Below are 55,557 nucleotides of genomic sequence, written 5' to 3'. Positions count from 1 at the left end.
CGCGACATCGCGCCCTCGTCGGTCTCCGGGGCCGGTGGTGCTGGGGCGGCTTCGTCTTCGGCGTCCTCGGTGTGGACCGGTGGTGTCACGACGAAGCCGGGCTCGCCGCCGCGCAGCCGCACCTCGACCGAGCCGGGGGCGAGGTCGCTGGTGATCTCGTCGGCAGCGGCCGACAGCGCGTTGAACAGCGTCAGCCGGACGGCCGATTCCAGCGGGGCGGTGAGTCGTTCGGCGAGCTCCCGCGCCTCGTCACCACCGGCTTCGGCGGCCACGGCGAGGTCGCGGCGCAGGTTGTCGACGTACGTCGTGAGGTCCATGACGCCATCATGGCACCACCATGGCACACGGTGCAACCGATCTGGCTCAGGAAGGTGCCACGCGTGGCCGCCGGGGGTGCGCGCAGCGCGGTGGTGGCGCGCGTACGCTGCGCGTTGTGTTGGAGTTGCTGGTCGAGTGGTACGACGGCGTCGAGCTGTGGTTGGTGCAGCTCGTCTATCCGCTGCAGGTCGCCCTGGTCCTTGCGGTCCTGGTGCCGTTGTGCTGGGGGGTGGCGCGAGTCGTCGACCGCGCGGTGGACGGGCTCGGCGCCAGGTTCACCCGCGTGCGCGACGCCGAACCGCAGGTCGGCCACGACGGTGAGACCGGGCGGAGGGGAAAGACGGCGTGAGCTCGCGCAAGCGCATTTCGTCGGCGTTGGTCGGGCTGGTCGCCCTGGTCGTGCTCGGGTGGTTCGGCAAGGACGTCGTCGCCGACTCGCCGAGCACCGAGGTGCCCGGTGCCGCCCAGTCCGGACTGCAGGTCGAGCAGCTGTCGAAGCTGCCGCCCGAGACGGGCAAGACCTACCAGCTCATCGTCAAGGGCGGGCCGTTCCCGTACCCGGGCAAGGACGGCTCGGTGTTCGGCAACCGCGAAGGCGAGCTGCCCCAGCAGAAGTCCGGCTACTACCACGAGTACACCGTGCCGACCCCGGGTTCGAAGGATCGCGGCGCGCGCCGACTGGTCACGGGTGGCCAGGACGAGGTGTACTACACCGGTGATCACTACGAATCGTTCGTGGTTGTGGATACGGCGGGTTGAGTGCCATGTTCGGAGCGAAACTGGCCAGCAGGTTGCGGAAGGAGCAGCCGGTGAGTGATCAGCCGGGCGCCGACATCACGGCTCGCGAGGCCGTCATCACGGCCGAGGAGCGAGGTGCGACCGCCCACGTCCTCGACGGCGTCGACCTGACCAGCAAGCGCACCACCCTCGACGGCATCGCCGCCGTCCTCGACTTCCCCGAGTGGGCCGGGCGGAACCTGGACTCCCTCTTCGACTGCCTGACCGACCTGTCCTGGCTGCCCGAAGGCGAGCACGTCCTGATCTGGTCCGGGTTCCAGGACCTCGCCGACCACGACCCCAAGGCGTTCAACGGCATCAACTCGGTCCTGCGCGACGCGGCGGAGCGCCCCATGTGCGGGCGCCGCTTCACCGCGGTGCTGACCCGATCTTGAGCAGCAGCCGCTCGTAATACTGGATGCGGATGGTCAGTGGCGCCGCAGCGGCGCCACTGACCACCGTTCACCTCAGCGCTTCCGGGACCCAGCCCGGCTTGCGCTTCTCCGCGAACGCCGTGATGCCCTCCTGGCCCTCCTCGCCCGCGAAGTGCCGGGCCGACAGCTGCAGCATCTCGGCGAAGTCGTCGGTCATCGACTCCGGCCGCTGGCTGGTGAGCATGTTCTTCGTGGCGGCCAAGGCGGTGGGTCCGCCGAGCGCCAGCATGTCGGTGTAGCGCTTGACCTCCGAGTCCAGATCGTCGGCCGGGACGGCGGAGTTGAGCAGGCCGATCTCCGCGGCGCGACGGCCGTCGAAGGTCTCGCCGGTGAGGAAGAGCTCGTGCGCCTGGCGGGCGTTGAGCCGGGGGAGCACCGTCACCGAGATGACCGCCGGGACCACGCCGATGCGGACCTCGGTGAAGGCGAACGTGGCGCTCTCGGCCGCCACCGCGATGTCGCAGGCCGCGACGAGTCCCACACCCCCCGCGCGAGCGGGTCCGGCGACCTTGGCCACGACCGGCTTCGGACTGGTCCAGATCTGCTCCAGCAGCGCCGGGAACTCGTTGACGCCCTGCTGATCGGAATCCGCCGAGCGGGACTCCTTGAGATCCATGCCGGCGCAGAACACCTTGCCGGTGTGGGCCAGGACGATCACGCGCACCGCGTCGTCGTTCGTCGCGGCGTCCAGGTGTCCCTTGAGCTCCCGGCGGAGCTGGGCGGACAGGGCGTTGCGGTTGTGCGGCGAATCCAGGGTGATCGTTCCGACCCCGTCGGCCACCTCGAAGTGCACGAGCTCATCCATGCCGGAGACGTTAACCAGCCCCGCACCTCTTGCGCCACACCCGGAGACCCACGCCCCAGCCCCGGATCAGGTGGGTGGGTAGCGGGCGTCCCATGCGGGCGGGCGAGGACCGAACTCCTGGGTGGCGTCCTGGGTGATCCGGGTGATGACGTCGTGGAGTTCGAGCTCCGCGGTCCAGCGCTGGGGGATCTTCGCGGCGCCGGTGGTGGCCGCGGTGAGAGCTCCGGCGACTGCCGTGGTGGTGGAGCTGTTGCCGGAGTGGTTGGCGGCGATCGGCAGGGCGGTGTCGAAGTCGCCGTCGGCGGCCAGCGCCGCGTAGGTGCCGATGGCGAGGGCTTCGGCGGCCGTGCCCGCAGTGCCGAGTTCGCGTTCCAGCTCGTCCGGGGTCAGGCGGGCGCCGTCGGAGAGGTCCTTGGCTGCGGTGAGGCGGCGGGTGACCTCCTCGTGGTCGGTGTGCGGGGCGAGTTCCGCCAGAGCGCCGGTGACCGCCTCGGCGAGCGGCTCTCCGACCAGCAGCTTGGACGTCATGAACCCGAGCGCGCCCGCGCTGAGCAGGGCGGTGGGATGGCCGTGGGTGAGCGCGGCGCTGCGCATGCCCAGCGCGAACACCTGCGACGGGTCGTCGGACCACAGGGCCGCCGGTACCGCGCGCATGATCGCGCCGCTGCCCGCCGAGTCGCTGGCCGGCTTCTCGGGGGTGCCCATCGGCTGCTGGCCCTTGGCGAAGGCGATCAGCGTGCGCATCATGGTCCGGCCCGGGTTGCGGGTCTGGAACAGCGCTCGCTGCTGGACCAGCCAGCCGTCCGGTTCCGGTGCCTCGCGGAGGAAATCGCCCGCCGCCCGCGGCCAGCTCAGGTGCTGGGTGTGCAGCCAGCGCTGGTAGGCGTGCTGCAGGTGCCGGATCGGGTCGTCGGTCTCGCCTGCGCGGCGGGCGACGTTGGCCCGCAGCACGCCCTCGACCGAGAACAGCAGCAGCTGGGTGTCGCTGCCGAGCCGTCCTGACGGATGCCCGGCGGGCACGTACTCGGTGAGCCCGTCGGCGCCGTGACGCGCGCGGATCTCGTCCCAGCTGTCGGAGGCGACCGGCATGCCCAACGCCTCGCCGACCGCGCAGCCCAGCACCGCGCCGAGGAACCGGTCGCGCGAGGCGGCCAGTCGCGGCACCCCGGTCAGCCCGCTCCGGTAGTCCGTCGTCCCGGACGCGGCGGCGGTCGGCGTGGAATCGTCGGCGGGGTAGCGGTTCTCCCACGCGGCGGACTCGTCGGGCTCGGGGCCGAACTCGGTCGCCGCGTCCCGGCCCAGCCGCTCGATCACGCCGAGGATTGGCAACGTCTCCAGCAGGTCCGCGGGGATCGCGGTGGGTCCGCGCAGCGCGCCGAGCAGCTGCCCGCACAGCATCGCCGTGGTCGCGGTGTCCCCGTCGTGCTCGGCGGCTGATGCCATGGCGGCAGCGAAGTCGTCCTCGCAGGCCAGCGCCACGCGCGCGGCGACCGCGAGCGCACCGAGCCCGCTGCGGTGCGCGCCCAGGTGCGCCGGTCCGGGGCGGAAGCCCGCCGGGCTGAGCAGTCCCAGCCGCAGTGCGTCGCCGAGCGCGGTGCGGCCCGACTGCCACCCGGAAATGCCCTGGCGCAGAGAGGTTTCCAGGTCGTGCCCGCGCAGCAGCCACAGCGTCGTCGTGCCCAGCACGCTGGCGGGGCTGTGCCCGTGCGGATGCCCGTGGGTGAGCGCGGCCAGATCACCGCCGAGCGCGAACACCGCGCCCGGATCGCCCGACCACAGCGCGGCCAGCGCCCCGAACGGGACCGCGGTGGCCGTGTCCGCGCTGTTGATCGGCTGCTGCCGGGTGCCCTGCGGATGCCCGGCGACGACCTTCGCCGCCGAGGTCAGCAGCGTCGGCTCATCGGTCGCCGGATCGTGCAGACCTCGCTCGGCGACCAGGAAACCGCTCGGCCGGGGTGAGTCGCCGCCGCAGTCCCGCCACGGCACACCCCGGGTGTGCAGCCAGCGGCGCAACGCCGCCAGCGCCGCCGAGGTCGGTTCGCCGGAACCCGTCGACCGCAGCTGCGTGTGCGCGCGGATCAGCCCTTCCAGCACGAACAGCAGCGCACCGGTGCGCTGACCGACGCGGCCGAGCGCGGCGAACTCGCCCACCGCGCCGCCGAGCAGCATGCCCAGCACGCGGGCCGAGGAACCGGGCAGGGCACCGGCGCGGTCGGCCAGCCCGGTCTCCGGGGCAGCCTCGTCGGAATCCGCCGCGATCCGCTGCTGCAGCTCAGCGGCCCACAGCGGACGGTTCGCGGGATGGCTCTCCCAGTGCCGCCAGACCGTCAGCAGCCGGCGTTCCACCGGGTCCCGCCGACATGCGGCCAGCAGCGCGCGTTCGTCCTCGTCGAGCCCGCGTTCGTCCACTACGGCTTATCCGGCGCTGTTGGCGGCGGGTTGGGGTTCGGGCGCCTCGACCTCGGAGGCATCCATCTCGGCCAGCAGACGATCCAGGACCTCCCGCAGTTCCAGCCCGTCGACCCACTCCTCGGGCAGCTCCTCGACGCCGCGCGCGGTGCCCATCAGCGCGCCGCAGATCGCCGCCGTCGCCGCGCTGTTGCCCGCGTGCGTGGCCGCGAGCGAGATCGCGTCGGCCACCGAGTTCGGGTGCGACAGCGCCGCGACGACCGCGATGGCCAGTGCTTCCGGTGCGTGCCAGCCCAGGCCCAGCGACTCCAGCACCGTCGGCGACACGGGACCGCCGGTGGCGATCTCGACTGCGGCGCGCAGGCCGCGCGCGGTGTTCTCGGCGCCCTCCATCCGATCGAGTTCGGCCAGCACCGACTGCACGGCCTCGATCAGCGTCCGGCCGCCGTCCAGCCCGCACACCAGGCCCGCCAGCGCGGCCGCAGGCAGGTAACCGTCCGGGTGGCCGTGGGTGAGCACGCCGATGCCGGCGCCCAGCGTGATCGCCTCGGCCGGATCGGTGGCTTCGAAACCGACGACGGCACCGCGCACGGTGGCGGCGGCGTTGCGGGCGTCGTTCGGCGGGTTGCCCGGCGTCGGGTTCTCGGCCCGGTCGCCCCAGCGGGCCACCGCGGTCAGCGTCGCCTCGTCCGGGAACCGCTGCGCGCGAAGGGGTTCCACGTCGCTGAGCTTGCCGCCGCCGTCCGGGGTCGGCCGACCGCCCTGGGTGCGCACCCAGTCCCGCAGCGAGGCCCGCACCAACGACGGCCGGTCCGGGTTCTCCCCGCTCAGCGCGGCCAGCACGAACGCGGTCTGCTGCGTGTAGGCGGTGGCGGCGCCGAGGCGGCCGAACAGCTCGGCGTGCGCGCGCACCCCGTCGGGGTTCTCGCGCAGCGTGGTGAGCAGGTCGCTGAACATCCAGGGCGCGCCGAGGGCGTCGCCCGCGGCGCTGCCGAGCACGCAGCCGGCGAGCCGGTCGCGGCGGCTGGGCCGGACCTGCTCCTCCTCGACGGTTTCGACCTCGTCGTCGACCTCGGCTTCCTCGGGTGCGGACTCGCCGATGAGCTGCGCCGCGCGCTCCTCGCCGAACGCCTCCACCAGGAGCTTGTGCAGGCCGTGGGTGAGGTCGGCGTTGCCGTTGCCGTCGTCGTTGTCGCGGAACTTGCGCCACGCCAGCAGCAACCGCAGTTCCTCGTCGGACAACCCGTCGTCGGAGTCGTCCTTGTCGGCGGGGGCTTCCTCGGCCGCGGCCGTCGCTTCCTCCGCCGCATCCGGCGTGGAAGGTTCCGGCTCGCCGGGTTCCGGCGTGGTCGCTTCCGGCTCGGCCGCTTCCGGCTCGGCCGCTTCCGGTTCGGTCGCTTCCGGTTCGGGCTCCTCGGCCGCGACCACTTCCTCGGGTTCCGCCTCGACCGGCTGCTCCTCGGGCACCGGGTAGCGCGCCGCCCACAGCTGACCGGACGGCGGGTTGGGGCCGAACTCCAGGTCCGCGTCGGCGGCCAGGAACTCCAGGGTCTCGCGCAGCTCCAGCTTGTCCTGCCAGTGCTGCGGGATCGCGGAGGCGGTGTGCGCCGCGCCCATGATGCCGCCACAGATCGACGCGGTGGAGTCGCTGGCGCCGGAGTGGTTCGCGGCCAGCACCAACGCCTCCGGGAACGACTCCGGGTGGGTCAGCGCCGCGCACACCGCGATCGCCAGCACCTGGGCGCCGGAGTGCGCGGTGCCGAAGGTCTCCTCGATCTGCTCCGGCGTCGGCGTGCCGGTCGCGGCCAGCTCGACGGCCTTGCGCAGCGCGGTGATCGTCTCCTCGTGACCGTCCCATTCGGACAGTTCGAGGAGCGTGCGGTCCACCGCCTGCGGCAGCGAGCGGTCGGCCAGCAGCTGGTGCACCAGCACGGCGAGCGAACCGGCGGGCAGGTAGGCGCTGACGTGGCCGTGGGTGAGCAGCGCGGTGCGGGCCCCGGTGCGGAACGCCTCGGACGGGTCGTCCGACCACAGGGCCGCCGGAGCCGCGCGCATCACCGCGCCCCAGTCGGCCGCGTCGTTCGGCGGCTTGTCCAGCGAACCCGGCGCGTTGCCGCCCGCGAAGCCGCGCAGCGCCTGCATCGTGGTCATACCGCGGACGCGGCGGTCGAACAGCTCGCGCTGGCCGATCAGCCAGCCGTCCGGTTCCTCCGCGCTGCCCCCGGCCTCTGCCCACTCGACGCCCTGGGTGTGCAGCCAGCGCTGGTACGCCTGCTGCACGTGGGCCGCCGGGTCGGCGGACCCGTTCTCGCGGCGCGCGGTCGAGGCGCGGATGAGTCCTTCGGCGGTGAACGCGGTCAGCTGGGTCTCGTCGCTGATCGACCCGGCCGGGTGGTGTCCGTCGACGTAGTCGATGAGCCCGGAGTCGCCGTACTTCGCGCGGATCTCGGCCAGCGAGTCGGCCTCGATGGGGAATCCGAGCGCGTCACCGGCGGCGGCGCCCAGCAGCATCCCGAGGATCCGCTGCGTGCGCAGGTCTTCCGGGGAGGACGGCGGTGGCGGTGCGGCCGATTCCGGTGGGGAGACGACGGATTCGACCTGCGGGGCGGCCACCTCCGGTTCGGGCTCCACCTCCGGTTCGGGCGCCACCTCGGGCGCGGCGTCCTCCGCCTCGTCGGTCTCCGCCGGCGCCTCCGCGCTCTCAGCTGGGCTCTCGGCGCGGGGCAGCGACGAGGCGAAGTCCAGGTCGGAGACGTCGCCGGAGGCGGGGTAGCGCTTGGCCCACGCGTCCCCGGTGGGCGGGGTGCCCCGGAACTCCAGCAGTCCGTCCTTGACCAGCGACTCCACGACCTCGCGCTGCCGCAGGTCGCGCAGCCACACGCCGGGCAGCGCGGCGGCCCCGTTGCGGGCGCCGACGATGTTGCCGCAGATCGAGGCCGTCGAGTCGCTGTCGCCGGAGTGGTTGATCGCGAGCATCAGAGCGTCGGCGATGGTGTCGGTGCACAGCGCCGCGCACACCGCGATGGCCAGCGCCTCGTGCCCGGCCCAGCCGCTGCCGAGGGTGTCCTTGAGCTGCTCGGGAGTGGGTTTGCCCTTCGCAGCGAGGTCTTCGGCGGCCTGCAGCGCGCGGTCGGTGTCCTCGTGATCGCGGTAGGCGGCCAGCAGTTCGCGGGCCTGCTTCAGCGCCGAGGGCAGCGACTCCTCGCGCAGCAGCCGGTGCACCAGCACCGCCAGCACACCGGCGGGCAGGTAGGCGTTGGGCTGGGAGTGGGTCAGCGCGGCGGTGGCGGCGGCGAGCTCGAAGACCGAGCGCGGGTCGTCCGACCACAGCGCGACCGGGGCGACCCTGACCACGCCACCGCAGTCGTCGGAGTCGTTGATCGGCCGCTCGAACGTGCCGGGAGCTCCCACCGAGGCGAACTCGCGGAGCGCGCTGATGGATCCGCTGTTCGGCGCGCGCACGGCGAACAGGTCGGACTGCTCGATCAGCCAGCCGTTGGCCTTGGGGTGCTTGGCCGCGAACGGCCCGGCCGACCGCATCCACGCGTAGCCCTGGGTGTGCAGCCAGCGCTGGTAGGCCAGCTGAACGGTGGGCAGCGGACCGGCGGAGTCGCCGCTGCGGGCCAGGCTGTGCGCGCGGATCAGCCCTTCCAGCGTGAACAGCGTCAGCTGGGTGTCGTCGGTGAACTCGCCCGGGTGCTCGCCGCTGCGGTCGTACTCGGTGACGCCGTCCTCGCCGAAGCGGCTGCGGATCTGGTCGATCGGGTAGAACTCCACCGGCGCGCCCAGCGCGTCGCCGATCGCTCCGGCCAGCATCGAGCCCAGGAATCGGCGGCCGAACTCGGTCTCGGCCGGGTCCGCCGGAGCGGCCGGGGGCTGGGGAACGATCGGGGTCGCGGGACCGACCGGGACCGCGGGAGTCGCGGTGGGCGCCGGCATCCCGGCGGGCGGTGAGACCGGTGTTCCCGCGGGCGGTGACATCGGGGTGCCTGCGGGTGGCGAGACCGGGCTTGCCGCGGGGACCGGAGGCATGAGGGTGCCCGCGGGCGGCGACATCGGAACGCCCGCCGGCTTCGGCGGGACCGACGCGGCGATCTTGACCAGGTCCTCACCGGGCATCCGGGCCTTGACTGGACTGGTGGGGTTGATCTGCAGGTCGACGCCGGTCAGCTGGTTGGTCGCCAGCTGCCGCCCGGTCATGCGCTGCCAGGTCGTCCAGTTCGGCGGCAGGAAGCCCTCGGAGGTGAACACCTGCAGCTGGCGGCGGCCCGACTCGTGCTCCATCGTGAACAGCCCGCTGCCCTGCGGCTGGGCGAACAGGATCAGCTCGGAGTCGAGCATCGCGGCGAGCAGGGAGTGGCCCTGCGCGTACCCGGTGGTGGTCAGCTGCAGCGCGCGCTCGACGTCGTTGGTCGGCGCGGGCAGCCGCAGCGCCACGGGGGAGGGCCGGTAGTTCGGGTTGGGGGAGAAGTCGTCGGTGATCTCACCTTGCTCGTCGACGCGGTAACCGCCGATGAAACCCCACGGCGGCACTTCGGCGTTGGGGTCGGTGAAGATCGGGTCGACCACGTACAGCCAGGTGTTGGGCTGCTTCTTGGCCTGTTCCCGCATAGCCGGTGTGATGACCGGTCGACTCGGCTGCTGCGTGTTCATCTCGACCTGTTGTCCCTGACTCCCTGTCCAGCCTTGCATTGATCGCCCCCACAGCGACGGTCACTCGATCGCGTGGGCCTGACGGGGTAGCGATGCACGGTGAGCTGCCGGTTCCCCGTTCAAGCGCCGCCATGCACTCTCTCATGACCTCATGGGATGAATCGTAGTCTTTGAGAGAACAACTCTGAGTGAAACTCGGCGGTGCGGTCCGGTGGATCACACGTAGATCGGGACGGCAATGGTTCACCCGGACGGACCCGGGGGTTCAGTCGGACAGCGCCGCGGCCATCAAGCAGCCCAGGCACGGCATCCCCGCGGGCCCGTCCAGAGCCTCGGCCTGGCCGGGGGCGATGCTGAAACCGCAGTAGGCGCGCAGGGTATCGGGCAGCGGGTCACCGTTCGGGAGCGGGAAGAAGTGGCAGGACTTGTCCTGCTCGCTGCGCGCGAACTCGGGGCGCACCCGCGCGATCAGGTGCGGGATCGACGTCATCGCGGAGCGACCTCCTGCGCGCGCAACCCTGGCGTGAACGGCACAGATCACATCATGCAGATGCAGGTGCGACGGCGAACCCACTTGGCGAATTCTCGCCAAACCGTTGCGCGCGAGACGAGCTGCCCACTCTCACGCCGGGACGGGCAGCGGTGCGTCGACGGTGGCCAGGTCGTAGCGGTGCAGGACGAGATCGGCCACGCCCGGATCATCGGCCATGGGACCCGCGATCAGCGGAGCGTCCGAGCGGGCCTGGGCCAGCTCGACGATGCGGTCCGGGAGCAGCCCCGGCGCCAGGAACCAGGACCCGACCGCGAACCGCCGCGCACCGCGGGCCCGCAGCAGCTCGATGGCCGCCGGGACGTCCGGGGCCGCGGCAGCCGCGAAGGTCGCGACCGTTCCGGCCCAGGAGGTGCGGGACTGCCAGCGGGCCGCGACGTCGGCGACCAGGCGGTTGGCCGGTGCGTGCGACGAGCCCGCGCCCGCCAGCAGAACACCCAGCTCCGGATCGTCGGGGTCGGCACCCGCTGCCAGCAGGCGGCGCCACGCCGCGGCGTCCAGCCGCGGGTCCGGACCCAGCACGTCGCCGATGCGCACCCGGAGGTCCGGATGCCGCTGCTGCGCGTCGGCGACGGCGGCGGGCACGTCGACGCGGGCGTGGAAGGCGTGGCCGAGCAGCAGCGGCACCACCACGGCCTCCCGGTGCCCGTCGGCGCGCACGGCGTCCAGGACGTCGCCCAGCAGCGGCTGGGACAGGTCCAGGAACGCCACGCGCACGTCCAGCTCAGGCCGCAGCGCGCGCACCACGTCCAGCAGCCGGTGGATCGTCGCGGCGGAGCGCGGATCCCGGCTGCCGTGCGCGACGGCGACCAGCGGCGCGGTGGTCATCGCGACGCTTCGGCGAACGGAGCCAGCGGCACGCCGATCAGGCCCGCGGCCAGGGTGGTGCCGTCGGCCGGGTCGATGACCAGGAAGGAGCCGTTGCGGCGGCTGTCGGCGTAGTCGTCGACCGGCAGCGGCTCGGCGGTGCGCAGCTGCACCCGGCCGATCTCGTTGAGCTGCAACGAGTCCGGGGCGGCGACGCTGGTCAGCTGCTGCTCGTCGAAGCGCGCCGACAGCTCGGTGACCATCGCCTGCACGGTGCGGGCGCCGTGCTTGACGAGCACCTTCGCGCCCGGGTTCAGCGTCTTCTCCGCCAGCCAGCACACGGTGGCGTCGAGCTCGTCGGTCAGCCGGGGCGCGGTCTCCGCCGCGGCGATCAGGTCGCCGCGCGAGATGTCGACGTCGTCCTCCAGCAGCAGCGTCACCGAGTGACCCGCCGCGGCCTCCGCCCGCTCGCCGTCGGCGGTGTCCACCTTGGACACCTTGGTGCGCACCCCGGCGGGCAGCACGACGACGTCGTCCCCGGCCCGCACCACACCGGCGCCGACCTGGCCCGCGTAGCCGCGGTAGTCCGGGTGCTCGGCGGTGCGCGGCCGGATCACGTACTGCACCGGCATCCGGAACGGCACGTCGTGCGGGTCCGGCGCGACCGGCACGCTCTCCAGGTGCTCCAGCAGCGACGGGCCGGAGTACCAGGGCGTGTTCTCGGAGCGCTCCACCACGTTGTCGCCGAGCAGCGCCGACACCGGGATGGTCACCACGGCGTCGTCGGCGTAGCCGAGAGCCCTGGCGTGGAGGGCGAACTCCTCGGCGATGCGGGTGAAGGTCGCCTCGTCGAAGTCCACCATGTCGATCTTGTTGACGGCCAGCACCAGCTGCGGCACGCCCAGCAGCGCCAGCACCGCCGCGTGCCGCCGGGTCTGCTCGACGACGCCGTTGCGGGCGTCGACCAGCAGCACCGCCAGCTGTGCGGTCGAGGCACCGGTCACGGTGTTGCGGGTGTACTGCACGTGGCCGGGGGTGTCGGCCAGCACGAAGGTGCGCTTCGGCGTGGCGAAGTAGCGGTAGGCCACGTCGATGGTGATGCCCTGCTCGCGCTCCGCGCGCAGGCCGTCGACCAGCAGCGACAGGTCAGGGGTGGCCAGGCCGCGGTCCGCGCTGGCCCGGTGCACCGCGTCGAGCTGGTCGGCCAGCACCGACTTGGTGTCGTGCAGCAGCCGACCCACCAGCGTGGACTTGCCGTCGTCGACGGAGCCCGCGGTGGCCAGTCGCAGCAGATCGGTGTGCACCGGCAGCGTCACCTCGGTGCCGCTGTCCGGGGCGGTGCGAGTCGTGGTCTCGGTCATCGTCTGGAAACCCATTCCTGGTGGCAGTGGGAGGGAGAACGGAGGACGGGCGGGATCAGAAGTAGCCCTCGCGCTTGCGGTCTTCCATGGCGGCTTCGCTGATCCGGTCGTCTGCGCGGGTCGCGCCTCGCTCGGTGAGGCGGCTGGCCGCGACCTCGGCGATGACGTCGTCCACGGTGTACGCCTCGGACTCGACCGCGCCGGTGCAGGAACCGTCGCCGACCGTGCGGTAGCGCACCGTCTTGGACTCCGGGTTCTCCCCGTCGCGCGGACCGCCCCACGGGCCGGAGGTCAGCCACATGCCGTCGCGCAGGTAGACCTCGCGGCGGTGCGCGTAGTAGATCTCCGGCAGCTCGATCTTCTCCCGCTGGATGTAGCGCCAGATGTCCAGCTCGGTCCAGTTCGACAGCGGGAACACGCGCACGTGCTCACCCGGGCGGTGCCGCCCGTTGTAGAGGTTCCACAGCTCCGGGCGCTGCCGGCGCGGGTCCCACTGCCCGAAGGCGTTGCGCAGGCTGAAGATGCGCTCCTTGGCGCGGGCCCGCTCCTCGTCGCGGCGACCGCCGCCGAAGACGGCGTCGAACTTGTTGTCGCCGATGGCGTCCAGCAGCGGCTGGGTCTGCAGCGGGTTGCGGGTGCCGTCGGCGCGCTCCTGCAGCCGACCGTCGTCGATGTAGTCCTGCACCTCGGCCACGACCAGGCGAAGCTGGTGCTTCTCGACGATGTCGTCGCGGAAGTCCAGCACCTCCGGGAAGTTGTGCCCGGTGTCGACGTGCAGCAGCGAGAACGGCACCGGAGCGGGCCAGAACGCCTTGATCGCCAGGTGCACCAGCACCGTGGAGTCCTTGCCGCCGGAGAACAGGATCACCGGCCGGTCGAACTCACCGGCCACCTCGCGGAAGATGTGGATCGCCTCGGACTCCAGCGCGGCCAGGTTGTCCACCTGCGGCGGCGCGGACACCTCGGTGTCTGCTGTGGTCATTTCCCCTCCGTCGTCTCCCGGACACCCGCACCCGGGTCGAAGTCGTGCTCGTGTGCGCTGAGAACTCAGCCGTGCAATCCGCATTCGGTCTTGGAGCTGCCCGCCCAGCGCCCGCTGCGCGGATCCGCGCCCGGCTGCGGCTTGGCGGTGCAGGGCTGGCATCCGATGGACGGATACCCCGCGGGAACCAGCGGGTTGACCAGCACGCCGTTGTCGTCGATGTAGCGCTGCATCTCCTCGTCGGACCACGCCGCCAGCGGGTTGACCTTCACCAACCCGTTGCGGTCGTCCCAGGTGATGATCGGGGTGTTGGCGCGGGTCGGCGCCTCCACCCGGCGCACGCCGGTCACCCACGCCTCGTAGCGGGACAGCGTGTTGCGCAGCGGGACGACCTTGCGCAGGAAGCAGCAGCGCTGCGCGTCGCGCTCGTACAGGCGCGGACCCTCGGCCTGGTCCTGCTCGGCGACGGTCTGCTCGGGAAGCGCGTTGACCATCTTCACGTCGTAGACCTGCTCGACGGCGTCGCGCGTGCCGATGGTCTCGGCGAAGTGGTAGCCGGTCTCCAGGAACAGGATCTCCACGCCGGGCATGGCCTTGGCGGCCAGGTCGACCAGCACCGCGTCCTGCATGTTGGAGGCCACGATCAGCCTGCCGTCGCCGAAGTGCTCCGCCGCCCAGCGCAGCGCTTCCTCCGCGGTGGCGTCGGCCAGCTCCGGCGCGGCCTTGTCGACCAGCGCCTTGAGCTCCTCGTCGCTGCGTCGCGATCCGATCTGTGTGGTGGTTTCGGCGGTCATCAGTCTCCGTTCCCTCCCAGCGCCAACCCGACCAGCCGCACGGTGAAGACCCGTCGGCAGGCGTGGCACTTCCAGGCCCCGGAGGGCTCTTCCTCCGGGGTGAGGTCCTCGTCGCCGCAGTACGGGCAGCACTGCGGCACCGCCCGCTCGCTCATTTGAGGTCGTCTTCCTCGGCGCGGGCGACCCACTGCGCGAACCGCTCGCCCTCTTCGCGCTGGTCCAGGTAGTTGCGCACGAGCCGCTCCACGTAGGGGCCGACCTCGGAGGAGATGACCTTGTGGCCGCGGATCTTCCGGCCGAACCCGGTGTCGATGGCCAGGCCACCGCCCAGGTGCACCTGGAAGCCCTCGACCTGGTTCCCGTCGCCGTCCGGGACCATCTGGCCCTTCAGCCCGATGTCGGCGACCTGGGTCCGGGCGCAGGCGTTCGGGCAGCCGTTGAGGTTGATCGTCACCGGGTCGGTGACACCGGCCTGCACGTCGGCGAGCCGCTTCTCCAGCTCGGAGACCAGGTCGATCGCCCGCTGCTTGGTCTCGACGATGGCGAGCTTGCAGAACTCGATGCCGGTGCAGGCCATCACGCCGCGCCGCCACGGCGACGGGTCGGCGTGCAGGCCCAGCTCGGCGAGGTCCGCGGTCAGACCCTCCACGTCGGACTCGGCCACGTCGAGCACCAGCAGGTTCTGCTCGACGGTGGTGCGCACCCGCTTGGAACCGACGCGCTCGGCGGCCTTGGCGACCTCCATCAGCGTCGAACCGCTCACCCGGCCGGCAGCGCTCTTGACGCCCACGTAGTGGTTGCCGTCGACCTGCCGGTGCACGCCGAGGTGGTCGCGGTGACCCGAGGGCGTCTCCGGGGCGGGCCCGTCGATCAGCTTGCGGCCCAGGTACTCGTCCTCCAGCACCTGCCGGAACTTCTCCGCGCCCCAGTCGGCGAGCAGGTACTTCAGGCGGGCCCGGTTGCGCAGGCGGCGGTAGCCGTAGTCGCGGAAGATCTGCACGACCGCGTGCCAGACCTCGGCGGCGTCCTCCTGCGAAACCCAGGCGCCCAGGCGCACGGCCAGCTTCGGGTTGGTCGACAGACCGCCGCCGACCCACAGGTCGTAGCCCGGACCGTGCTCCGGGTGGACCACGCCGACCAGCGAGATGTCGTTGATCTCCGGGACCGTGTCCCAGCGCGGCGAACCCGAGATCGCGGTCTTGAACTTGCGCGGCAGGTTCGACAGCGACCGGTCGCCGATGTAGCGCTCGGTGATCTCGGCGATCGCCGGGGTCGCGTCGATGATCTCGTCGGCGGCGATGCCCGCCACCGGCGAACCGAGGATCACGCGCGGGCAGTCGCCGCAGGCCTCGGTGGTGGAGAGCCCGACGCTCTCGAGCTTCTGCCAGATCGTCGGCACGTCCTCGACGCGGACCCAGTGCAGCTGGACGTTCTGCCGGTCGGTGATGTCGGCGGTGTCACGCGCGTAGGTCTGCGACACCTCGCCGATGACCCGCAGCTGCTCGGTGGTCAGCGCACCGCCGTCGACGCGCACCCGCATCATGAAGTAGCGGTCGTCGAGGTCCTCGGGCTCGATCGTGCCGGTGCGCGCACCGGGGATGCCCGGCGCGCGCTGGGTGTACAGGCCCCACCAGCGGAAGCGGCCTCGCAGGTCACCGGGGTCGATCGCGTCGAAGCCCCGGTGGGCGTAGATGTTCTCGATCCGCTCGCGCACGTTGAGCGGGTTGTCGTCCTTCTTGGAGCGCTCGTTTGCGTTGAGCGGTTCGCGGTAACCGAGCGCCCACTGGCCCTCGCCGCGGGTCTTGCGCTTGCGGGCAGGACGAGCAGGCGATTCCGTGGGGGGAGCCATGTCCGCGACCTCCGGGACTTCCAGGCGCGAAGCCTCCGCGTGGAAGTACCGTCGGCGTGACGGCTCTCACTCCTCGGAGGCCCGGCGCCGACTGAACAAGACAAAAAGACGGCGGGGGATCAGACCTTGCCGAGGCAGAGCGCGCTGGCCACCCGCCGCAGGTCAACGTACCTGCGGGCGACCAGGAGAAGCTCTGGCAGAGTCGCACCCACGTCGCGCAGCGTGCCACGCGTGAACCGGCGGGACCAACCCCATCCGCATGGTGAGACAGTGGAAGCGTGCCTGCTCAACCCCCTACCGGCGAACCGGCCCCGGCCGACGGGAGCCTCCCCGAATCGGCCCTGACCGGGCTGGGTTCGCGCCCCTTCGGCGTCTACGTCCACGTGCCGTTCTGCGCCACCCGCTGCGGGTACTGCGACTTCAACACCTACACCGCCGATGAGCTGGGGTCTTCGGCCAGTTTCGGCAGTTGGCTGGACGGTCTGCGAGCCGAGCTGGAGCTCGGCGCGAAGGCCCTCTCCGGAGGTCCCGCGCCGGCCGCTGAGACCGTCTTCGTGGGAGGCGGAACGCCCTCGCTGCTGGGCGCTGAACGGCTGGGTGCGGTCGTCGATGCGATTCGGGACACATTCGGCCTGGCAGCCGGGGCCGAGGTGACCACGGAGTCCAACCCGGAGTCGACCTCCCCGGAGTTCTTCGAACGCATTCGAAAATCCGGTTTCACGCGTGTGTCCCTCGGCATGCAATCGGCCGCCGAGCACGTGCTGCGCGTGCTGGAGCGCACCCACACGCCGGGGCGTGCCGTTGCCGCCGCCCGAGAGGCTCGCGCCGCCGGGTTCGAGCACGTCAACCTGGACCTGATCTACGGCACGCCGGGGGAGCGCGAGCAGGACCTGCGCGACTCGCTGGACGCGGTGCTGGAAGCGGGCGTGGACCACGTCTCGGCGTACTCGCTGATCGTGGAGGACGGCACGGCCATGGCCCGCAAGGTCCGCCGCGGCGAACTGCCGATGCCCGACGAGGACGTCCTCGCCGACCGCTACGAGCTCATCGACGCCAAGCTGGCCGAGGCCGGTCTGCACTGGTACGAGGTCTCCAACTGGGCGCGCGACGCCGACGCCGAGTGCCGCCACAACCTCGGCTACTGGCAGGGCGGTGACTGGTGGGGCGCCGGTCCGGGCGCGCACAGCCACGTCGGTGGCGTCCGCTGGTGGAACGTCAAGCACCCCGCCCGCTACGCCGCAGCCCTCGCCGAAGGCGATTCCCCGGCCCAGGCCCGCGAACTGCTCACCGCCGAGGACCAGCGCATCGAGCGCGTCATGCTCGAACTCCGCGTGCGCAGCGGCCTGTCGGTGCGGACCCTCGACGACGCGGGCCGCCGAGCCGCTGACCAGGCCGCGGCCGACGGCCTGCTGGAGCCCGACGCCCTCGCCGACGGCCGCTGCGTCCTCACCGACCGCGGCCGCCTCCTCGCCGACGCGGTCGTCCAAGACCTCCTCGCCTGACATCGTTTGGTATCGCGCGGTATCATGCGGTCATGGCGATGACTCTGCGGCTGACAGACGAGGAAACAGAGGCTCTCCGTCAAGCGGCGGAAGACGAGCACCGTTCGATGCAGGACGTTGCGCGCCAGGCCATTCGCGAGTACACGGCCCGGCGTGAGGTCTCGTTCGCGGAGGCCGTCGACTTCGTGGTGCAGCGAGACGCCGAGCTCATCGAGAGGTTGGGTCAGTAGGTGACCAGGTTTCCCTCCATCGATGACCTGGTCCTCGCCGCGACACGTGCACTGGGGCATCAACCGGAGGTTCGAGACTGGGGTTTGCTGCAGGGCGCGCTCGCACGCGCACAGGCAACCGTTTTCGGGAAGGACGCCTATCCGACGGTGCACGACAAAGCGGCGGCCTTGTTGCATTCGCTCGTCCGCAACCACGCGTTGGTGGACGGCAACGAGCGGCTCGGGTGGGTCGGCACCTTCGGTTTCTACTGGATCAACGGTGTTCTCCTGACCGCTCCGACGGTTGATGACGGTGAGAAGTTCGTGGTGGCCATCGCCTCCGGCGAGCTCGATGTTCCGGAAATCGCCGGGACGTTGCGCGCTTGGACGGCTCCACGGCTCCGTCAGTAGCAGCGCTGCCGCACGCCTGCGCGGGTGCGAGCTGCGGCTCTCGGTTCTGGGGGACGAACACCGTAAACTCGATGTGGGCGCCCAGAGCCCCGAGCTTCGGGTGCGCGGATAGGTGTGGGCCAGGGTTACCGCGAAATCCGCTGGGCAGGCTGTTGAGGAGGTGCGCGGGTGAACGCGGATGAACGCCGCTTCGAGGTCCTGCGGGCGATCGTGGCCGACTTCGTGTCGTCCAAGGAGCCGGTCGGTTCGAAGGCGTTGGTCGACCGCCACAACCTCGGTGTGTCCAGCGCCACCGTGCGCAACGACATGGCGGCCCTGGAGGAGGACGGCTTCATCGTCCAGCCGCACACCAGCGCCGGACGGGTGCCCACCGACAAGGGCTACCGGTTGTTCGTCGACCGGTTGCACGAGGTCAAGCCGCTGACCGGTCCCGAACGCCGCGCCATCCGCAACTTCCTGGACGGCGCTCTGGACCTCGACGACGTGATGCGCCGCAGCGTGCGGTTGCTCGCGCAGCTCACCCAGCAGGTCGCCGTCGTCCAGTACCCGACGCTGACCCGGTCCACCGTCCGGCACGTCGAGGTGGTCACGATCACCCCGGCGAGGCTGATGCTGGTGCTGATCACCAACACCGGCCGCGTCGACCAGCGGATGGTCGACCTCGGCGACGTCATCACCGACGACGACGTGGCCCGGCTGCGGACCGTGCTCAACTCGGCGATGACCGAGAAGCGGCTCGCCGACGCCTCCGCCGCGGTGGCCGAACTGCCCGACCAGGCCCCGCCGGAACTGCGGGACGTGCTCATCCGGGTCTGCGGCGTGCTCATCGAGTCGCTCGTGGAGCACCCGGAGGAGCGGATGGTGCTCGGCGGCACGCCCAACCTCACCCGCAACGTCGCTGACTTCCCGAACTCGCTGCGCCAGGTCCTCGAAGCCCTGGAGGAGCAGGTGGTGGTGCTCAAGCTGCTCGCCGCCGCCCGCGATTCGAGTACCGTCCGGGTCAGCATCGGGGCGGAGAACGAGGCGTTGGAGATGCAGACGACCTCGGTGATTTCCACCGGATACGGTTCGGATGGCATGGTCTTGGGCGGTCTGGGCGTTGTCGGCCCGACCCGCATGGACTACCCCGGAACGATGGCGGCGGTCCGTGCCGTGGCCGCGTACGTGGGTGAGATCCTGGACGGCCGGTGAGGTTCGCACCGGCATGACCGGCATTCACTCGACTTAATCGAGCAGAGGAAGTACGGAGAAGGTGGCCAGGGACTACTACGCGACCCTCGGGATCTCCCAGGACGCGACACCCGAGCAGATCAAGCGCGCATACCGCAAACTCGCCCGGGAACTGCATCCCGACGTCAATCCGGACGAGGCGGCTCAAGAGCGGTTCGCGGAGGTGACCACCGCCTACGAGGTGCTCTCCGACCCGAAGAAGCGCCAGGTCGTGGACCTCGGCGGGGACCCGCTGGGCAACGGCGGCGCCGGTGGCGGCACGGGCGGCGATCCGTTCGCCGGCTTCGGCGGCCTCGGCGACATCATGGACGCCTTCTTCGGAGGCGGCGCGGGCGGCGGCGGTGGCCGAGGCCCGCGCAGCCGCGTGCAGCCCGGTTCCGACGCCCTGCTGCGCCTGGAGCTGACGCTGGAGGAGTGCGCCAGCGGCGTCAACCGCGACATCACCGTGGACACCGCGGTGCTCTGCGACGTCTGCGACGGCGGTGGTTCGAAGGCCGGCAGCGCGCCATCGACCTGCGACACCTGCGGTGGTCGCGGCGAGGTGCAGTCGGTGCAGCGCTCCTTCCTGGGCCAGGTCATGACGTCCCGCCCCTGCCCGGTCTGCCGCGGCTTCGGCGAGGTCATCACCGACCCCTGCCAGCAGTGCTCCGGTGACGGCCGGGTCCGCGCACGGCGCACCATCACCGTCAAGATCCCGGCGGGCGTCGGCGACGGCATGCGCGTCCGGCTCGCCGGCGAGGGCGAGGTCGGTCCCGGCGGTGGCCCGGCGGGCGACCTGTTCGTCGAGGTCGAGGAGCTGCCGCACGAGCGGTTCACCCGCGACGGCGCCGACCTGCACTGCAACGTCGAACTGCCGATGACCGCGGCGGCGCTGGGCACGGTCCTGCTGCTGGAGACGCTGGACGGTTCGCGCGAGGAGATCGCGGTCGAGGCGGGCACCCAGCCCGGCACCGAGCACGTGATCACCGGACGCGGGCTGCCCAAGCTGCGCTCCAACGGCAAGGTCAGCGGCCACGGCGACCTGCACATCCACCTGGACGTCGTGGTTCCGACGAACCTCGACGAAACCCAGTCCGAGATGCTGCGCGACCTGGCCAAGCTGCGCGGCGAGGAGCAGCCCGAGCCGACGGTGACCGCCAACGGCAACGGCAGGCAGGGACTGTTCTCCCGGTTCCGCTCCTTCGGGCACCGCTGAGGCAGCCCGTGTCGCTGCCGGTCTTCTCGGTGGAGCGGTTGCCCGCGGCCGGATCCACCACGCTGGACGGCCCCGAGGGCAAGCACGCCGCAACCGTGCGCCGCCTGCGCGTCGGCGAAGAGCTGCTGCTCTCCGACGCGCAGGGCGGCATGGCGCGCTGCGTCGTCGAGGCCGCCGAACGCGATTCGCTGCGGTTGGCCGTGTCGGAGACCTGGCACGAGCCGCAGCCGGAGCTGCGCGTCCGGGTGGTCCAGGCGCTGGTCAAGGGCGATCGCGGCGAGCTCGCCGTCGAACTGGCGACCGAGGCGGGTGTCGACGCCGTCGTGCCGTGGCGCGCGTCCCGCTGCGTGGCCAAGTGGGACGACGGGCCGCGCGGTGCCAAGGCCCTGGCGCGCTGGCGCAGCACCGCGGCGGCAGCGGCGAAGCAGGCCCGCCGGGCCTGGACGCCCGAGGTCACCGAGCCGGTCAGCACCAAGCAGCTCGCCGCGCTCATCGCCGAGGCCGACGCCGCGCTGGTCCTGCACGAGTCGGCGACCGGCCCGCTGACCTCCGCCGATCTGCCGGGCTCCGGCGAGGTGCTGCTGGTGGTGGGCCCGGAGGGCGGCATCACCGACGACGAGCTCACCGCCTTGGGTGACGCCGGAGCGCAGGTCACCCGCCTGGGGCACACGGTTCTGCGGGCCTCGACCGCCGCAGCCGTGGCGCTGGGGGCGCTGGGGGCTGTGACCACCCGCTGGTCCTGACACCTCGGGTCACCAAGATCCAGAACTTCTCCGTTTGCGTAGCGCGATCGACTGACGCGGGGATACGCTCGGTGGCGGCGAGAGTGCGACGAGCAACGTCGTCACCGGTGTCGCACGGGCATCGGGTTCTCCGCACTCGCCGGACTCCTCCCCCCTTGGTCCGGCGAGAGCTGCGCCGCAAGTGGAGCACTCCCCCCAGCCCCGGTTGCGGCGCAGCACCTCAAAGATGGAGCCACTTCCGCCCGCGGCTCGAACATCGACTTCAGCTAGCCTTCGGGGCATGAGCGAGGAGAAGGAGCTGTTCCTGCGCATCATCGCGCGGGAGATCCCGGCCGACATCGTGCGGGAGAACGAGCGGGTCATCGCGATCCGCGACATCAACCCGCAGGCCCCGACGCACGTGCTGGTCATCCCCAAGGAGCGGTACCGCAACGTCGCCGAACTGGCCGCCGCCGACCCGGAGCTGCTGGGCGAGCTGATCACCACCGCGCACGAGATCGCGAAGGCGGAGGGAATCTCCGAGCCCGGTTACCGGTTGTTGTTCAACACCAACGCCGACGCGGGTCAGACCATCTTCCACGTGCACCTGCACCTGCTCGGCGGGGAATGGCTCGGTGGCATGACCGGCGGTCCGCTCAAGGGCTGACCGGCGCGTTCCGGGGGAGCATGTAGGCAACTCGGTTGCTCCTTTGGACTACCATCGGTGCCAGGGAGAACTGACCGAACGACCCGCGCGCAACGCGCAGAAGGTAGGCCCGAACTACGTGGCCGGTATCGCAGCGGGTGGCGCCGCCGCCCAGTCCGGAGAGCAGCCGCAGACCGCAACGGCTCAGTCCAAGGTGAACATCCCCGACGACGTCGTGCTGACGCTGGTGGGTAGCCGGGACGAGAACCTGCGGGTCGTCGAGGACCTGCTCACCGCCGACGTCCATGTCCGGGGCAACGAGGTGACTCTCTCCGGGGAGCCTGCGGAGGTCGCGTTCGCGGAACGGGTGTTCGCCGAGCTCATCGCCCTCATCGGCAAGGGCAGCCAGCTCAATCCCGACATCGTCCGCCGCAGCGTGGGGATGCTCTCGGCCGACCACAACGAGTCGCCGGCCGACGTGCTCAGCCTGGACATCGTGTCGCGGCGCGGTCGGACCATCCGCCCCAAGACGCTCAACCAGAAGCGCTACGTCGACGCCATCGACCACCACACCGTGGTGTTCGGCATCGGCCCCGCCGGTACCGGCAAGACGTACCTGGCCATGGCCAAGGCCGTGCAGGCGTTGCAGGCCAAGCGGGTAAACCGGATCATCCTCACCCGCCCGGCCGTCGAGGCCGGCGAGCGGCTGGGATTCCTGCCCGGCACCCTCTACGAGAAGATCGACCCCTACCTGCGGCCGCTGTACGACGCGCTGCACGACATGGTCGATCCGGAATCCGTGCCGCGCCTGACCCAGGCGGGGACGATCGAGATCGCTCCGCTGGCCTTCATGCGCGGGCGCACGCTCAACGATTCCTTCATCATCCTGGACGAGGCGCAGAACACCACGCCCGAGCAGATGAAGATGTTCCTGACCCGCTTGGGCTTCGGCTCCAAGATCGTGGTCACCGGCGACGTCACCCAGATCGACCTGCCCGGGGGCCAGCGCAGCGGCCTGAAGATGGTGCAGAACATCCTGGACGACGTCGACGACGTGCACTTCTCCCAGCTGGACAGCCACGACGTGGTGCGGCACCGGCTGGTCACCGACATCGTCAACGCCTACGACCGCTGGCACGCGATCAACGACGCCGACCAGCACGATGAACGGCGCAACGGCCAGCGACGAGGACGAGCATGACCATCGAGATTGCCAACGAATCCGGCGTCGCGGTGCCCGAGGAGACGATCGTCTCGGTGGCCCGCTTCGCGCTCGACAAGATGAGCGTCAGCCAGCTCGCCGAGCTGTCCATAGTGCTGGTGGACCTCGACGTGATGGCCGACCTGCACGAGCGGTGGATGGACCTGCCCGGCCCCACCGACGTGATGTCCTTCCCGATGGACGAGTACGACTCGGCCCGCCGCCCGGACTCGGCCGGTTCCGGTCCGGCGCTGCTCGGCGACATCGTGCTGTGCCCCGCCTTCGCCAAGGACCAGGCGAAGAAGGCCGGTCACAGCACTCTCGACGAGCTGCACCTGCTGACCGTGCACGGCGTCCTGCACCTGCTCGGCTACGACCACGCCGAGCCGGAGGAGGAGCGCGAGATGTTCGGGCTGCAGAACCGAATCCTGGCCGAGTACCGCGAGGCGCGTGACGAGGCCGAGCGGGCGCAGGCTCAGCGCAGCGCGGACGACAAGGTCCTGGGCGCGGTCGGTCTGGACGACGAGCCGGGCGCGGGCCCGGCTCCGGTGAACTAGGGGAGTGGAGTTGGCCGGTTCCACCGCGTTCTTGGTGCTCGCGGTGCTGCTGGTGCTCGCGGCCGGGGTGTTCGCCGCCTCCGAGGCGGCCATCACCGTGGCCTCCCACGCGCGCGCCGAAGACCTGGCCCGCCAGGGCCGCACCGGCGCGAAGCAGCTCGTCCTGCTGCTCGGCGACCGGCCCAGGCACGTCAACCTGCTGCTCCTGCTCCGCCTCGCCTGCGAGATGGGCGCGACCGTGCTGGTCACGGTGGTGGCGCTGCGCGTCGCGGAGTCAGAGGCCTGGGCGCTGGTCGTCGCGGTGCTGATCATGCTGGTCGCCTCGTACGTGCTGGTCGGCGTCGGACCGCGCACGCTCGGCAGGCAGCACCCGTACGGCATCGGCCTGAAGATCGCGGTGCCGGTCCGCGTGCTGGCCCGATTGCTGAACCCGCTGACCCGGCTGCTGATCCTGATCGGCAACATGATCACGCCCGGCAAGGGCTTCCGCGAGGGACCGTTCTCCACCGAGGTGGAGCTGCGCGAGCTGGTCGACCTGGCCGGTGAGCGCGGCGTGGTGGCCGCGGGCGAGCGGGAGATGATCCACTCGGTCTTCGAGCTCGGCGACACCCTCGCGCGCGAGGTGATGGTGCCGCGCACCGAGATCATCTGGATCGAGCAGACCAAATCGGCTCGGCAGGCGCTCGCGCTGTGCCTGCGCTCGGGCTTCTCCCGGATCCCGGTGATCGGTGACAGCGTCGACGACATCGTCGGCCTGGTCACGCTCAAGGACCTCACCCGCATCGTGCTGGAGACCACCGACGCCGCAGGGCCCGCGGTGGTGGAGCTGATGCGGCCCGCGACCTTCGTGCCCGACACCAAGCGGCTCGACGAGCTGCTGCGCGAGATGCAGATCTCGCGCGGTCACCTCGCCATCGCCGTCGACGAGTACGGCGGCACCGCCGGGCTGCTGACCATCGAGGACATCGTGGAGGAGATCGTCGGCGAGATCACCGACGAGTCCGACCGGGAGGAGCACCGCCCGGTCGAGCACATGGAGGACGGCACCGTCCGGGTGAGCTCCCGGCTCCCGGTCGAGGACCTGGGGGAGCTGTTCGACGTCGAGCTCGACGACTCCGACGTGGAGACCGTCGGCGGTCTGCTGGCGCAACGGCTGGGCCGGGTGCCGCTGCCGGGTGCCGAGACCGAGATCGCCGGCCTTCGGCTGCGCGCCGAGGGCGGCAAGGACCACCGGGGCCGGATCCGCATCAACGCGTTGCTGGTCCACCGGGTGAACACCGATCAAGCACCGCTGCGCGGTGCCGACCAGGAGGGAAGCAACAGCCGTGGCTGAGCACGTCGAGAAGGCGGCACCGCAGGAGCTCGACCCGGAGGACGCCAAGATCGTCACGCTCGCGCGTTCCTCCCGCGCCCGCAACGGCGCCGCCGAAGGCGCGGCGGTCCGCGACACCGACGGCCGCACCTACGCGGCCACCACGGTGGACCTGTCGTCCCTGAAGCTCACGGCCCTGCAGGCCGCCGTGGCCGCTGCCGTCTCCAGCGGCGCCGAGGGCCTGGAGGCCGCCGCGGTCGTCACCGACGCGGAAACCCTCGACCACGCCTCGGTCGCGGCCGCCCACGACCTCACCAAGAACACCCCGATCCTCCGGGCCAACGCCAAGGGCGAGGCCCAAGCCCTCATCGCGGACTGACCCGATTTCAGTGGAACTCGGGACCCCGATTTCGGTGGAACTCAGGGTCCCGATCTCCACTGAAGTCCGGTCCCGGAGTTCCACTGAAATCTGGTCCCGGAGTTCCACTGAAATCCGGTCACCCGTGGTGCGGGAAGGTGGGGACCGGGGCGTGCGGTGGGTGGTGAGCAGGTGGGGACGGGGGCCCGTCACAATGGGGCGGTGACCTCCGAAGATGCCCACCGTTCCGGATTCGCCTGCTTCGTCGGCCGACCCAACGCCGGCAAGTCGACGCTGACGAATCGCCTGGTCGGAACGAAGGTGGCGATCACCTCCAGCAAGCCCCAGACGACCCGGCACGCGATCCGCGGCATCGTGCACCGCCCCGACGCCCAGCTGATCATCGTCGACACCCCCGGCCTGCACCGCCCGCGCACCCTGCTCGGCCGCAGGCTCAACGACCTGGTCTACGAGACCTGGTCCGAAGTGGACGTCGTCGGTTTCTGCGTGCCCGCCGACGAGAAGGTCGGTCCCGGCGACCGCTTCATCGCCGAGCAGCTCAAGAAGGTCTCCCGCCGCACCCCCGTCGTCGGGGTCGTCACCAAGACCGACCTGGTGCCCAAGCAGCAGGTCGCCGAGCAGCTGCTGGCGCTGCAGGAGGTGATGGACTTCGCCGAGCTCATCCCGGTGTCGGCGAAGGACTCCTTCCAGGTCGACGAGCTCTCCGACGTGCTGGTCTCGCAGCTGCCGGAAGGCCCGCAGCTGTACCCGGACGGCGAGCTGACCGATGAGCCGGAAACGACGCTGATCGCCGAGCTGATCCGCGAAGCCGCGCTGGAGGGCGTGCGCGACGAGCTGCCGCACTCGCTGGCGGTCACCGTCGAGGAGATGAACCCGCGCGAGGGCCGCGACGACCTGATCGACGTGCACGCGCTGATCTACGTCGAGCGCTCCAGCCAGAAGGCCATCGTCATCGGCCGCGGCGGAGAGCGGTTGCGCACGGTCGGCTCCCAGGCGCGCAGGCAGATCCAAGCGCTGCTGGGCAGCAAGATCTACCTCGATCTGCACGTCAAGATCGCCAAGGACTGGCAGCGCGATCCCAAGCAGCTCCGCAAACTGGGGTTCTGATCACTTTTTCCAGGTGGCTTTTCCGGAACCGCCCACGACGCACGCGCGTCTGAGCTACGTTTCCGATCGGCCTCGCAGCGGGCCGGAGACTCCCCGAAAAAACCTGGAAAAAGGACTTCTGTCGTGAACTACCCCTACGGCGGCCCGCCGTCCGGTCCGCAGCAGCCCTACGGCGGCCCGCCCTCGGGCCCGCAGCCGCAGCAGCCCTTCGGTCCGCCGTCGGGCCCCCAGCCGCAGCAGCCTTACCCGCCGCAGCAGGGCTACCCGCAGCAGTACCCGCCGCAGCCCTACGGCGCGCCGGGTGCCCACCCGGCCGGTCAGCTCGCCGAGTGGGGAACCCGAGTGCTCGGTTACCTGATCGACGGCGCGATCCCCGGAGCCGTGTTCTTCCTGCTGTACATCATCTCCGGTTTCATCATGGGTGCCGTCGCCAGCGGTGGTGACGAGGACGCGGCGATGACGGCGTTGATCGTCGTCGGGATCATCATGGGCCTGCTCTACCTGGGTCTGCTGGGGTTCACCATCTGGAACACCTGCTACCGGCGCGGGAAGACCGGGCAGACGCTCGGCCAGAAGGTCGCCAAGATCAAGACGGTCGGCGAGGCCACCGGTCAGCCGATCGGCTTCGGCAACGCCTTCCTGCGCCAGATCTGCCACGTCGTGGACTCGGCGATCTGCGGTCTGCCCATCGGCTGGCTCTCCCCGCTGTGGGACGAGAAGAAGCAGACCTGGGCGGACAAGATCGTCAAGACCGTCGTGGTCGTGGTCCCGGAGGGGCAGCAGGCCCCGCAGGCACTCGGCTACGGCCAGCCCCCGCAGCAGGGCTACGGCCAGCCGCAGCAGTGGTGACCCTTGACTGACGTCGATGCCGGTGCGGGACGACCCGCGCCGGCATCGTTGTTTCTCCACCGGATGCGCTTGCCCGGTGCGTCGGTGCTGGCGGGCTGCGCGGGCGCCGCGCTCGTGCTGGCCGCCGATCCCACCTCGGACGCCGGTTTCCCGCTGCCGCCGTGCCCGATCAAGCTCCTGACCGGCTTCGACTGCCCGGGCTGCGGCGGCACGCGGATGCTGTTCAGCCTCCTGCACGGCGACCTCCCCGCGGCCCTGCACTACAACGCCCTCGCCGTGCTGCTCCTGCCGCTGCTCGCCTGGTCCTGGACGGCGTGGGTCGCCGGCCGTCTCGGCCGCCGCCTGCCGACGTGGACTCGTTGGCGCTGGTCACCGCAGGTCCTGCTGGCGGTGGTAGTGGCCTGGGTCCTAATCCGCAACGCCGTCCCCGCGCTGCGCACCTAGGGACAACTCGCCTGCTCGTCACCCCGAAGTGCGAAAATGGACCGGTGAGCCTCTACCGGGATACCGCGGTCGTGCTGCGGGTGCAGAAGCTGGGTGAGGCGGATCGGATCATCACGCTGCTGACCCGGCGCTACGGCAAGGTGCGCGCGGTCGCCAAGGGCGTGCGCCGGACGACCTCCCGCTTCGGCGCCAGGGTCGAGCCGTTCTGCCACGTCGACGTGCAGCTCTACACCGGTCGCACGCTCGACGTCATCACCCAGGTGCAGACCGTCGACGCCTTCGGCGTGCAGATCGTCGAGGACTACCAGCGCTACACCGCCGCCTGCGCGGTGCTGGAGACCGTCGACCGGCTGGCCGCCGAGGAGGGCGAGCCGGTGCTGCGCCTGTACCTGCTGGCCGTCGGGGCGCTGCGCGCCCTGTCCGGGCGGGACCGCGATTCCTCGCAGGTGCTCGACGCGTTCCTGCTGCGTGCGATGTCCTTCGCCGGCTGGTCACCCGCGCTGACCGAGTGCGCCCGCTGCGGGCAGGGCGGTCCGCACGCCGCGTTCAACGTGCAGGCCGGTGGCGCGGTGTGCGCGACGTGCAGGCCCGCCGGTTCGGTCAGGCCTTCGGCGCTGACCTTGCCGCTGATGGAGGCGCTGCTGCACGGTGACTGGGACACCGCCGAGGCCGCCACCGGACCGGTTCGCCGGGAGGCCAGCGGTCTGGTCGCCGCGCACCTGCAGTGGTACATGGAGCGGCAGTTGCGGTCGTTGCCGTTGGTGGAGCGGACCGTTCCCGAGCTGATCCGCGAACGCGCTTCGGAAGCGGCGCTGGTCGGAGCCGCGGACGGGGAGAGCGGGCGGCCGCTGAACTGATGATCGAGCTCGGCGGGGACAATGGCCGCGCACGTCGAGCACGCCGAAGGAGAACCTGGATATGTTGCGACGCCGTGGGCGAGGCAAGGACGACCCGACCGTTCGGGCACCTGAGCCGCACTCCTCGGGGGCCAAGCCGCCGGCGTTGCCGCCGGAGTTCGTGCCCAACCACGTCGCGGTGGTGATGGACGGCAACGGTCGCTGGGCCAACGAGCGCGGGTTGCCGCGCGTCGAGGGCCACAAGCGCGGCGAGGCGGTGGTGCTGGAGCTGGCCAAGGGCGCCATCGAGCTCGGCGTGAAGTGGCTTTCGCTGTACGCGTTCTCCACGGAGAACTGGAAGCGCAGCCCGGAAGAGGTGCGCTTCCTGATGGGCTTCAACCGGGACGTCATCGCTCGCCGCGTCGACGAGCTCGACGAGATGGGCGTGCGGGTGCGCTGGGCGGGGCGCAAGCCGAAGCTGTGGCGCAGCGTGGTCAACACCCTGCAAGCGGCCGAGGTTCGAACCGCTGGGAACGAAGTCCTCAACCTGACGATGTGCGTGAACTACGGTGGTCGGGCGGAGGTCGGCGACGCCGCGCGGGAGATCGCGCGACTGGCGGCCGCCGGGAAGATCAACCCGGAGAAGGTGGACGAGCGCACCATCGCCAAGTACACCTACCAGCCGGAGATGCCGGACGTGGACCTGTTCATCCGACCGTCGGGCGAGCAGCGGACGTCGAACTTCCTGCTCTGGCAGTCCGCCTACGCCGAGATGGTCTTCCAGGACACGCTGTTCCCCGACGTTGATCGCACGCACTTCTGGCAGGCGTGCGAGCAGTACGCGCGCCGGGACCGCCGCTTCGGCGGTGCAATCGATCGGTCGGCGACAGCCACGTCGGCCCAGGAGGGCTAATTGATGACCCAAGAGGCCGCTACCACCGCGCGGTTGATGACCGCGGCCAAGGAAGCGCTCGAGAACTACCACGACGTGCACGTCGACGACGACGGTGCGCTGACGTTCAGGCACTCCGAGGTGCCGTGCGCGGTTCAGGCGATGCAGCTGGCCGAGGGCCTGACCGTGCTGAGCCTGACCTGCGTCGTCGCGTGGGACCTGCCCGCGGGTGACGAGCTGGCGCAGTCCGTCGCCGAACGCGCGGGCCAAGGACTGTTCGGCACGCTGGGCGTGGTGCGCACCGAGCGGGGCGTGGACGTGACGCTGCGGTACGCGTTCCCGGCGGAGGGCATGGACCCCTCGCCGCTGGGCACCCTGCTGATGCTGGTCGTCGCGACGGCGTCGCAGCTGCGCTCGGAGCTCCTCGCGGAGTCCGAGGGCCCGGTCTGACCCAGCGGAGCTCGCTTCTCCGCGCGAACCGAGAGCACCCGCGCGGGTGATGCCGTGGTGTGTCGGAACCCCGGGTGAACTGGGGTTTCGTCACACCGGGGGCCGAGCCCGCAACGATGCCCTCGCGGCACTGGCACGATTGCGGCCGTGACCGAGATCGTCGAGCCGCAGCGGACGCGCCGTCCCGTGATCACCTCGCTGGAGGTGATGTGCGGGCTGCTGGTGCTCGCCGTGATCTTCCAGCCGCAGCTGACGGCGGTCCTGGACGTGCCCGCGCTGCGCACCGGATCGACCGTGTTCGTCGCCGTGTGCGTGCAGGCGATGCCGTTCCTGGTGTTCGGCGTGCTGGTCAGCGGCCTGATCGCGGCGTTCGTGCCACCGCGCGTGCTGCACCGGGCCCTGCCGGCGCGCACGGGAGCGGCGGTACCGGTCGCCGGGCTCGCCGGCGTGGCGCTGCCCGGCTGCGAGTGCGCCTCGGTGCCCGTGGCGCGGCGGCTGATGCAGCAGGGAGTCGCCCCGGCGGCCGCGCTCGCGTTCCTGCTGGCCGCACCGGCGGTGAACCCGGTCGTCCTGGTCTCCACAGCCGTGGCGTTCCCCGCCGACCCGTGGATGGTGCCCGCCCGCTTCCTCGGCTCGTTGCTGACCGCCTGCGCGATGGGCTGGCTGTGGGCCAAGCTCGGACGCGCCGAGTGGCTGGCCGAGCGCGCGCTGCGCCGCGTCGAAGCGCATCAGACCCAAGGAGGTCGGTGGGCGGTGTTCGCCGAGTCCGCGCGGCACGACCTGGTGGAGGCCGGCGGCTTCCTGGTCCTGGGCGGGCTGACCTCGGCGGTGTTCAACGTCCTGGTGCCCGCGGCGTGGTTGGAGACGCTGGGCGGTCAGATCGTGCTCGGCGTGCTGGTCATGGCCGTGCTCGCCGTGGTGCTGGCGCTGTGCAGCGAGGCCGACGCGTTCGTGGTCGCCTCCATGCCCGGCCTGCCGCTGCTGCCGAAGCTGGTGTTCCTGGTGGTCGGTCCGGCGGTGGACCTGAAGCTGATCGCGTTGCAGTCCGGCGCCTTCGGCCGCCGCTTCGCCGCCCGCTTCGCACCGGCGACGTTCCTGGTCGCGATCGGATGCGCGTGCGCCGTGGGCGCCGTGCTGCTGGGAGGTGCGTGATGCGGCGGGAGAGCCAGAACATCCTGCTGGTGCTGCTCGGCGGTGCGCTGCTGAAGATCTCGCTGACCGGCGACTTCCTGCGCTACGTCAAACCCTCGCTGCAGCCGTGGCTGATCGCCGCCGGGCTGGTGATGATCGGGCTCGCCGGATTCGCCATCGTCCGCGACGTCCGCGCCGGGCAGGCCGTGGACCAGCACGAGCACGGCACCCGCAGCCCCTGGATGCTGCTGCTGCCGGTGTTCGCGATCTTCCTGATCGCCCCGCCCGCGCTGGGCTCGGACTCGGTCACCCGCGACCGCGCCGCAGGCGCCCCGGCGGCCCCCAGCCAGGCCCGGTTCCCCCCGCTGCCACCCGGCGAGGCGCCGACGCTGAGCATGTCGGAGTTCCTGACCCGCGTGGTCTGGGACGACACCGGCGAGCTCAACCACCGGACCGTCCGCCTGCAGGGGTTCGTCGTGCACCCGACGCCGGAGACCACCCAGCTGGCCAGGATGCGGATCAGCTGCTGCGCTGCCGACGCCACCGCCGTCAAGATCGACCTCGCCAGCCCGCGGGCCGAAGGGCTCCCGGCCGACACCTGGATCGAGATCACCGGCCGCCTGCGCCCGGGCACGGCCACCGAAGCCAACGACTACGTCCCCACGGTCGATCCGCTCACGATCGAACAGATCCCAGCCCCACCGGACACCTACGAGTACTAGGAGTGGTGAGCGCTCGCTTTGCGTGGCGGTGCGGGTGGCGGAAACCCCCGAAGGGGAGAGCGCAGCGGCTTCGTGGACTCCGTGCGCCACTCCTGATGTATTCCGCTTACCCAAGGGGTGGACATCGGCGTCGCGGCGTACTCGCCACGAAGCCGCTCAGAACCCGCGGCGGTGCCAGTTGCCAGCGTGGTGAAAGAGGATGCGGCTCCGCCGCATGCCTTTCAACCAGTCCTTCAGTGGCCCTTGGCGGTGCAGTCCGGGCAGGTGCCGACGATCTCCACCGTGTGGCTGACGTCGGAGAAGCCGTGTTCCTGGCCGATGCGCTCGGCCCAGTTCTCCACCGGTGGGTCGGCGACCTCGACGGTGCGACCGCAGTGCCGGCACAGCAGGTGATGGTGGTGGTGGCTCGAACAGCGCCGGTAGACGGCCTCGCCGGAGGCGGTGCGCAGCACGTCGACCTCGCCGGCGTCGGCGAGCGTCTGCAGCGTTCGGTACACGGTCGTCAGACCGATGCCCTCGCCCTGTCGCCGCAGCTCCTCGTGCAGCTCCTGGGCCGAGCGGAAGTCGTTGACGTGGTCGAGCAACTGCGACACCGCAGCCCGCTGCTTGGTGGCGCGCAGTCCCGGTACGCCTACGGTGGGCTCCTGGCCGGTGGTCACGCTGTCTCCGTCTCCTGTCCGCCGTCGTCTGCGTCGTCGTCCGTCCGTGCGCGGGCGGTCTCCTCGGCGTGCGTCGCCGCATCCACCACGATATGCGCCAAGTGCTCGTCGACCAGCCGGTACATGACCTCGCGGCCGTGCCGCTCGCCGAAGACCACCCCCGCCGACTTCAACACCCGCAGGTGCTGGCTGATCAGCGGCTGCGCCACGCCCAGCGCGTCGACCAGCTCGTGCACGCAGCGCTCCGACGTGCGCAGCTGCAGCACGATCGCGATGCGCACCGGCGCGGCCAGCGCGCGCAGCAGCTCACCCGCGTCGTGCAGGACCCGCTGGTCGCGCACCGGAACCGGCCGCACGTCGCGGTCCGGCGAGTGGACGTGGTCCTCCGGCCGGTCCGGACGCGGAGCGCTGCTCTGGCCGGGGGCCACGCCATGACGTTCCACGCGCACCATCCTACGGGTAGCAGGTGAGCGCCCCGATCGGTCGATACCGGGTGCTGTCACCCGCCGCGAGCGGGTGGTCCCGCAGCGCTCACGGCCCGGCCGGGATGCGGAGCCCGCGCCATCGGTACGCTGGGAAACTCCAGCTCGACCGGCTGGTCCGATGTGTTTTCCAGTGAAATTCCGGAGTGAACGTGCCCGCCGACCAGATCGACACGATCGTCAGTCTCTGCAAACGCCGCGGATTCGTCTTCCCGTCCGGCGAGATCTACGGCGGTACCCGGTCGGCCTGGGACTACGGACCGCTCGGCGTCGAGCTCAAGGACAACATCAAGCGCCAGTGGTGGAAGCACATGGTGCAGGGCCGCGACGACGTCGTCGGCCTGGACTCCTCGGTGGTCCTGCCGCGCCAGGTGTGGGAGGCGTCCGGCCACGTCGGCGCCTTCCACGACCCGCTGGTGGAGTGCACCTCCTGCCACCGCCGCTTCCGCGCCGACCAGCTCGCCGAGGAGTACTCCGAGCGCACCGGCAAGGAGGTCACCGAGGACGACCTCACGGACGTCCCGTGCCCGAACTGCGGCAACCGCGGCCAGTACACCGAGCCGCGCGAGTTCAACATGATGCTCAAGACCTTCCTGGGGCCGGTGGAGTCCGAGGAGGGCATGCACTACCTGCGGCCCGAGACCGCCCAGGGCATCTTCGTCAACTTCGCCAACGTGATGACCACCGCGCGCAAGAAGCCGCCGTTCGGCATCGGCCAGATCGGCAAGAGCTTCCGCAACGAGATCACGCCCGGCAACTTCATCTTCCGGACCCGCGAGTTCGAGCAGATGGAGATGGAGTTCTTCGTCGAGCCCGGCGAGGACGAGCAGTGGCACCAGTACTGGATCGACCAGCGGATGCGCTGGTACACGGAGCTGGGCATCGACGCGAACAACCTCCGGGAGTTCGAGCACCCGAAGGAGAAGCTGTCGCACTACGCCAAGCGGACCGTGGACATCGAGTACCGGTTCCGCTTCGGCGGTCAGGAGTGGGGCGAGCTGGAGGGCATCGCCAACCGCACCGACTTCGACCTCACCACGCACTCCAACCACTCGGGCGTCGACCTGACCTACTTCGACCAGGCCAGCAACTCCCGGTACCGGCCGTACGTGATCGAACCGGCGGCGGGCGTGGGACGTCCGATGATGGCGTTCCTGATCGACGCCTACACCGAGGACGAGGCGCCCAACGCCAAGGGCGGTGTGGACAAGCGCGTCGTGCTCAAGCTGGACCGCCGCCTGGCCCCGGTGAAGGCCGCGGTGCTGCCGCTGTCGCGCAACGCCGAGCTCTCGCCGAAGGCCCGCGACGTGGCCGCGACGTTGCGCCGCAACTGGAACGTCGACTTCGACGACGCCGGTGCGATCGGCCGCCGCTACCGGCGGCAGGACGAGATCGGCACGCCGTTCTGCGTGACGGTCGACTTCGACACCCTGTCCGATCACGCCGTGACGGTGCGCGAACGGGACACGATGAGCCAGGAGCGCGTGGCCATCGACAAGCTGGAGGAGTACCTGGGCGCCCGGCTGATCGGTTGCTGAGCCCGATGCGGAAGTCCGGAGCACCAGGTCGATTTCGCTGCTGGCCCGGCCCGCTCGCGGCCGGTGGTGGATCTGCGAGGATGCCCCGGTGAGCGCACATCATCCCGCCCACCGGTCGCGGACCGGTCGCATCGTCGCGCGCGCCTTGGTCGGCGCGCTGCTGGTGACGATCCTGGTGGTCGGCGGCACGGCGGTCCGCGTGTGGCAGGTGGCCCGCGCGGACGACCGGCAGCCGGTGGACATCGTGGTGGTGCTGGGTGCCGCGCAGTACCACGGCAAACCCTCGGACATCCTCGAAGCGAGGCTCAAGCAGGCCCTCGGCCTCTACGAGGACGGGCTCACCGACTACATCGTCACCGTCGGCGGCCGCAAGACCGGTGACGCCTACACCGAAGCCCAGGCCGGCAAGAGCTGGCTGGTGGACAACGGCGTTCCGCGCGACAAGATCGTCGAGGTCGACGTCGGCAGCGACACCCTCGGCAGCATGCAGGCGGTGTCGGACCTGGCCGATCAGCGCCGCTGGGACAGCGCGCTGATCGTCAGCGACCCGTGGCACTCGCTGCGGGCTCGGACCATGGCCAACGACATGGGCCTCGAAGCGTGGGCCTCCCCGGCCCGCTCGGGCCCCGTGGTCCAGACCCGCGAGATCCAGATGAAGTACATCGTCCGGGAGACGGGCGCTCTGCTGTTCTACCGGCTGACCCACGCCCCAGCAGAACTAAACGGAGACGGCCTCGGATGAGCTTCTTCTTCTGTGGTCGTTCTGCGTAGCGGTGCGGGTGGCGGAACCTGAGGCGGTCCTCCTGCTCCGGGCGCGCCGACTCATGTATGCCAATACACCACGTCGACACGTCCTCACAGGAGAACCGCCTCAGAACCCGCGGCGGTGCCGGCTGAGTCCCGCACTTGAAGCAGCGGCTCAGGCTCGTGCTCGAGGTTCCAGTTGACTCCGTTTTCTGGGTCGTGGTGTGGGGTTGTCGTGTTCGGGGCTTAGCCTCACTGCGATGAGCTCGAAACTGGCCGGGTACGGCGAGCACGACCTCCAGCGGCTGCACCCCGAGGCGCCGAAGGAGGCCGCGTCGTCGCACCCCGACGACCGCACCCCGTTCGCGCGCGACCGCGCTCGCGTGCTGCACTCCGCCGCGCTGCGCAGGCTGGCGGGCAAGACGCAGGTGATGGGGCCGAACGAGGGCGCCGACGTGCCGCGAACCCGGTTGACGCACTCGCTGGAGGTCGCGCAGATCGGGCGGGGCATCGCCTCCGCGCTGGGCGCCGACCCCGATCTGGTGGACACCGCCGGTCTCGCCCACGACATCGGGCACCCTCCGTTCGGGCACAACGGCGAGCGCGCGCTCAACGAGCTGGCGGCCGGGCACGGCGGGTTCGAGGGCAACGCGCAGACGCTGCGGATCCTCACCAGGCTGGAGCCGAAGGTCACCGATTCCGGCGAGGTAGGGCGTGGCCTGAACCTGACCCGCGCCTGCCTGGACGCGGCGACGAAGTACCCGTGGCGCAAGCGGCCGGGTGAGATCAAGTTCGGCGTCTACGACGACGACCTGGAGGTCTTCGAGTGGCTGCGCGACGGCTCGCCGGATCACCGGCGCTGCCTGGAGGCGCAGATCATGGACTGGGCCGACGACGTGGCCTACTCGGTGCACGACGTCGAGGACGCGGTGATCTCCGGGCGGATCTCGTTGCGGGCGCTGACCGATCCGCAGGAGCGCGCGCAGATCGCGAAGCTGGCGGACGACCGGTTCCTGCGCAGCGGCGAGACCGCGCTGCTGGAGCAGGCGGCCGAGGAGCTGGTGCGCTGGCCGGTGGTGGCCGCGGTCCTCGACTACGACGGGACGCTGTCGGCGCAGGTCGCGTTGAAGCGGCTGACCAGCGAGCTCGTCGGCCGGTTCGTGGCCGCGGCGGTCGGTGGCACGGTGGCGCGCTTCGGGCCCGGATTGACCCGCTACCGCGCGGACCTGGTGCTGCCGGAGAAGGCCGTCGCCGAGGTGACGGTGCTCAAGGCGATGGCGGTGCGCTACGTGCTGCACGACGGCGATCGGCGGCGCATGCAGGCCAGGCAGCGGGAGCGGCTGGCCGAGCTCGTCGAGGCGCTGAGCGAGAGCGCACCGGCTTCACTCGATCCGGTGATGCACGATGCCTGGATGCGAGCTTCGGACGATTCGTCCCGATATCGGGTGGTTCTGGACCAGGTCGCGTCGTTGACGGATGCGCAGGCTGTGATCTGGCATGAGCGCCATGTACATAGCGTGTCCAAACCAATGTGACGTTAATCCGAATGGGGGTGAATGGATCTCGGGTCGTCGGGGAGAATCCTCACCCAGAGTGTCGACCGGCAGTTCTGTTGGCGGCATGTGCCCTGATCCCCGTACCGCGCGGCATCCCGAGCCGAGCGGCGGCGGCCCGTCGTTCCCCCGACGCCGGGCCGCGAGGAGACCCCGAATGCGCAACCGGCACTACATCCAGAAGCTCGTCGTCGGAGGCGAGCCGTACGTCAACGCGGACAACCTCGCCGACTGGATCAAAGATCTTCGCTGGCAGGACCCCGCGGGCCAGCGAGCCGCCGAGTACATCGCCCAGGAGCTCCGGCTCATGGGTCTGAGCGACATCGAGGAATCCCTCCGCTGACGACCCCTCTCGGTGGTCGTCTTGCTGGGCGGGGCGGGTAGCGGACACGTCTTCTGGCTCCGGGCGCCAACTCAGGTGCACGGCGTCCTCGCCAGCAGACTTGTCAGAACCGCGGCGGTGCGAGCTGCGAGTGGTCTTCACAGCTCGTGGCTGCGCCGCAGGCGCTCGGGAACGGGAAATCCGGCTAGAAACCGGGAGTGTTCGCGGACGGGTCCCTGCGCCGCGCTCTGGCAGACTCGGATCAAGCCCGAGTCTCCTCGACGCGGAACGGAGCCCTGCGGACGTGAACCACCACCTCGACTTCGCCCTGGCACTGCACGGGAAGCTGGCTCCGCCGCCGACCAAGACCTTCTGCTGGTCGCCGTACTCGGTGAGCAGCGCGCTCGGGCTGGCGGCCACCGCGACCGGTGGCAACACCAGGGAAGAACTCGTCGCCGCGCTGCGCGACGAGCCGGCGAACCTGCTGGAGCTGCTGGGCTCGGCCGCGGAGCTCGCCGCGGCTTCGGGTGAGCAGCCGGTGCTGGCGGTCGCCAACACCCTCTGGGCGCACGCGGACCTGCCGATCGAGGAGTCCTACCGGCTGGCGCTCAAGGACTGGCCAGGCAGCGCGGTGCGCAACGCCCCGTTCCAGGACGATCCGGAAGCGGCCCGCGAACTGATCAACGCCGACGTCGCCGAGACCACCCGGGACCTCGTCCCGGAGCTGCTGCCGACCGGCGCGGTCCACCCGCAGACCGTCGCGGCCCTGGTCAACGCCCTCTACTTGAAGGTCTCCTGGCGCGAGGCGTTCGAGAAGACCAAGACCACCCAGCGCTCGTTCCACGCCCCTGACGGCGACCGCGACGTGCCCACCATGACGGCCGCGCGGACCCTCGGCCACGCCGCCACCGACGGCTGGCAGGCGGTCGGGCTCCCGGCGGCCGGGGGAGTGGAAGCGGTCGTCCTGCTCCCCGACGGTGACTTGGCCACCGCCGAACCCGAGCTCACCACCGAGCGCCTGACCGGCCTGCTCGGCGCCTTGGAGCAGCGCAAGGTCGAGCTGTTCCTGCCGCGCTTCAAGGTTTCCGGCGGCGCGGAGCTCACCGAACCGCTCGGCGAGCTGGGCGTGCGGGACCTGTTCACCCCCGCCGCCGACTTCACCCCGCTGACCGACCGGTCGCTGCGCGTCTCGGAGGTGCTGCACGAGTCGGTTCTCGACGTCGACGAGGCGGGCCTGGAAGGCGCGGCCGCGACCGCGATGATGATGCGGCTGACCGCCATCGTCCGGGAACCCGAACCGGTGCGCGTCGAGGTGGATCGCCCGTTCCTGTTCCTGGTGCGCCACCGCGACACCGGCGCGCTCTACTTCCTGGCCCGCATCACCGATCCGAGCTGAGCTGTCACGCTCCGGCGACCTGTCTCGTCACTCCGGTGACGAACCCCGAAAACCGGGGTGGCGAGGAGGGAGCGAGCACATGCCGCGCATTCCGGGCGTGCCCACCAGCGAAGCGAACCTGCTGACCAGGCTCACCTACCGGTTCTCCCGGCGCCGCTACGGCGCGGTGCTGGACCCGCTGACCGTGGTCGCGCACCACCAGGGCCTGATGATGGCCGCCGGCGTGTCGGAGATGGCGCTGGAGAAGGCGGCCAAGGCGCTGCCGGCGAACCTGCGCGAGCTGGCGGTCTACCGGGTGGCCACCAAGATCGGCTGCTCGTGGTGCGTCGACTTCGGCACGATGCTGCAGCGCAACGAGGGCCTGGACATCGACCGGCTCAAGGAGATCGACGACTACCGCACCTCGGACAAGTACTCCGAGATGGAGCGGCTGGTGATCGCCTACGCCGACGCGATGACCGAGCAGCCCATGCAGGTCACCGACGAGCAGGTCGCCGAACTCGACCGGCGCCTCGGCCACAAGGGCATGGTCGAGCTGACCTACATGATCGCCGTGGAGAACCAGCGCACCCGCGTCAACCACGCGCTGGGCCTGACCGCCCAGGGCTTCACCAGCGGAGAGGCCTGCCGGGTGCCGATGCCCTAGATCCGGGTGGAGAGAGCGGCGCAGCCGCGACCACGAACGGTTCCTAGTGGAACTCCACGCGGGTCAGCTTGTCCGGGTTGACGATGTCGAACACCTCCGCTGGCCGTCCGTCGCGGACGGCCAGCGCGAACACCCGAGGCGCCACACCGGCGCCGTCGCCCGGCAGCATCACGCCTAAGTCGCCGTTGACCAGCACCGGACGTGCCTCGCCGAGCAGTTCCGCGCCGTACCTGTCGATGAGCCCGATGGCGAAGCGCGCCACCTTGTCGGCGCCGATGACCGGGCGTCGCGCGGTGCGGGCCTTGCCGCCGCTGTCGCCGTAGACGGTGGCCGAGGGGTGCAGCAGACGGGTGAGCGCGGCGAGGTCCTTGGCGGCCACCGCGGTCAGGAAGTCCTCCAGCGCCCGCTGCTGCTCGGGCAGCGGGACCCGCTCCGGCGGGGCGGCGTCGACCATCGTCCGGCGCGCCCGCGACGCGTGCTGGCGCGCGGTGGGAACGCTGCACCCCAGCACCTCGGCGATCTCGGCGAAGGGCACTTCGAAGCCGTCGTGCAGCACCAGCGCGAGCCGTTGGTCCGGCGGCAGCTCGTGGAGCACCCGCATCGCCGCCATCCGCAGGTCGTCCTGGCCCGCCACGATGTCGCCCGGATCGGAATCCACCGCGCTCACCAGCGGTTCCGGCAGCCACGGGCCGACGTAGCTCTCACGCCGCACGGCGGCCGAGCGCATCCGGTCCAGGCACAGCCTGCTCACCACGGTGGTCAGCCAGCCGCCCAGGTCGCGGATCTCGTCGTGGTCGGTGTCGGTCAGCCGCAGCCAGGCGTCCTGCACCGCGTCCTCGGCATCGGCGAGCCGTCCGGTCAGCCGGTAGCCGAGGCCGATCAAGCGGCTTCGGTGCCGGTCGAACTCCGCGGCGAGCGTGCTGGTGTCGGGCCTCACGCGATCGATTCTGCCGCACCGGGCGGACACCCGGTCGTGGCCGATCTCTTTGGCCCTAGACTGGGTGACGTGACAGGCAGGATCCGGGAGAGCGACATCGCCGAGGTGCGCGATCGCAACCGGATCGACGACGTCGTCGGTGAGTACGTCGCGCTGCGCAACGCCGGTGGTGGCGCGCAGAAGGGCCTGTGCCCGTTCCACGACGAGAAGACGCCGTCGTTCAACGTCCGCCCCAGCCACGGAACCTTCCACTGCTTCGGCTGCGGTGAGGGCGGCGACGTGATCGCCTTCATGATGAAGATCGAGCACCTCGGCTTCGTGGAGTCCGTGGAGCGGCTGGCCGACCGGGTCGGCCTCCAGCTGCAGTACGAGGGCGGCACGCCGGGCCCGAAGCGCGACCGCGGCAGCCGCTCGCGCATGGTCGAGGCGCACCGCCTCGCCGCCGAGTTCTACGCCGAGCAGCTGCGCTCGCCCGAGGCCCAACCGGCCCGCGAGTACCTGACCACGCGCGGTTTCGACGAGGCCGCCGCCCAGCGCTTCGGCTGCGGCTTCGCGCCCAGCGGCTGGGACAAGCTCACGAAACTGCTGCTGACCAAGGGCTTCGAGGTCGACGAGCTGATCAAGTGCGGCCTGTCCCGCGAGGGCAGGCGCGGTCCGATGGACCGATTCCACCGGCGGCTGCTGTGGCCGCTGAAGGACCTCGGCGGTGACGTGGTCGGCTTCGGTGCGCGGCGGATCTTCGACGACGACCCGATCGAGGCCAAGTACGTCAACACCTCCGCCACCCCGATCTTCAACAAGTCGCAGGTGCTGTTCGGCATCGACCTGGCCAAGCGGGAGATCGCCAAGCGCAGGCAGGCCGTGGTCGTCGAGGGCTACACCGACGTGATGGCCATGCACCTGGCGGGCGTGCCCACCGCGGTCGCCTCCTGCGGCACCGCGTTCGGCGACGAGCACATCTCGGTGCTGCGGCGGCTGATGATGGACGACGACGCCTTCCGCGGCGAGGTCATCTTCACCTTCGACGGCGACGAGGCCGGGCAGAAGGCGGCGATGAAGGCGTTTGACGGCGAGCAGCAGTTCGCCGGCCAGACCTACGTGGCCATCACCCCGGACAACATGGACCCGTGCGAGCTGCGCGAGGCGCAGGGCGACGCCGCCGTGCGCGACCTGGTGGCCCGGCGCAGGCCGCTGTTCGAGTTCGCCATCCGAAGCCTGCTCACCGACTACGACCTGGACTCGGTGGACGGCCGCGTGGCCGCGCTCAAGCGCACGGTCCCGCTGATCGCCCAGATCAAGGACCCGGCCAGCCGCGACGGGTACGCGGCCCGGCTCGCCTGGTGGGCGGGCTGGAACGACGAGAACCAGGTGGTCAGGCGGGTTCGGGAGAGCTCGGGCGCTCCGGTCCGCAAGCAGCGCCGCCCCCGCCGCGAGGAGAACCAGCAGTCGCTGGGCATGGACGTCGAGCTGCCGCAGCGCCCGCCGAGGCACGATCCCCGCTGGTTGCAGCGGGAGGCCATCAAGGCGGCTCTGCAGGTCCCTGCCCTGGCCGGTCCGCTCTACGACTCGCTTCCCGCCGAGGCGTTCACCGAGCCGGTCTACGCCGAGGTGCAGAAGGCGTTGCTGGCCGCCGGCGGCACGGCCTCGGGGCTGAGCGGGGCGGGCCTGGTCGACGCGGTCTCGCACCGGTGCGAGAGCCAGATCGGTGCCCGGCTGTGCACGCAGCTGGCGGTCGAGGCTCTGGAGTGGACGACCGAGGACGACCCGCGCTACGTGAGCGCGATCATCGCCCGGCTGCAAGAACGCTTGGTCAGCAGGCAGATCGCGGACATCAAGTCGAAGGTCCAGCGGATGTCGCCGCTGGAGGACGCCGAGGAGTACAACGCCCTGTTCGGCGACATGGTCGCCTTGGAGGGCTACCGCAAGGCTCTGCTGGACCAGGCGATGGGGACGACTCTGTGATCAAGAGGCTGCTGGCGAAGTTGAGCGGAACCGCCGAGGTCCCGGTGGACTTCCCGGGCAGCCTCGACCCCGATGAGCACGTCCTGTCCGTCGCGCCCTGCGAGGACGGCTCGGTGGTGGCCACCCACCTGGGGCTCTGGCTCCCGGAGGGTCGGAGGGTCGGCTGGCACTTGATCAGCAAGGCGGCCTGGGGCGGTGACGTGCTCACCGTGACCGAGGCCGAGGAGACCCGGCACGTCGACGGCGCGGTCTACCTGCGCGATCTGCGGCCTCAACGCCTGGCGCTGACCGGCGAGAGCAGGCTGCCGGACGTGGTCCACGAGCGCGTCAACCGCTCGATCCGGTCCCGCCATCACCGGGACCTGCCGGGTGGCGGCGCCTGGTTCATCCAGCGCAAGGTTCCCGGCCGCAACGGCATCGAGCTGCAGATCCGGCCCGACCCGGGCACGGACGAACCGGCGCTCGACCGCCTGGTCGGCGCGCTGGTGGAGAGCCTGCGGCAGTCCCGCGACCTGCCTTCCTGAGTTCGTTCCACCTCGAAACGTCCTCGACGCGATCGGACACCCGGTATACGGTACGGGCGTACTGCTAGCGGAGGTGGCGGAATGTGGGATCCCGGCAAGTACCTGACCTTCAGCGATCAGCGCGACCGCCCGGCCTTCGACCTGATCGCCAGAGTGCGCGCCGAGAGCCCCAGGCGGGTCGTCGATCTCGGATGCGGTGCGGGGAACCTGACCTCGCTGCTCACCGGCCGCTGGCCGGGCGTCGAGGTGGAGGCGCTGGACTCGTCGGAGGAGATGGTGGACGAGGCCCGCTCGCGGGGTGTTCCCGCGCGGGTCGAGGACGTCCGGGACTGGAAGCCGCAGCCGGACTCCGACGTCGTGCTGTGCAACGCGGTCCTGCAGTGGATCCCGGATCACGTCGAACTGCTGCACCGCTGGTTGTCCGAGCTGCCCAGCGGTGCGTGGTTCACCTTCCAGGTCCCCGGCAACTTCGACGCGCCGTCGCACGCCACCATCCGCGAGCTGGCCGCGGAGCAGCGCTGGCGCGGCAAGCTCGACGGGGTCCTGCGCCACGACGACGTCGTGCGCGGCCCGCTGGAGTACGCCGACGAGCTCGCCGATCCGGACGTCGAGGTCGACGCCTGGGAGACGACCTACGTGCACGCGCTGCGCGGGGACGACCCGGTGCTGGAGTGGGTGAGCGGAACCGCTCTGCGTCCGGTGCGAGCGGCATTGGACGACGATGAGTGGGCGGAGTTCCGAACCGAGTTGTCCCATCGCCTCTCGGTCGCTTATCCGAAACGGCCCGATGGCGTGACCTGGTTCCCGTTCCGCAGGGTCTTCGTCGTCGCTCACTGCGCGTGACCTGCACAGATGTTCGTGCTGAAGAAAATCGGGGGGTGCCGTGAAACGCCTTTGGGACATCCGCTAAAGTAGTTCCCGTCGGCGCGAGAGAGCGTCGACGACAAGAGAACATTCCTCCGTAGCTCAATCGGCAGAGCATTCGGCTGTTAACCGAAGGGTTACTGGTTCGAGTCCAGTCGGAGGAGCGCAAAGCCCAGGCCAACGGTCTGGGCTTTTTCGTTTCACCTCCCCGCCAGGACACGGGCCTGGGTACGCCGGGTGATCGGGTGTGGCTACCGTGTTCGGTCGTGGCGAAGCTCTACTTCCGATACGGGGCGATGAACTCCGGCAAGTCGACCGCGTTGATCCAGGTCGCGCACAACTACACCGAACGCGGGCAGCGCGTCTTCGTGGTCAAGCCCGAGATCGACACCAAGAGTCCCGTGGTGCTGTCGCGCATCAACGTGGAGCGGGAGGTCGATCTCGTCTGCGACGCCGGCACCGCCGTCCGGGACGTCGTGCTGGCGGCGGGGGTGCCGGACTGCGTGCTCGTCGACGAGGCGCAGTTCCTCACCGGCGAGCAGGTCGAAGACCTTTTTCGGTTGGCGGTGCTCGACGGGATCCCGGTGATCGCCTACGGGCTGCGCAACGACTTCCGCACCCGCGGCTTCCCGGGGAGCCTGCGGCTGATGGAGCTGGCGCACTCCATCGAGGAGCTCAAGACGATCTGCCGCTGCGGTCGCAAGGCGACTCTCAACGCGCGCACCGTCAACGGCGAGTTCACCCAGGACGGCAGCCAGGTCGCCATCGAGGGCGACGTCGGCTACGAATCCATGTGCGGCACTTGCTATCTGCGCAAGGTCGGCACGTTCGAGTGACCGGAGGCCGCCGGCGCGCGGAACTCCGCGGGAGCGCGCAGCGTTGACCGGTGGGGAACGTTCGGGAAACGGGGGAGCCGTCGTGGCGTACGAGTACAAGGTCGTGGAGCTTCGCGAGAAGTGGCTCGGCGGCAAGATGTCCGGTGACAAGTTGGAGAAGGTGCTCAACGACCACGCGGGCGAGGGCTGGCAGCTCAAGGCGATCACCGGCGCCGACGTGAGGGGCCGCATGGGGCCGGGAGGCGTCGAGGGACTGCTGGTGACCTTCGAGCGCCAGGTCTGAGCTAGAGCCAGTTCCGTCGCTTGAAGATGGTGTAGAGGCTGATGCAGACCATGAGCATCAGCAGGATCGCGAACGGGTAGCCCAGCGTCCAGTGCAGCTCCGGGATCACGTCGAAGTTCATCCCGTAGACCGTGCCGATCAGCGTCGGGGCGAACAGGATCGCCGCCCACGAGGAGATCCGCTTGATCTCCTCGTTCTGCGCGTAGCTGGCCTCGGTCATGCGCTTCATCTCCTCGTTCTGCGCCTGGGTGACCAGCGTGGCGTTCACGGTGAGGATGTTGTCGAGCATCTGCCGGAACCCGTCGACGCGCTCGGCGACGGTCGTGGCGTGGTCGGCGACGTCGCGCAGGTAGCGCTGCAGCTCCTCGTCGATCTGGTACTTCTCGAACCCGGCCTCCAGGCTGCGCAGGATCGCCAGCAGCGGCCGGGTCGCGCGCTGGAACTCGATGACCTCGCGGGACAGCTCGTAGATGCGCCGCGACACGTGCGGCTCGGAGTCGAAGACCTCGGTCTCGATCTCGTCGATGTCGTTCTGCAGCCCGGCGATGACCGGCGCGTACCCGTCCACGACGTGGTCGAGCACCGCGTAGAGCACGGCTTCGGGGCCGCGCCGCAGCAGGTCCTGGTCGGTTTCCATCCGCCGCCGCACGACCGACAGGTCGGGGGCCTGGCCGTGGCGGACGGTGAGCACGAAGTTCTGGCCGACGAACAGGTGCAGCTCGCCGAAGCTGACCTCCTCGACCTCGTCGAGGTAGGTGGCGGCGCGCAGCACGACGAACAACGTGTCCCCGTACCGCTCGATCTTCGGCCGCTGGTGAGCGACGATCGCGTCCTCGACCGCGAGCTTGTGCAGGTCGAACTCGTCGGCGGCGGCCAGCAGCTCCTCTTCGGCAGGCCGGTACAGGCCGATCCAGGCCATGGTCCCGTCCGCGCCGGGCAGCTGCCGGTAGGTCTCGCCGAGGCTCTCCGGGGTGGAGATGCGGACGCCGTGGCGGTAGATGGCGGTGTCGATCAGCGGCCGGTCGGCCAGTGGCCGCTCGTCGGCGGATCGGGGTTCCATCGAGTGCTCGGGCGCGGATTCCCGATGGGGCATCACCGGCTCGGGGTGCCTGCCGCGCCTGCGCAGCGGGCGGGGGCGCCATTCGGGCACGGGTGCCTCCCGAGGTCGTCGGGCGAGGTGATCGCTTCGAGCGTACCCAGCGGCGCCAGGTGCGTGCTGGTTCCGGGCAGACGTCGCAGCCGCCGCGACCAGCGGGTCGCGGCGGCTGCGAGCGGTGCTGATCAGGATTTGCGGGCGACTCCTGCCCACACGACCGAATCGTTCGGGCTGTCGAACTCGATCACCGGCGCGTTCGCACCGGTCTCCTCCGGGTGCCACAGCGGAGTCCAGGTGCAGCCCGGCTCCACGAGCTCGTAGTCGCCGAAGAAGGATTCGATCTCGTCGTGCGGACGCCAGATCACCGGTGTCGCAGACTGGTCGTACATCTTGCCGAACTCGGCCATCTCCCGCTTGCGCTTGTCCGGCACGTCGTCAGCGGTGCCGTGGGTGATCACCAGGTAGGAGCCCTCGGGCATCAGCTCGCGGAAGCGCGCGACGGCCTCCGGACCGATGTCCTCGCCGTTCGGGCCGGGCTGGGTCACGTGCAGGACGGCGATCAGGAGCAACGCGACCGGCTGCTCGACGTCGATGACGCCGCTCTCCTCGACCTCCTTCCACAGCTGGTCGGGTTCGCGCAGGTCGGCGTGCAGCACGTGGTGCCTGTCGGTGACGTCTTCCTCTTCGAGCAGGATGCGGGAGTGCGCGACGGCCACCGGCTCGTTGTCGACGTAGACGCAGTTGGCGTCGTCCACGAGCTCGTCGGCGACCTGGTGGGTGCTGCCCATCGTCGGAACACCGGAGCCGATGTCGATGAACTGGCGGATCCCCTGCTTGCAGAGGTAGCGCACCACGCGGTGCAGGAACAGGCGGTTGGCCTTGGCGGCGGGCGCGACGAACGGGTAGCGCTCCAGCGCCTTCTCGCCGAAGACGCGGTCCACCGCGTAGTTGGCCCGTCCACCGAGGTAGTAGTCGTAGACCCGCGCGACGTTGGGGTGTTCCAGGTCCACGCCTTCCGGCGCGAACATCTCCGCCTTCGACTGACTCACGGTTCAACCCCTTCGCGGTACGCGTACTGTCGTAACGCATGGTATCGATCACGTCACGCTCACTTGCGGGCGTAGTCTGCCACCGAACGGGTGCTCGGTCATGCACCCATCAGGTTGATTCCCTTCCGGTTAGCGGACGCCCGGGTGGGACGTCGGCTTCGCTCCGGCGATCCGGCGGGTTCGCTCGTCGGGCGCGGAGAAATCGCGGAATCGCATCGATGCCGCCCGTTCCCGGCCTCGGGAGTTCTCGCCTCGAATTCGCATTCGAACCAGGTCGATCGATTCCGAACGAGAATCGGGCGGTGCGATCCCGAACGTTGTTCGAAGCCCGATCGGCGGTTTCGGCGCAGTGCCACCCGGACGAAGATCAAAGGTGGCGGATGCGAGAATCATGGTGTGGTCGGCGGTGTTCCAGCGTGGCGGCACCCCGATCCATCAGCATCGCCGGTCCGCACGCCGCGGACCACCGGCCGGATAACGATCCAGGGTCGAAATGCGCGATGTCGTCCTGATTCGGCTCGCGGCCGACGGCTCTGGTGCGGATGATTCGTGTCAAGCCCTCGCGGCGCGCGGAGCCGCAGGGGCCGACCGCGGTGGATGATTCGATCGATTTCTGACCGAGACGAATTCGTGATGCGATTCGGCGCAACGGTTTTCCGTTCGCGCTTCGTCCCTCGAATGCAGGTCGTCGTCCGAGGGAACTGACAAGGGACGGGGGAGTCAGATGTCCGCACCAGGGATCGGCAAGGAACCGCACTTCACGCTGCCCGATCTGGATTCGGTGAGCAAGCTGCCGAAGCCGATCAAGGCGGTCGTGTACTTGATCATCATGTCCGTGCTGACGGTGGCCGCGCTCGGGGCGCTCATGGCCACGATCGCCGTCATCGGTCAACTTTCCGGGGCGTTCGACCTCTTCCGCCTGCTCGGCTGACGAGATCGGCACCTCGTTCGAAGGCCCGGCGCACCCCACAGGCGCCGGGCCTTCGTCGTGCCAGGTCCGATCACTGCGGTCGCGGACCGCCGCAGCTGCCCTGATACTCGTGCGTCCCTGGAGCGTCCGAGGCGGAGGAGCGGTGATGAGCAGACCGATCGCGACCACTGCTCTCGCGGTGGCGCTGCTCGCCTGCGAGGGCGCCCCGACCGAGATGACCCCGCCGCCCGCGCCCACCGAGTCGCGCGTGGAGCGAGGGACCGCCGGCGAAGAATTCCAGCAATTCCAGCAAGATTCCGGATACCCGCACTCCTTCGCGGAATATGACGAGCTGCCGGGATATCTGCAATGCGGCACGGCCTGCGGCCAAGAACCGACCAGCGGCGAACAACAACGCGCTCACCTGTGCGAACGCGGTTCGATCGATCCCTCGGAGTGCTGATTCCGACTCCGCCTCGCGAAGATCGGTAGACCAACCGACGCAACCCCGATGCGCTGCCTTTTCCGCCGTTCCGCCCATTATCACGATGGGCCGTCCGGCCGGAACACCCGGCGACCTCGCTCAGTGACGCCCTCGATACGATCGCCGATACCGAGCACCCCACGGGGCAGTAGCTCAGCTGGTCAGAGCAGCGGACTCATAATCCGTCAGGTCGTGGGTTCAAGTCCCACCTGCCCCACATCTGAGCAGGCCAGACGGCCGAATTTGGCGAGCGCGTTTTCTCCTGGGTGCGGTTTTGGGTGCGAGTAGCCTCGCAGCCATGACGCACGCACCCAGGGAAGACCGTTCTCGGGGACGCATCGAAGAACGCGCCCGAACACTTCGAGTGATCGTCTACGCCGGCATCGACCCGGTGACCGGCAAGCGCGTCTATCTCCGCGAGACCATCCAGGGCACGGACAAGGCCGCGCACAAGCGTGCGAACAAGGCGCTCAACAAGCTGCTGGCCCAGGCCGACAAGCAGCAGACCGCGACGTCGTCGGTGAAGTTCTCGTTCGCGCTCGACGAGTGGATGCGCACGAACGAGATCGAGGAGAGCACCAGCAACACCTACCGGGGCTACATCAACCGAACGATCATCCCTGCGCTCGGCGAGCAACCCGTCAACAAGATCTCGGCGCGGATGCTGGAGACCTTCTACTCGGTGCTGCGCCGCTGCCGGGCGCGGTGCGATGGCAAGCCGTACGTCGAGCACCGGAAGACCGGAGAACACGACTGCGAGAAGGCGAAGTGCCGTCCCCACGCGTGCAGCCCGATGGCTCAGTCGACGGTCCGGCAGATTCACGCGATCATCAGCGGCACCCTCGACGCGGCCGAACGTTGGGAGTGGATCGACTCCAACCCAGCCCGCGTCGCCCGCAAGCCGAAGCAGAAGCGCCCCGAACCCACACCGCCCACCCCGGCCGAGGCCGCACGCTTGTCCGAGGAAGCGTTCAGGGTCGACGACGACTGGGGCACCCTCGTCTGGCTTGCCATGACCACCGGCATGCGCCGAGGCGAGCTGGCCGCACTGCGCTTCTCCCACATCGACTTGGACCAGGAAGTCGTATGGGTCCACCGAAACTGGGTACGAGGCAAGGAGAAGGACACCAAGACCCACCAGCGTCGCCGCATCGCACTCGACTCGGAAACGGTCGCCCTGCTCCGAGAACAACGCGAGCGGGTAACCGAGCGAGTGGAGGAGGCAGGTGCTGAGTTCCGGGAAGACCTGTTCGTCTTCAGCAGCGTCGAGACACCGGACCACACCCAGCCGTACTCGCCAAATGCCATGACACCCCGCTACAAGAAGATGGCGACCCGCCTCGGCATTGATACCCACCTACACGCCCTGCGTCACTACTCCGCGACGGAGTTGCTGACGGCGGGCGTAGATCTTCCGACTGTCTCCGGCCGCCTCGGGCACGGGGGAGGAGGAGCGACGACGCTTAGGGTCTATGCGGCGTGGGTGGCGGCGTCGGACCGGAAGGCAGCTGAGATATTGGGGAGCCGAATGCCAAAACGAAATAGTTCGTAAAATCTATAGCTGTGCTGACGCGGGCGAAGCCCAGTATGAGATTTGGATTCAAGCCAGCTCGGACCCCCTTGCTGGCCGCCAGAGCTGAATAAATCCTGCAAAGATTAACTGAATTCCAATCGGGGCTATTCCGGTTACAATCCCTGCGCCCACGCCGGCGAAAAATATGTTGCTTTGGCCTCGCGATTCCTCATCGATCAGGACGTAGCTAGCGGAAGCCGTGAAGTCGGAATCTGATTCCCATTGAGTCTTTCCATCCTGAATGGGAGCCGGGTCGGCAGAATCAAGGCGGACATTTGGGTATGCACCACCTGTCGATTCGATCTTCTGTGGTGCAATGGTCCGTAGCGCAGGCGCGCACTCGCTGATCCGCGACTCCACCTTGCTGGATAAAGTATCCCCATCCTGTTCTTCATTCAGCCAATTCTCGTCCAGAAAGTGACACGTTCGGGGTCGTCCGAGATCTGGGCTCGAGAGCACTATCCTTGCGTTATGCTTAACGATCCTCGAAGCCTTCATCTGGCCAGACAGGTACAGATTGACGGCACCCGTTCCACCTTGGCTCTCAGTCTGCGAAGGGGCTACTCTCACTAGCACTAACTGTGATCCAGGTAGGGTTCCAGGCAGCTGTGTGGCAGTGATACCTGGTCGCGAATTCAGATCTTCGATGGACTCTCTTAAAGCGTTCCGATCGAACTCCGCACCACCCGTGAGACGCAATACCAAGAAATATTCCCGCTGATCGGGATTGACCGCAGCGCTCAAATCCACTTCTTGGATGCCAGCTCCATCCTCGAATCCGTACTTCAGTGCGATCGACCCGGTCACGTTTGGAGGGTGATATAGCTGGATGACGGGATCGGGCTCGACTCCAAGAAAAAACCCGTTGAGGTCGTCCATAAAAGACCTACTAGGCTTCAGTGCTACATCTTCTGGCTCTTGATAGCCGCGAACGCTTTGCACTCTTGGGGAGCCAGGAACGCCGCTCTTGTATGCATCCCACGAAAGCCAGCCAACATGCAATCCAACAAGAATTATTCCGACTCCAGAGAAGAATTTCAAGGCTCCTGGAAGTCGCCGATTTCCTCGCAGGTCGGCGGGGAGTGGAGTGTCATTTCGCTCGCGAGGGTTTCGCTTGCGTTCCCGATTTCGCCTTCCTGCAACTGTACGCTTTCGCAGCGGCCGCTTCGATCGATTAGCAAGTCTGCGACGGTATCCCATGAGCGAGATCATACTCAGGAAGGTCGGCCTCGTGATCACGTTATACGACCCAAATGCAAGGGTAGGTACGCGTCTCGGGCACCGTAGGTTGCGGATGTGAGCACTGAGCGCGGAGCTTGGAGGCCGTACGGGGAGGGCTGGTCTATGACAACCGGTGGGTGCGGTTGGGGTTGGCTGACGTTGAGACGCCGAACGGTGAGTGGTGGGAGTGCCACCAGGTGAGACGAACACGGTTGGACTTGAGCGGCAGAAGAGGGAATTTTGTCGATCGTCAAGGTTCTCGATCAGCCCGGAGATCTCCTCCAGGCTGGCGAGGACTATTTCCTCTGTCGGAGTCTTAGCTAGCCATCGAGTGTTGTTACATGACGAGGTACGCAGTCGGTTACTCAGTAGAACCGCAAGACGGCATGAACCTTCAGGCTTTGTCTACGCAGCAGAAGGACGAACGTGGCATGGGATACCGACACGCGATTGCCCCGGACCACCCTGTCGACGTGGTCGCATTGTGCAACAAGAAGCTAAAGCTGGAGTACTCGATCCTCGACTTAGCCTGGGAAGAAGCGCTGAAGTTGGGGCCACCTGGCAAGCCATGCCCCAGGTGTAAGAAGCTCGTCCCCTGATCGGTACCAGCCTGTCCGGCTTCCGGTGGCGCCCTACGCGGCGTGCAGGGCGCCAACAGGAGGCAGCTGGTGATTGGTTTGCCCCGTACGCTGCGGCCGTGAGCACTGAGCGCGGAGCATGGAAGACCTACGGGGAGCGGCTGGTCTATGACAACCGGTGGGTTCGGTTGGGGCTAGCTGATGTCGAGGCGCCGAATGGTGAGCGGTGGGAGTACCACGTGGTGCACCTGGCGCGGATCGCGATCGCTTTGATCGTTGACGAGCAGGATCGGGCGTTGATGCTGTGGCGGTACCGGTTCCCGACCGAGCAGTGGGGGTATGAGCTGTTGGGCGGCATGGTCGACGACGGTGATGACTCGGCGGGGACTGCCGCTCGTGAGGCCGCTGAAGAGAGCGGCTGGGAGCCGATCGGGGACGGCGAACACTTGGTGACCTTCGAGCCCTTGCCGGGACAAGTGACCGCGCCGATCGACGTGTACCTGTGGCGCGGTGCGAAGCACATCGGTGAGCCGACCGAGACCGAGGAGGTCGGGCGGGTCGAGTGGGTGCCGTTGTCGCGCGTCACGGAGCTGGCACAGCGGCAAGAGCTGCTCGGTTCCGGGACGTTGGTGGCGCTGCTCTACTACCTGACGTCACGCGGCACTGCTGCCGGGCAGGATCAGCCCGTCCAGACGCCGTAGCTGCCGGTCCGACTTGATTCGAGACGCTAGACGCCGCGCTTGCCGTGCATGGTCGAGCGCGGCGTCTCTGTCTCCGGATGCAGCGAACGCGAACGCGAGATCGACCAGCAGTCCCGTTCGCGCGCGTACGAACGCTTCAGGCACGCGCGGCAACACGTCGGTGAGCTGGTCGACTGCTTCCGGCTCGCCGAGCTTGCCGAGGGCGTTCCCTCGCCACCGGTCGAGGTGGGATCCGCCAAGGAAGAGGAACGGCAGCTCGGCGTCGACCGGCTCGGGCGGGAGCAGTGCGTCTGCGGCGTCGAACGCGCGGAGGGCCTCGCCTCGCTGACCAGCGGCGGAGAGGCACTCGCCGGCTGCTGCCGCGAGCCACGCACGCAGCAGCGGGGGAGCGGCGTTCTCGGCAGCCTGGCGCGCGTGCTCGACCTGCTCGACTGCTGAAGCTGCTTCCCCGATGTCGACCAAGATGAAGGCTTGTTCGGCCATCGCGTGTGCGAGCAACGCCGGAGACATCGCTTCGCGGGCCGCGGCCTTCGCGCGCTCGTAGTGCTGCCATGCCTGGCTGATCGCGTTGCGATCCAACGCTTCCCAACCGGCCAATGTGGATGCTTCGGTAAGCGCTCCGGCGAGCTGCTCTCGTTTGCCGCCGATGGTGTTGTAGCCGAGCAGGCTTTCGACCTGGTCGATCGTGCCACGCAGCTGATCGAGCAGCGTCACCCCGCCGAACTTTCGGTCGAGCCGTCGTGCGTCGTCGATCTGCCGTCGGAAAATGGCGATGGTGTCCGCGTCAACGGTGCGTGCCATCTCCAGCCGCGCGCGCAGTTCCGCCGCGTCGTCGTCTTCCTCATCGGCTGGGAAGCCGAGCTCTTTGTTCGTGCGGCCGTAGATCTCCCGGAACAGGCGTTGATACGGCTCGCTGACCTGCTCGTGTCCGTTCTCCCAGCGGGAGAGTTTTGTCTTCAGGCTCGCTCCCGTCATCACCCGGACGCCGCGCACGTCGGCGCGCTGCCGCAGCAGCCGGATCACGCCGTCTGCGGAGTAGCCGAGCTGCTTGCGCACGCGCTGCAAAGGGGTTCCGGTCATCGCCTCACCCATGCCGAATAACGGGTTTGACCTGGGAAGTTAATCGCGGTTAATAGGGCGGCGGTTAACCCGCGCCACCTGCAAAAACGCGCTCGGATGCCGTTTCTTGGAGGCATGCGCACAACGACTGAAACCGCCCTCGCCGCGAGGCCGGCCGCTTCGGATCCGAGTCGGCTACCCGGCTCGCTTGCCGTCACGGTCGTCCCGGAGTCGGTTGTTCAGCTCGTCGAGCTGGTGCGTGATCTCCCGCAGGTGCCGTTCGATCGCGTCGAGCCGAGTTGGCACGTCGTCCTCGGGGAAAACGGGGTCGTCGACAGCGGGAGGCGTGTGGCCTTCCAGCAGGGCAAGCAGGTGCCGAGGGTGCCATTCGAGCGCGAGCGACAGCGCTTCCAGCGTCCGCGTGCTTCTGCGGCGTACGACCGTGTGTCGCTGCAACTCGCGCACCGTCGCCTGCGATACCTGCGCGCGTTTCGCCACGTCACGCTGACGCAAGCCCAGCTCGCGCGTTCGCTGATCGATCGCACGCGCGACCGCAGCCCAATCCTCCGACACGTATTCCTCCGCGCTCCGCTTCGACGCCGAGATTAACGCCTTCACGCGATTCCGCGGTTCCCACTCAGCTCAGAAATACCGCGTTTCGCTTCTCGCGTGCCAAGCAGCGCTAATACCAGCTCTATAAGTCGCCAAAATAGGCGTTCCTATGCGAAGGACTTCACATGACATTCGGTCACGAGAACGTCGAAAGGCCGACGTTCTACACGGTTCGGGAAGCCGCCCGAATCATGCGGTGCAATCCGTCAACTCTGTACCGGGCGATTAGGGAGAACGGCTTTCCCGCTGTCCGGGTCCGCGCTCGTTACGTCGTTCCCGCTGCTGCCGTCGACCGGCTCGCTGCGGCGGCGAGCGAGTCCGGCGGGTGCGTCGACGTCGCTCGGCTGGCGGCCGACCAGCGTGCCGCCGCCGAGGTAGCTCGGATGACCGGGGGTGCGCGATGAACGACCGTCTCAACGACATCGCCGTCCGCCTCGACCGGCTTCGCGCGGTCCCCACCGATGTGCTCGCCGAGATCGTCATGCGTGACGACCCGTGCATGTGGGTCGTCGGTGACGACAGTCCGCCGGACCCGGGCGGGCCCGACCCGGATCGGCAGCTCGCCGCCGACCTCTGCGCCGGCTGCACGGTGCAGGACGTCTGCATCGAGCTCGAATTCCGCTTGCACGGAGCGAAAACCATCGGCGTCTGGGGCGGTCTGTCGGACGCGGACCGGCGCGAGCTCTTCGTGATCTGGGCCGATCGACGACAAGACGACTTCGCCGCCGAGGAGGTGAACACCGATGACGACGCTTGATCTCTCGCCGATGGAGACGTTGGTGGGTGTCGGGCTGCTGGTCGCGGTCTTCGCGATCTGGCATTCGAGCCTGCGGATGGCGCGGCGGACCGCCGAAGCGGCGCACGCCGGGTCCCGAATGGTGTCGCTGACCGGGCGAGTGCTGGTCACGGCTGCGGTGATCGTTGCCGTGCAGTGGCTCGTGATCCACCACAGCCGCGAGACCGGGTTGTTGCTCGCTGTGCTGGCGGTTCCGGCGCTGATCACGGCGTTCACGTTGGTGCGGGCGCTCACGGTCACCACCGAGGACCGGCACCACCGGCGCACGAGGCAGCGTCGATGAGCGCCCGGCAGTCGAGCGCCGCCGGGGACGGGCGGCTTCCGTCCGTCCCCGGTCCGGCCGAATCCGTGGAACAGGTGCGACGGCAGGTCGATCGGCTGTGCTGGGCGGGGATCCTGCTCGGGCTGGCGTTCACGATGACCAACGTGCAGCGGTTCGCCGCGGCCGGCTCGCCGGTCGGCTCCCTGCAGTGGTGGGCCGCCTGGCTACTGGATCCGATGGTCTCGCTGGTGCTGCTGGCGATCCTGCGCGCCGAGCAGGTCACGGCGCGCTACGGGGTTCGCACCGGCGGGTGGGTGCGAACGGCGAAGTGGTTCACGCTCGCCGCCACGTGCGTGATGAACACCTGGGACGCCTTCGCGGCCGGACATACGGCAATGGTCGTGCTGCATTCCGTGCCGCCCTTGGTCGTGTTCGTCGCGGCTGAGGCCGTGACGGATCTCCGCGACAAGCTCACCGAGGCGATCCGCGCAGCCCGTGAACACCAGGCGGACACGATCGCGGGCACCGTGCCGGAAGCAGTCGAGCCTGTCCGGACAGCCGCTCGACGGATCTCCTTCGACGAGTACCTGCAACGCGCCCGCCAGTCGTGGACCCCTGAAGTGACCGTCACCCCGGCATGGATTCGGCAGGTCACCGGTTGTTCGCGCGGATTGTCGTCGCGGCTGTCCGCCGCGCTCGCGTCCGAAGTAGGTGAGGGGGAGGCATGAGCACGTACGACGAATCCCTGCCTGCGCAGCGGCAGTCGGGAGCGGTCGAGTCGGCCGTGTTCGACGCCGAACTGATCGACGACGTCCCGCAGACTCCGAGCCTGACCCGGTGGCAGAGGTTCATGAACTGGTGGCGGCGTTCACGACACGTGCCGCCCGCGCTGAAATCTCGGCACGCTGCCAAGAACGCTCTGCTGCGCCTCGCGGG

At 69.6% G+C, this 55,557-nt stretch carries 62 protein-coding genes and 2 tRNA genes (2 of these 64 only partly in view); 44 read left to right on the top strand and 20 right to left on the bottom strand.

The genetic code is table 11. From position 1 onward, the window contains the following. Nucleotides 1-317, bottom strand: partial view of a toxin-antitoxin system HicB family antitoxin gene (locus AB0J78_RS24430; RefSeq protein WP_363792758.1) — the 5' portion only. It extends 178 nt beyond the left edge of the window; the window shows 317 of its 495 coding nt (coding positions 1-317); its start codon is at nucleotides 315-317; the stop codon falls past the left edge of the window. A gap of 116 nt (nucleotides 318-433) precedes the next feature. Here AB0J78_RS24430 and AB0J78_RS24425 point away from each other — a divergent pair, with 116 nt between their 5' ends. Genes AB0J78_RS24425 through AB0J78_RS24415 form a run of 3 tightly spaced genes read left to right on the top strand, consistent with a single transcriptional unit; the run spans nucleotide 434 to nucleotide 1,490 of the window. Further along, on the top strand, nucleotides 434-667 hold the full coding sequence (locus tag AB0J78_RS24425) for a hypothetical protein (protein ID WP_363792756.1): 234 nt from the start codon (nucleotides 434-436) through the stop codon (nucleotides 665-667). Further along, on the top strand, nucleotides 664-1,077 hold the full coding sequence (locus tag AB0J78_RS24420; protein ID WP_363792755.1) for a ribonuclease domain-containing protein: 414 nt from the start codon (nucleotides 664-666) through the stop codon (nucleotides 1,075-1,077). The genes AB0J78_RS24425 and AB0J78_RS24420 overlap by 4 nt, the downstream gene beginning before the upstream one ends. Before the next feature lie 5 nt (nucleotides 1,078-1,082). Then, entirely contained in the window at nucleotides 1,083-1,490 is a 408-nt protein-coding gene (locus AB0J78_RS24415; protein WP_363792753.1) for a barstar family protein, read from the top strand. Nucleotides 1,491-1,557: 67 nt separating this feature from the next. On the opposite strand, the gene AB0J78_RS24410 is transcribed toward AB0J78_RS24415, so the two are convergent. The 11 genes from AB0J78_RS24410 to AB0J78_RS24360 form a co-directional block, all read right to left on the bottom strand. Continuing rightward, nucleotides 1,558-2,334, bottom strand: a complete 777-nt coding sequence (locus tag AB0J78_RS24410) for an enoyl-CoA hydratase family protein (protein ID WP_363792751.1) — start codon at nucleotides 2,332-2,334, stop codon at nucleotides 1,558-1,560. Between the two features lie 66 nt (nucleotides 2,335-2,400). Then, a complete protein-coding gene (locus tag AB0J78_RS24405; protein ID WP_363792749.1) occupies nucleotides 2,401-4,743 on the bottom strand; it encodes an ADP-ribosylglycohydrolase family protein in 2,343 nt (780 codons plus the stop codon). 6 nt (nucleotides 4,744-4,749) lie between these two features. Further along, nucleotides 4,750-9,396: a type VII secretion system-associated protein gene (locus tag AB0J78_RS24400; RefSeq protein ID WP_363792747.1), complete on the bottom strand. Its 4,647-nt coding sequence runs from the start codon at nucleotides 9,394-9,396 to the stop codon at nucleotides 4,750-4,752. Between the two features lie 265 nt (nucleotides 9,397-9,661). Next, complete coding sequence (locus tag AB0J78_RS24395) at nucleotides 9,662-9,886, bottom strand: hypothetical protein (protein WP_363792745.1); 225 nt, start codon at nucleotides 9,884-9,886, stop codon at nucleotides 9,662-9,664. A gap of 132 nt (nucleotides 9,887-10,018) precedes the next feature. Then, the gene (locus tag AB0J78_RS24390; RefSeq protein WP_363792743.1) at nucleotides 10,019-10,774 is read right to left on the bottom strand and encodes a sirohydrochlorin chelatase; all 756 of its coding nucleotides are present in this window, start codon (nucleotides 10,772-10,774) and stop codon (nucleotides 10,019-10,021) included. After that, nucleotides 10,771-12,114, bottom strand: coding sequence for a GTP-binding protein (locus tag AB0J78_RS24385; protein ID WP_363792742.1), 1,344 nt, complete (start codon nucleotides 12,112-12,114; stop codon nucleotides 10,771-10,773). The genes AB0J78_RS24390 and AB0J78_RS24385 overlap by 4 nt, the downstream gene beginning before the upstream one ends. A 55-nt stretch (nucleotides 12,115-12,169) precedes the next feature. Then, nucleotides 12,170-13,096 carry a sulfate adenylyltransferase subunit CysD gene (gene cysD, locus AB0J78_RS24380; RefSeq protein ID WP_363792740.1) on the bottom strand — a complete coding sequence of 309 codons (927 nt, stop codon included), beginning with the start codon at nucleotides 13,094-13,096 and terminating at the stop codon, nucleotides 12,170-12,172. 65 nt (nucleotides 13,097-13,161) lie between these two features. Continuing rightward, nucleotides 13,162-13,890: a phosphoadenylyl-sulfate reductase gene (locus AB0J78_RS24375; RefSeq protein ID WP_363792738.1), complete on the bottom strand. Its 729-nt coding sequence runs from the start codon at nucleotides 13,888-13,890 to the stop codon at nucleotides 13,162-13,164. Further along, complete coding sequence (locus AB0J78_RS24370; protein WP_132679448.1) at nucleotides 13,890-14,045, bottom strand: Insertion element protein; 156 nt, start codon at nucleotides 14,043-14,045, stop codon at nucleotides 13,890-13,892. Before AB0J78_RS24370 ends, AB0J78_RS24375 begins: the two co-directional genes overlap by 1 nt. Further along, nucleotides 14,042-15,739, bottom strand: a complete 1,698-nt coding sequence (locus tag AB0J78_RS24365) for a nitrite/sulfite reductase (protein ID WP_363792736.1) — start codon at nucleotides 15,737-15,739, stop codon at nucleotides 14,042-14,044. The genes AB0J78_RS24370 and AB0J78_RS24365 overlap by 4 nt, the downstream gene beginning before the upstream one ends. A gap of 119 nt (nucleotides 15,740-15,858) precedes the next feature. Beyond that, on the bottom strand, nucleotides 15,859-15,951 hold the full coding sequence (locus tag AB0J78_RS24360) for a putative leader peptide (protein ID WP_363792734.1): 93 nt from the start codon (nucleotides 15,949-15,951) through the stop codon (nucleotides 15,859-15,861). Between the two features lie 66 nt (nucleotides 15,952-16,017). Between AB0J78_RS24360 and hemW the strand changes: the two genes are divergently transcribed. The 19 genes from hemW to AB0J78_RS24265 all read left to right on the top strand — a co-directional run bounded on the left by hemW (nucleotide 16,018) and on the right by AB0J78_RS24265 (nucleotide 31,534). After that, nucleotides 16,018-17,241 (top strand): radical SAM family heme chaperone HemW, encoded by a 1,224-nt coding sequence (gene hemW / locus AB0J78_RS24355; protein ID WP_363792733.1) that lies wholly within the window; start codon nucleotides 16,018-16,020, stop codon nucleotides 17,239-17,241. Between the two features lie 32 nt (nucleotides 17,242-17,273). Continuing rightward, nucleotides 17,274-17,471 carry a ribbon-helix-helix protein, CopG family gene (locus tag AB0J78_RS24350; protein ID WP_363792731.1) on the top strand — a complete coding sequence of 66 codons (198 nt, stop codon included), beginning with the start codon at nucleotides 17,274-17,276 and terminating at the stop codon, nucleotides 17,469-17,471. After that, a complete protein-coding gene (locus tag AB0J78_RS24345; RefSeq protein WP_363792729.1) occupies nucleotides 17,472-17,861 on the top strand; it encodes a Fic family protein in 390 nt (129 codons plus the stop codon). A 168-nt stretch (nucleotides 17,862-18,029) separates the two neighbouring features. Beyond that, complete coding sequence (gene hrcA, locus AB0J78_RS24340) at nucleotides 18,030-19,052, top strand: heat-inducible transcriptional repressor HrcA (RefSeq protein ID WP_363792727.1); 1,023 nt, start codon at nucleotides 18,030-18,032, stop codon at nucleotides 19,050-19,052. Between the two features lie 61 nt (nucleotides 19,053-19,113). After that, nucleotides 19,114-20,286 (top strand): molecular chaperone DnaJ, encoded by a 1,173-nt coding sequence (gene dnaJ / locus AB0J78_RS24335; RefSeq protein ID WP_363792726.1) that lies wholly within the window; start codon nucleotides 19,114-19,116, stop codon nucleotides 20,284-20,286. Between the two features lie 8 nt (nucleotides 20,287-20,294). Beyond that, complete coding sequence (locus AB0J78_RS24330) at nucleotides 20,295-21,029, top strand: 16S rRNA (uracil(1498)-N(3))-methyltransferase (protein WP_363792724.1); 735 nt, start codon at nucleotides 20,295-20,297, stop codon at nucleotides 21,027-21,029. 280 nt (nucleotides 21,030-21,309) lie between these two features. Further along, nucleotides 21,310-21,675 (top strand): histidine triad nucleotide-binding protein, encoded by a 366-nt coding sequence (locus AB0J78_RS24325; protein ID WP_363792722.1) that lies wholly within the window; start codon nucleotides 21,310-21,312, stop codon nucleotides 21,673-21,675. Between the two features lie 127 nt (nucleotides 21,676-21,802). Further along, nucleotides 21,803-22,855: a PhoH family protein gene (locus tag AB0J78_RS24320; RefSeq protein WP_363792837.1), complete on the top strand. Its 1,053-nt coding sequence runs from the start codon at nucleotides 21,803-21,805 to the stop codon at nucleotides 22,853-22,855. Continuing rightward, on the top strand, nucleotides 22,852-23,412 hold the full coding sequence (gene ybeY / locus AB0J78_RS24315; protein ID WP_363792720.1) for an rRNA maturation RNase YbeY: 561 nt from the start codon (nucleotides 22,852-22,854) through the stop codon (nucleotides 23,410-23,412). Before AB0J78_RS24320 ends, ybeY begins: the two co-directional genes overlap by 4 nt. A 10-nt stretch (nucleotides 23,413-23,422) precedes the next feature. Further along, nucleotides 23,423-24,745, top strand: a complete 1,323-nt coding sequence (locus AB0J78_RS24310; protein ID WP_363792718.1) for a hemolysin family protein — start codon at nucleotides 23,423-23,425, stop codon at nucleotides 24,743-24,745. Beyond that, nucleotides 24,738-25,103 (top strand): cytidine deaminase, encoded by a 366-nt coding sequence (locus tag AB0J78_RS24305; RefSeq protein ID WP_363792716.1) that lies wholly within the window; start codon nucleotides 24,738-24,740, stop codon nucleotides 25,101-25,103. The genes AB0J78_RS24310 and AB0J78_RS24305 overlap by 8 nt, the downstream gene beginning before the upstream one ends. A gap of 201 nt (nucleotides 25,104-25,304) precedes the next feature. Then, nucleotides 25,305-26,210 carry a GTPase Era gene (gene era, locus AB0J78_RS24300; RefSeq protein WP_132680833.1) on the top strand — a complete coding sequence of 302 codons (906 nt, stop codon included), beginning with the start codon at nucleotides 25,305-25,307 and terminating at the stop codon, nucleotides 26,208-26,210. A gap of 123 nt (nucleotides 26,211-26,333) precedes the next feature. Further along, nucleotides 26,334-27,059, top strand: coding sequence for an RDD family protein (locus tag AB0J78_RS24295; RefSeq protein ID WP_363792714.1), 726 nt, complete (start codon nucleotides 26,334-26,336; stop codon nucleotides 27,057-27,059). Nucleotides 27,060-27,062: 3 nt separating this feature from the next. Further along, a complete protein-coding gene (locus AB0J78_RS24290) occupies nucleotides 27,063-27,503 on the top strand; it encodes a DUF2752 domain-containing protein (RefSeq protein WP_363792712.1) in 441 nt (146 codons plus the stop codon). 44 nt (nucleotides 27,504-27,547) lie between these two features. Then, entirely contained in the window at nucleotides 27,548-28,360 is an 813-nt protein-coding gene (gene recO, locus AB0J78_RS24285; protein ID WP_363792710.1) for a DNA repair protein RecO, read from the top strand. Nucleotides 28,361-28,421: 61 nt separating this feature from the next. Further along, nucleotides 28,422-29,252 carry an isoprenyl transferase gene (locus tag AB0J78_RS24280; RefSeq protein WP_363792708.1) on the top strand — a complete coding sequence of 277 codons (831 nt, stop codon included), beginning with the start codon at nucleotides 28,422-28,424 and terminating at the stop codon, nucleotides 29,250-29,252. A 3-nt stretch (nucleotides 29,253-29,255) separates the two neighbouring features. Continuing rightward, nucleotides 29,256-29,681, top strand: a complete 426-nt coding sequence (locus AB0J78_RS24275) for a hypothetical protein (RefSeq protein ID WP_363792706.1) — start codon at nucleotides 29,256-29,258, stop codon at nucleotides 29,679-29,681. 207 nt (nucleotides 29,682-29,888) lie between these two features. Further along, nucleotides 29,889-30,833, top strand: a complete 945-nt coding sequence (locus tag AB0J78_RS24270; protein WP_363792835.1) for a permease — start codon at nucleotides 29,889-29,891, stop codon at nucleotides 30,831-30,833. After that, entirely contained in the window at nucleotides 30,833-31,534 is a 702-nt protein-coding gene (locus tag AB0J78_RS24265; protein WP_363792704.1) for a TIGR03943 family protein, read from the top strand. The genes AB0J78_RS24270 and AB0J78_RS24265 overlap by 1 nt, the downstream gene beginning before the upstream one ends. 233 nt (nucleotides 31,535-31,767) lie before the next feature. Here the strand turns inward: AB0J78_RS24265 and AB0J78_RS24260 are convergent, their stop codons facing one another. Together AB0J78_RS24260 and AB0J78_RS24255 are read right to left on the bottom strand one after the other, a co-directional pair. Continuing rightward, nucleotides 31,768-32,193, bottom strand: a complete 426-nt coding sequence (locus AB0J78_RS24260; RefSeq protein ID WP_363792702.1) for a Fur family transcriptional regulator — start codon at nucleotides 32,191-32,193, stop codon at nucleotides 31,768-31,770. Next, entirely contained in the window at nucleotides 32,190-32,549 is a 360-nt protein-coding gene (locus tag AB0J78_RS24255; protein WP_363792833.1) for a metalloregulator ArsR/SmtB family transcription factor, read from the bottom strand. Before AB0J78_RS24255 ends, AB0J78_RS24260 begins: the two co-directional genes overlap by 4 nt. 278 nt (nucleotides 32,550-32,827) lie before the next feature. On the opposite strand from AB0J78_RS24255, the gene AB0J78_RS24250 reads away from it, so the two are divergent. The 6 genes from AB0J78_RS24250 (at nucleotide 32,828) to AB0J78_RS24225 (ending at nucleotide 38,874) form a co-directional block, all read left to right on the top strand. Further along, on the top strand, nucleotides 32,828-34,213 hold the full coding sequence (locus AB0J78_RS24250) for a glycine--tRNA ligase (RefSeq protein WP_363792700.1): 1,386 nt from the start codon (nucleotides 32,828-32,830) through the stop codon (nucleotides 34,211-34,213). Between the two features lie 88 nt (nucleotides 34,214-34,301). Continuing rightward, a complete protein-coding gene (locus AB0J78_RS24245; protein ID WP_363792698.1) occupies nucleotides 34,302-34,955 on the top strand; it encodes a YdcF family protein in 654 nt (217 codons plus the stop codon). Nucleotides 34,956-35,217: 262 nt separating this feature from the next. Beyond that, nucleotides 35,218-36,492 carry a deoxyguanosinetriphosphate triphosphohydrolase gene (locus AB0J78_RS24240; protein WP_363792696.1) on the top strand — a complete coding sequence of 425 codons (1,275 nt, stop codon included), beginning with the start codon at nucleotides 35,218-35,220 and terminating at the stop codon, nucleotides 36,490-36,492. 175 nt (nucleotides 36,493-36,667) lie between these two features. Beyond that, nucleotides 36,668-36,853: a hypothetical protein gene (locus AB0J78_RS24235; protein WP_093420954.1), complete on the top strand. Its 186-nt coding sequence runs from the start codon at nucleotides 36,668-36,670 to the stop codon at nucleotides 36,851-36,853. Nucleotides 36,854-37,136: 283 nt separating this feature from the next. After that, the gene (locus AB0J78_RS24230; protein ID WP_363792694.1) at nucleotides 37,137-38,228 is read left to right on the top strand and encodes a serpin family protein; all 1,092 of its coding nucleotides are present in this window, start codon (nucleotides 37,137-37,139) and stop codon (nucleotides 38,226-38,228) included. Between the two features lie 79 nt (nucleotides 38,229-38,307). Further along, complete coding sequence (locus tag AB0J78_RS24225) at nucleotides 38,308-38,874, top strand: carboxymuconolactone decarboxylase family protein (RefSeq protein ID WP_363792692.1); 567 nt, start codon at nucleotides 38,308-38,310, stop codon at nucleotides 38,872-38,874. A 43-nt stretch (nucleotides 38,875-38,917) separates the two neighbouring features. On the opposite strand, the gene AB0J78_RS24220 is transcribed toward AB0J78_RS24225, so the two are convergent. Beyond that, nucleotides 38,918-39,811: a sigma-70 family RNA polymerase sigma factor gene (locus AB0J78_RS24220; RefSeq protein ID WP_363792690.1), complete on the bottom strand. Its 894-nt coding sequence runs from the start codon at nucleotides 39,809-39,811 to the stop codon at nucleotides 38,918-38,920. Between the two features lie 69 nt (nucleotides 39,812-39,880). On the opposite strand from AB0J78_RS24220, the gene dnaG reads away from it, so the two are divergent. The 6 genes from dnaG to AB0J78_RS24190 all read left to right on the top strand — a co-directional run bounded on the left by dnaG (nucleotide 39,881) and on the right by AB0J78_RS24190 (nucleotide 44,280). Beyond that, the gene (gene dnaG / locus AB0J78_RS24215) at nucleotides 39,881-41,773 is read left to right on the top strand and encodes a DNA primase (protein WP_363792688.1); all 1,893 of its coding nucleotides are present in this window, start codon (nucleotides 39,881-39,883) and stop codon (nucleotides 41,771-41,773) included. Beyond that, entirely contained in the window at nucleotides 41,770-42,297 is a 528-nt protein-coding gene (locus AB0J78_RS24210; protein WP_363792686.1) for a hypothetical protein, read from the top strand. Before dnaG ends, AB0J78_RS24210 begins: the two co-directional genes overlap by 4 nt. 81 nt (nucleotides 42,298-42,378) lie before the next feature. Continuing rightward, on the top strand, nucleotides 42,379-43,140 hold the full coding sequence (locus tag AB0J78_RS24205; protein ID WP_363792684.1) for a trans-aconitate 2-methyltransferase: 762 nt from the start codon (nucleotides 42,379-42,381) through the stop codon (nucleotides 43,138-43,140). A gap of 112 nt (nucleotides 43,141-43,252) precedes the next feature. Then, nucleotides 43,253-43,325: transfer RNA gene (locus tag AB0J78_RS24200), tRNA-Asn, on the top strand. A 102-nt stretch (nucleotides 43,326-43,427) separates the two neighbouring features. Further along, nucleotides 43,428-43,997, top strand: coding sequence for a thymidine kinase (locus AB0J78_RS24195; RefSeq protein ID WP_363792682.1), 570 nt, complete (start codon nucleotides 43,428-43,430; stop codon nucleotides 43,995-43,997). Between the two features lie 82 nt (nucleotides 43,998-44,079). Further along, complete coding sequence (locus AB0J78_RS24190) at nucleotides 44,080-44,280, top strand: DUF4177 domain-containing protein (protein ID WP_210971473.1); 201 nt, start codon at nucleotides 44,080-44,082, stop codon at nucleotides 44,278-44,280. Nucleotide 44,281: 1 nt separating this feature from the next. On the opposite strand, the gene AB0J78_RS24185 is transcribed toward AB0J78_RS24190, so the two are convergent. Then, entirely contained in the window at nucleotides 44,282-45,430 is a 1,149-nt protein-coding gene (locus AB0J78_RS24185; RefSeq protein ID WP_363792680.1) for a magnesium and cobalt transport protein CorA, read from the bottom strand. Nucleotides 45,431-45,561: 131 nt separating this feature from the next. Continuing rightward, entirely contained in the window at nucleotides 45,562-46,425 is an 864-nt protein-coding gene (locus AB0J78_RS24180; protein ID WP_363792678.1) for an SAM-dependent methyltransferase, read from the bottom strand. A 724-nt stretch (nucleotides 46,426-47,149) separates the two neighbouring features. Between AB0J78_RS24180 and AB0J78_RS24175 the strand changes: the two genes are divergently transcribed. The 4 genes from AB0J78_RS24175 to AB0J78_RS24160 all read left to right on the top strand — a co-directional run bounded on the left by AB0J78_RS24175 (nucleotide 47,150) and on the right by AB0J78_RS24160 (nucleotide 49,371). After that, on the top strand, nucleotides 47,150-47,356 hold the full coding sequence (locus tag AB0J78_RS24175) for a hypothetical protein (protein WP_363792676.1): 207 nt from the start codon (nucleotides 47,150-47,152) through the stop codon (nucleotides 47,354-47,356). A gap of 145 nt (nucleotides 47,357-47,501) precedes the next feature. Beyond that, nucleotides 47,502-47,798 carry a hypothetical protein gene (locus AB0J78_RS24170; RefSeq protein ID WP_363792674.1) on the top strand — a complete coding sequence of 99 codons (297 nt, stop codon included), beginning with the start codon at nucleotides 47,502-47,504 and terminating at the stop codon, nucleotides 47,796-47,798. 163 nt (nucleotides 47,799-47,961) lie between these two features. Next, nucleotides 47,962-48,036: transfer RNA gene (locus AB0J78_RS24165), tRNA-Ile, on the top strand. An 81-nt stretch (nucleotides 48,037-48,117) separates the two neighbouring features. Continuing rightward, complete coding sequence (locus tag AB0J78_RS24160) at nucleotides 48,118-49,371, top strand: site-specific integrase (protein ID WP_363792672.1); 1,254 nt, start codon at nucleotides 48,118-48,120, stop codon at nucleotides 49,369-49,371. A 48-nt stretch (nucleotides 49,372-49,419) separates the two neighbouring features. Here the strand turns inward: AB0J78_RS24160 and AB0J78_RS24155 are convergent, their stop codons facing one another. After that, entirely contained in the window at nucleotides 49,420-50,271 is an 852-nt protein-coding gene (locus AB0J78_RS24155) for a hypothetical protein (RefSeq protein WP_363792670.1), read from the bottom strand. A 1,039-nt stretch (nucleotides 50,272-51,310) separates the two neighbouring features. Between AB0J78_RS24155 and AB0J78_RS24150 the strand changes: the two genes are divergently transcribed. Further along, a complete protein-coding gene (locus tag AB0J78_RS24150) occupies nucleotides 51,311-51,892 on the top strand; it encodes an NUDIX hydrolase (protein WP_363792668.1) in 582 nt (193 codons plus the stop codon). Here the strand turns inward: AB0J78_RS24150 and AB0J78_RS24145 are convergent. Both AB0J78_RS24145 and AB0J78_RS24140 read right to left on the bottom strand, forming a co-directional pair. After that, a complete protein-coding gene (locus AB0J78_RS24145) occupies nucleotides 51,845-52,972 on the bottom strand; it encodes a tetratricopeptide repeat protein (protein WP_363792831.1) in 1,128 nt (375 codons plus the stop codon). The genes AB0J78_RS24150 and AB0J78_RS24145 overlap by 48 nt on opposite strands. Nucleotides 52,973-53,146: 174 nt before the next feature. Continuing rightward, entirely contained in the window at nucleotides 53,147-53,524 is a 378-nt protein-coding gene (locus AB0J78_RS24140) for an XRE family transcriptional regulator (protein WP_132626241.1), read from the bottom strand. 164 nt (nucleotides 53,525-53,688) lie between these two features. Between AB0J78_RS24140 and AB0J78_RS24135 the strand changes: the two genes are divergently transcribed. The 5 genes from AB0J78_RS24135 to AB0J78_RS24115 form a co-directional block, all read left to right on the top strand. Next, nucleotides 53,689-53,967 carry a helix-turn-helix domain-containing protein gene (locus tag AB0J78_RS24135; protein WP_363792666.1) on the top strand — a complete coding sequence of 93 codons (279 nt, stop codon included), beginning with the start codon at nucleotides 53,689-53,691 and terminating at the stop codon, nucleotides 53,965-53,967. Next, entirely contained in the window at nucleotides 53,964-54,320 is a 357-nt protein-coding gene (locus AB0J78_RS24130; RefSeq protein WP_363792664.1) for a WhiB family transcriptional regulator, read from the top strand. Before AB0J78_RS24135 ends, AB0J78_RS24130 begins: the two co-directional genes overlap by 4 nt. After that, nucleotides 54,307-54,642, top strand: a complete 336-nt coding sequence (locus AB0J78_RS24125; RefSeq protein ID WP_363792662.1) for a hypothetical protein — start codon at nucleotides 54,307-54,309, stop codon at nucleotides 54,640-54,642. The genes AB0J78_RS24130 and AB0J78_RS24125 overlap by 14 nt, the downstream gene beginning before the upstream one ends. A 65-nt stretch (nucleotides 54,643-54,707) precedes the next feature. Continuing rightward, nucleotides 54,708-55,349 carry a hypothetical protein gene (locus AB0J78_RS24120; RefSeq protein ID WP_363792829.1) on the top strand — a complete coding sequence of 214 codons (642 nt, stop codon included), beginning with the start codon at nucleotides 54,708-54,710 and terminating at the stop codon, nucleotides 55,347-55,349. Further along, nucleotides 55,346-55,557: the beginning of a cell division protein FtsK gene (locus AB0J78_RS24115; protein ID WP_363792660.1), read on the top strand. Its footprint extends 1,909 nt past the window's final position; the window shows 212 of its 2,121 coding nt (coding positions 1-212); the start codon lies at nucleotides 55,346-55,348; the stop codon falls past the right edge of the window. Before AB0J78_RS24120 ends, AB0J78_RS24115 begins: the two co-directional genes overlap by 4 nt.

The sequence above is a fragment of the Saccharopolyspora sp. NPDC049426 genome, assembly GCF_040676935.1.
Classification (GTDB): Bacteria; Actinomycetota; Actinomycetes; order Mycobacteriales; family Pseudonocardiaceae; genus Saccharopolyspora.
This window is presented reverse-complemented; position numbering and strand designations above follow the sequence as displayed.

Coding starts and splice junctions, on each gene's coding strand:
- AB0J78_RS24415 (WP_363792753.1), top strand. CDS start 1,083: ATGTTCGGAGCGAAACTGGCCAGCAGGTTGCGGAAGGAGCAGCCGGTG.
- AB0J78_RS24410 (WP_363792751.1), bottom strand. CDS start 2,334: ATGGATGAGCTCGTGCACTTCGAGGTGGCCGACGGGGTCGGAACGATC.
- AB0J78_RS24400 (WP_363792747.1), bottom strand. CDS start 9,396: ATGAACACGCAGCAGCCGAGTCGACCGGTCATCACACCGGCTATGCGG.
- AB0J78_RS24395 (WP_363792745.1), bottom strand. CDS start 9,886: ATGACGTCGATCCCGCACCTGATCGCGCGGGTGCGCCCCGAGTTCGCG.
- AB0J78_RS24390 (WP_363792743.1), bottom strand. CDS start 10,774: ATGACCACCGCGCCGCTGGTCGCCGTCGCGCACGGCAGCCGGGATCCG.
- AB0J78_RS24385 (WP_363792742.1), bottom strand. CDS start 12,114: ATGACCGAGACCACGACTCGCACCGCCCCGGACAGCGGCACCGAGGTG.
- cysD (WP_363792740.1), bottom strand. CDS start 13,096: ATGACCACAGCAGACACCGAGGTGTCCGCGCCGCCGCAGGTGGACAAC.
- AB0J78_RS24375 (WP_363792738.1), bottom strand. CDS start 13,890: ATGACCGCCGAAACCACCACACAGATCGGATCGCGACGCAGCGACGAG.
- AB0J78_RS24370 (WP_132679448.1), bottom strand. CDS start 14,045: ATGAGCGAGCGGGCGGTGCCGCAGTGCTGCCCGTACTGCGGCGACGAG.
- AB0J78_RS24365 (WP_363792736.1), bottom strand. CDS start 15,739: ATGGCTCCCCCCACGGAATCGCCTGCTCGTCCTGCCCGCAAGCGCAAG.
- AB0J78_RS24350 (WP_363792731.1), top strand. CDS start 17,274: ATGGCGATGACTCTGCGGCTGACAGACGAGGAAACAGAGGCTCTCCGT.
- AB0J78_RS24325 (WP_363792722.1), top strand. CDS start 21,310: ATGAGCGAGGAGAAGGAGCTGTTCCTGCGCATCATCGCGCGGGAGATC.
- ybeY (WP_363792720.1), top strand. CDS start 22,852: ATGACCATCGAGATTGCCAACGAATCCGGCGTCGCGGTGCCCGAGGAG.
- AB0J78_RS24280 (WP_363792708.1), top strand. CDS start 28,422: ATGTTGCGACGCCGTGGGCGAGGCAAGGACGACCCGACCGTTCGGGCA.
- AB0J78_RS24275 (WP_363792706.1), top strand. CDS start 29,256: ATGACCCAAGAGGCCGCTACCACCGCGCGGTTGATGACCGCGGCCAAG.
- AB0J78_RS24270 (WP_363792835.1), top strand. CDS start 29,889: ATGTGCGGGCTGCTGGTGCTCGCCGTGATCTTCCAGCCGCAGCTGACG.
- AB0J78_RS24265 (WP_363792704.1), top strand. CDS start 30,833: ATGCGGCGGGAGAGCCAGAACATCCTGCTGGTGCTGCTCGGCGGTGCG.
- AB0J78_RS24240 (WP_363792696.1), top strand. CDS start 35,218: ATGAGCTCGAAACTGGCCGGGTACGGCGAGCACGACCTCCAGCGGCTG.
- AB0J78_RS24235 (WP_093420954.1), top strand. CDS start 36,668: ATGCGCAACCGGCACTACATCCAGAAGCTCGTCGTCGGAGGCGAGCCG.
- AB0J78_RS24225 (WP_363792692.1), top strand. CDS start 38,308: ATGCCGCGCATTCCGGGCGTGCCCACCAGCGAAGCGAACCTGCTGACC.
- AB0J78_RS24205 (WP_363792684.1), top strand. CDS start 42,379: ATGTGGGATCCCGGCAAGTACCTGACCTTCAGCGATCAGCGCGACCGC.
- AB0J78_RS24175 (WP_363792676.1), top strand. CDS start 47,150: ATGTCCGCACCAGGGATCGGCAAGGAACCGCACTTCACGCTGCCCGAT.
- AB0J78_RS24170 (WP_363792674.1), top strand. CDS start 47,502: ATGAGCAGACCGATCGCGACCACTGCTCTCGCGGTGGCGCTGCTCGCC.
- AB0J78_RS24160 (WP_363792672.1), top strand. CDS start 48,118: ATGACGCACGCACCCAGGGAAGACCGTTCTCGGGGACGCATCGAAGAA.
- AB0J78_RS24155 (WP_363792670.1), bottom strand. CDS start 50,271: ATGGACGACCTCAACGGGTTTTTTCTTGGAGTCGAGCCCGATCCCGTC.
- AB0J78_RS24145 (WP_363792831.1), bottom strand. CDS start 52,972: ATGACCGGAACCCCTTTGCAGCGCGTGCGCAAGCAGCTCGGCTACTCC.
- AB0J78_RS24135 (WP_363792666.1), top strand. CDS start 53,689: ATGACATTCGGTCACGAGAACGTCGAAAGGCCGACGTTCTACACGGTT.
- AB0J78_RS24130 (WP_363792664.1), top strand. CDS start 53,964: ATGAACGACCGTCTCAACGACATCGCCGTCCGCCTCGACCGGCTTCGC.
- AB0J78_RS24125 (WP_363792662.1), top strand. CDS start 54,307: ATGACGACGCTTGATCTCTCGCCGATGGAGACGTTGGTGGGTGTCGGG.